53 protein-coding genes and 5 pseudogenes (1 of these 58 cut by a window edge) are annotated in these 55,831 nt (G+C 69.6%); 10 read left to right on the forward strand and 48 right to left on the reverse strand.

Features of this window, described 5'->3' with window-relative positions:
- Positions 1–115 precede the first annotated feature (115 nt).
- Both ACIRVK_RS37350 and ACIRVK_RS37355 read right to left on the reverse strand, forming a co-directional pair.
- On the reverse strand, positions 116–634 hold the full coding sequence (locus ACIRVK_RS37350; RefSeq protein ID WP_404255203.1) for a hypothetical protein: 519 nt from the start codon (positions 632–634) through the stop codon (positions 116–118).
- A 169-nt stretch (positions 635–803) separates the two neighbouring features.
- The gene (locus tag ACIRVK_RS37355) at positions 804–1,061 is read right to left on the reverse strand and encodes a hypothetical protein (RefSeq protein ID WP_404255205.1); all 258 of its coding nucleotides are present in this window, start codon (positions 1,059–1,061) and stop codon (positions 804–806) included.
- A gap of 61 nt (positions 1,062–1,122) precedes the next feature.
- Here ACIRVK_RS37355 and ACIRVK_RS37360 point away from each other — a divergent pair, with 61 nt between their 5' ends.
- Entirely contained in the window at positions 1,123–1,968 is an 846-nt protein-coding gene (locus tag ACIRVK_RS37360) for a menaquinone biosynthetic enzyme MqnA/MqnD family protein (protein ID WP_404255207.1), read from the forward strand.
- Between the two features lie 111 nt (positions 1,969–2,079).
- Positions 2,080–2,409 (forward strand): annotated as a pseudogene (locus ACIRVK_RS37365) (transposase); the annotation flags it as partial.
- Positions 2,410–2,436: 27 nt separating this feature from the next.
- Here the strand turns inward: ACIRVK_RS37365 and ACIRVK_RS37370 are convergent.
- Genes ACIRVK_RS37370 through ACIRVK_RS37395 form a run of 6 tightly spaced genes read right to left on the reverse strand, consistent with a single transcriptional unit; the run spans position 2,437 to position 8,106 of the window.
- Complete coding sequence (locus ACIRVK_RS37370) at positions 2,437–3,351, reverse strand: alpha/beta hydrolase (protein WP_404255209.1); 915 nt, start codon at positions 3,349–3,351, stop codon at positions 2,437–2,439.
- 21 nt (positions 3,352–3,372) lie between these two features.
- A complete protein-coding gene (dmpG, locus tag ACIRVK_RS37375) occupies positions 3,373–4,401 on the reverse strand; it encodes a 4-hydroxy-2-oxovalerate aldolase (protein WP_097272978.1) in 1,029 nt (342 codons plus the stop codon).
- Complete coding sequence (locus ACIRVK_RS37380; protein WP_404255211.1) at positions 4,398–5,372, reverse strand: acetaldehyde dehydrogenase (acetylating); 975 nt, start codon at positions 5,370–5,372, stop codon at positions 4,398–4,400. Before ACIRVK_RS37380 ends, dmpG begins: the two co-directional genes overlap by 4 nt.
- Positions 5,369–6,166, reverse strand: coding sequence for a 2-keto-4-pentenoate hydratase (locus ACIRVK_RS37385; RefSeq protein WP_404255213.1), 798 nt, complete (start codon positions 6,164–6,166; stop codon positions 5,369–5,371). Before ACIRVK_RS37385 ends, ACIRVK_RS37380 begins: the two co-directional genes overlap by 4 nt.
- 5 nt (positions 6,167–6,171) lie before the next feature.
- Complete coding sequence (locus tag ACIRVK_RS37390) at positions 6,172–7,110, reverse strand: 3-carboxyethylcatechol 2,3-dioxygenase (protein WP_404255215.1); 939 nt, start codon at positions 7,108–7,110, stop codon at positions 6,172–6,174.
- Between the two features lie 12 nt (positions 7,111–7,122).
- Positions 7,123–8,106 carry a zinc-binding dehydrogenase gene (locus tag ACIRVK_RS37395; protein ID WP_404255217.1) on the reverse strand — a complete coding sequence of 328 codons (984 nt, stop codon included), beginning with the start codon at positions 8,104–8,106 and terminating at the stop codon, positions 7,123–7,125.
- Positions 8,107–8,359: 253 nt separating this feature from the next.
- Between ACIRVK_RS37395 and ACIRVK_RS37400 the strand changes: the two genes are divergently transcribed.
- Entirely contained in the window at positions 8,360–10,726 is a 2,367-nt protein-coding gene (locus ACIRVK_RS37400) for a SpoIIE family protein phosphatase (RefSeq protein WP_404255219.1), read from the forward strand.
- An 8-nt stretch (positions 10,727–10,734) separates the two neighbouring features.
- Here the strand turns inward: ACIRVK_RS37400 and ACIRVK_RS37405 are convergent, their stop codons facing one another.
- From ACIRVK_RS37405 to ACIRVK_RS37445, 9 genes are all read right to left on the reverse strand, one after another.
- Positions 10,735–11,235: a GNAT family N-acetyltransferase gene (locus tag ACIRVK_RS37405; protein ID WP_404255221.1), complete on the reverse strand. Its 501-nt coding sequence runs from the start codon at positions 11,233–11,235 to the stop codon at positions 10,735–10,737.
- Positions 11,236–11,242: 7 nt separating this feature from the next.
- A complete protein-coding gene (locus tag ACIRVK_RS37410; RefSeq protein ID WP_404255223.1) occupies positions 11,243–12,817 on the reverse strand; it encodes a long-chain fatty acid--CoA ligase in 1,575 nt (524 codons plus the stop codon).
- 50 nt (positions 12,818–12,867) lie between these two features.
- A complete protein-coding gene (gene hcaB / locus ACIRVK_RS37415) occupies positions 12,868–13,707 on the reverse strand; it encodes a 3-(cis-5,6-dihydroxycyclohexa-1,3-dien-1-yl)propanoate dehydrogenase (RefSeq protein ID WP_404255225.1) in 840 nt (279 codons plus the stop codon).
- A gap of 3 nt (positions 13,708–13,710) precedes the next feature.
- Positions 13,711–14,577, reverse strand: coding sequence for an alpha/beta fold hydrolase (locus tag ACIRVK_RS37420; protein WP_404255227.1), 867 nt, complete (start codon positions 14,575–14,577; stop codon positions 13,711–13,713).
- Positions 14,578–14,601: 24 nt separating this feature from the next.
- Positions 14,602–15,165, reverse strand: coding sequence for a 3-phenylpropionate/cinnamic acid dioxygenase subunit beta (locus ACIRVK_RS37425; protein ID WP_404255229.1), 564 nt, complete (start codon positions 15,163–15,165; stop codon positions 14,602–14,604).
- A 97-nt stretch (positions 15,166–15,262) separates the two neighbouring features.
- On the reverse strand, positions 15,263–16,483 hold the full coding sequence (locus tag ACIRVK_RS37430; protein ID WP_404255231.1) for an NAD(P)/FAD-dependent oxidoreductase: 1,221 nt from the start codon (positions 16,481–16,483) through the stop codon (positions 15,263–15,265).
- On the reverse strand, positions 16,480–16,827 hold the full coding sequence (locus ACIRVK_RS37435; RefSeq protein WP_404255233.1) for a bifunctional 3-phenylpropionate/cinnamic acid dioxygenase ferredoxin subunit: 348 nt from the start codon (positions 16,825–16,827) through the stop codon (positions 16,480–16,482). The genes ACIRVK_RS37430 and ACIRVK_RS37435 overlap by 4 nt, the downstream gene beginning before the upstream one ends.
- The gene (locus ACIRVK_RS37440) at positions 16,824–18,197 is read right to left on the reverse strand and encodes an aromatic ring-hydroxylating dioxygenase subunit alpha (protein WP_404255235.1); all 1,374 of its coding nucleotides are present in this window, start codon (positions 18,195–18,197) and stop codon (positions 16,824–16,826) included. Before ACIRVK_RS37440 ends, ACIRVK_RS37435 begins: the two co-directional genes overlap by 4 nt.
- A 148-nt stretch (positions 18,198–18,345) precedes the next feature.
- Positions 18,346–19,173 (reverse strand): hypothetical protein, encoded by an 828-nt coding sequence (locus ACIRVK_RS37445; protein WP_404255237.1) that lies wholly within the window; start codon positions 19,171–19,173, stop codon positions 18,346–18,348.
- 186 nt (positions 19,174–19,359) lie between these two features.
- Between ACIRVK_RS37445 and ACIRVK_RS37450 the strand changes: the two genes are divergently transcribed.
- Positions 19,360–20,205, forward strand: coding sequence for an IclR family transcriptional regulator (locus tag ACIRVK_RS37450; RefSeq protein WP_404255239.1), 846 nt, complete (start codon positions 19,360–19,362; stop codon positions 20,203–20,205).
- Positions 20,206–20,601: 396 nt separating this feature from the next.
- On the opposite strand, the gene ACIRVK_RS37455 is transcribed toward ACIRVK_RS37450, so the two are convergent.
- Entirely contained in the window at positions 20,602–21,222 is a 621-nt protein-coding gene (locus ACIRVK_RS37455; protein ID WP_095855700.1) for a TetR/AcrR family transcriptional regulator, read from the reverse strand.
- 169 nt (positions 21,223–21,391) lie between these two features.
- Here ACIRVK_RS37455 and ACIRVK_RS37460 point away from each other — a divergent pair, with 169 nt between their 5' ends.
- Complete coding sequence (locus ACIRVK_RS37460) at positions 21,392–22,021, forward strand: TetR/AcrR family transcriptional regulator (protein WP_404255242.1); 630 nt, start codon at positions 21,392–21,394, stop codon at positions 22,019–22,021.
- A gap of 355 nt (positions 22,022–22,376) precedes the next feature.
- Positions 22,377–22,713 (forward strand): annotated as a pseudogene (locus ACIRVK_RS37465) (IclR family transcriptional regulator C-terminal domain-containing protein).
- Positions 22,714–23,050: 337 nt separating this feature from the next.
- Here the strand turns inward: ACIRVK_RS37465 and ACIRVK_RS37470 are convergent.
- The 19 genes and pseudogenes from ACIRVK_RS37470 to ACIRVK_RS37560 all read right to left on the reverse strand — a co-directional run bounded on the left by ACIRVK_RS37470 (position 23,051) and on the right by ACIRVK_RS37560 (position 40,467).
- Positions 23,051–23,662: a helix-turn-helix domain-containing protein gene (locus tag ACIRVK_RS37470; protein ID WP_030928054.1), complete on the reverse strand. Its 612-nt coding sequence runs from the start codon at positions 23,660–23,662 to the stop codon at positions 23,051–23,053.
- A gap of 9 nt (positions 23,663–23,671) precedes the next feature.
- The gene (locus ACIRVK_RS37475) at positions 23,672–24,484 is read right to left on the reverse strand and encodes an alpha/beta fold hydrolase (protein ID WP_404255244.1); all 813 of its coding nucleotides are present in this window, start codon (positions 24,482–24,484) and stop codon (positions 23,672–23,674) included.
- A gap of 119 nt (positions 24,485–24,603) precedes the next feature.
- Positions 24,604–24,831 (reverse strand): annotated as a pseudogene (locus ACIRVK_RS37480) (3-oxoadipyl-CoA thiolase); the annotation flags it as partial.
- A 25-nt stretch (positions 24,832–24,856) separates the two neighbouring features.
- Positions 24,857–26,050, reverse strand: a pseudogene (locus ACIRVK_RS37485) (IS110 family transposase); the annotation flags it as partial.
- 126 nt (positions 26,051–26,176) lie between these two features.
- Positions 26,177–27,607, reverse strand: a complete 1,431-nt coding sequence (gene ltrA, locus ACIRVK_RS37490) for a group II intron reverse transcriptase/maturase (RefSeq protein ID WP_404255246.1) — start codon at positions 27,605–27,607, stop codon at positions 26,177–26,179.
- A gap of 872 nt (positions 27,608–28,479) precedes the next feature.
- Positions 28,480–29,124 carry a CoA transferase subunit B gene (locus ACIRVK_RS37495; RefSeq protein ID WP_404255248.1) on the reverse strand — a complete coding sequence of 215 codons (645 nt, stop codon included), beginning with the start codon at positions 29,122–29,124 and terminating at the stop codon, positions 28,480–28,482.
- Entirely contained in the window at positions 29,125–29,880 is a 756-nt protein-coding gene (locus ACIRVK_RS37500; RefSeq protein ID WP_404255250.1) for a CoA transferase subunit A, read from the reverse strand.
- Positions 29,880–30,176, reverse strand: a complete 297-nt coding sequence (gene catC, locus ACIRVK_RS37505; RefSeq protein ID WP_404255252.1) for a muconolactone Delta-isomerase — start codon at positions 30,174–30,176, stop codon at positions 29,880–29,882. The genes ACIRVK_RS37500 and catC overlap by 1 nt, the downstream gene beginning before the upstream one ends.
- 18 nt (positions 30,177–30,194) lie before the next feature.
- Positions 30,195–31,064: a catechol 1,2-dioxygenase gene (catA, locus tag ACIRVK_RS37510; RefSeq protein ID WP_404255254.1), complete on the reverse strand. Its 870-nt coding sequence runs from the start codon at positions 31,062–31,064 to the stop codon at positions 30,195–30,197.
- A gap of 30 nt (positions 31,065–31,094) precedes the next feature.
- On the reverse strand, positions 31,095–32,198 hold the full coding sequence (locus ACIRVK_RS37515; protein ID WP_404255256.1) for a mandelate racemase/muconate lactonizing enzyme family protein: 1,104 nt from the start codon (positions 32,196–32,198) through the stop codon (positions 31,095–31,097).
- A 9-nt stretch (positions 32,199–32,207) separates the two neighbouring features.
- Positions 32,208–33,260, reverse strand: a complete 1,053-nt coding sequence (locus ACIRVK_RS37520) for an NADH:ubiquinone reductase (Na(+)-transporting) subunit F (RefSeq protein WP_404255258.1) — start codon at positions 33,258–33,260, stop codon at positions 32,208–32,210.
- Positions 33,261–33,337: 77 nt separating this feature from the next.
- Positions 33,338–33,658, reverse strand: coding sequence for a phenol hydroxylase subunit P4 (locus ACIRVK_RS37525; RefSeq protein ID WP_404255260.1), 321 nt, complete (start codon positions 33,656–33,658; stop codon positions 33,338–33,340).
- 1 nt (position 33,659) lies between these two features.
- A complete protein-coding gene (locus tag ACIRVK_RS37530; protein WP_404255262.1) occupies positions 33,660–35,204 on the reverse strand; it encodes a phenol 2-monooxygenase in 1,545 nt (514 codons plus the stop codon).
- A gap of 1 nt (position 35,205) precedes the next feature.
- On the reverse strand, positions 35,206–35,493 hold the full coding sequence (locus ACIRVK_RS37535) for an MmoB/DmpM family protein (RefSeq protein WP_404255264.1): 288 nt from the start codon (positions 35,491–35,493) through the stop codon (positions 35,206–35,208).
- A complete protein-coding gene (locus ACIRVK_RS37540; protein ID WP_404255266.1) occupies positions 35,490–36,506 on the reverse strand; it encodes a hypothetical protein in 1,017 nt (338 codons plus the stop codon). Before ACIRVK_RS37540 ends, ACIRVK_RS37535 begins: the two co-directional genes overlap by 4 nt.
- Positions 36,507–36,557: 51 nt before the next feature.
- Complete coding sequence (locus ACIRVK_RS37545; RefSeq protein ID WP_093629640.1) at positions 36,558–36,956, reverse strand: hypothetical protein; 399 nt, start codon at positions 36,954–36,956, stop codon at positions 36,558–36,560.
- 213 nt (positions 36,957–37,169) lie between these two features.
- Positions 37,170–38,321 (reverse strand): acyl-CoA dehydrogenase family protein, encoded by a 1,152-nt coding sequence (locus tag ACIRVK_RS37550; RefSeq protein ID WP_404255268.1) that lies wholly within the window; start codon positions 38,319–38,321, stop codon positions 37,170–37,172.
- A gap of 162 nt (positions 38,322–38,483) precedes the next feature.
- Positions 38,484–39,389, reverse strand: coding sequence for a LysR family transcriptional regulator (locus tag ACIRVK_RS37555; RefSeq protein ID WP_404255270.1), 906 nt, complete (start codon positions 39,387–39,389; stop codon positions 38,484–38,486).
- 49 nt (positions 39,390–39,438) lie between these two features.
- Positions 39,439–40,467, reverse strand: a complete 1,029-nt coding sequence (locus ACIRVK_RS37560) for a PucR family transcriptional regulator (protein ID WP_404255272.1) — start codon at positions 40,465–40,467, stop codon at positions 39,439–39,441.
- 291 nt (positions 40,468–40,758) lie between these two features.
- Here ACIRVK_RS37560 and ACIRVK_RS37565 point away from each other — a divergent pair, with 291 nt between their 5' ends.
- On the forward strand, positions 40,759–42,252 hold the full coding sequence (locus ACIRVK_RS37565; protein WP_404255274.1) for a long-chain fatty acid--CoA ligase: 1,494 nt from the start codon (positions 40,759–40,761) through the stop codon (positions 42,250–42,252).
- A gap of 92 nt (positions 42,253–42,344) precedes the next feature.
- Here ACIRVK_RS37565 and ACIRVK_RS37570 read toward each other — a convergent pair whose 3' ends face one another.
- Complete coding sequence (locus tag ACIRVK_RS37570) at positions 42,345–44,690, reverse strand: ATP-binding protein (protein ID WP_404255276.1); 2,346 nt, start codon at positions 44,688–44,690, stop codon at positions 42,345–42,347.
- A 153-nt stretch (positions 44,691–44,843) separates the two neighbouring features.
- On the opposite strand from ACIRVK_RS37570, the gene ACIRVK_RS37575 reads away from it, so the two are divergent.
- The gene (locus ACIRVK_RS37575) at positions 44,844–45,551 is read left to right on the forward strand and encodes an IclR family transcriptional regulator C-terminal domain-containing protein (protein ID WP_404255300.1); all 708 of its coding nucleotides are present in this window, start codon (positions 44,844–44,846) and stop codon (positions 45,549–45,551) included.
- On the opposite strand, the gene ACIRVK_RS37580 is transcribed toward ACIRVK_RS37575, so the two are convergent.
- Both ACIRVK_RS37580 and ACIRVK_RS37585 read right to left on the reverse strand, forming a co-directional pair.
- Positions 45,470–46,279, reverse strand: a complete 810-nt coding sequence (locus ACIRVK_RS37580) for an SDR family NAD(P)-dependent oxidoreductase (RefSeq protein WP_404255278.1) — start codon at positions 46,277–46,279, stop codon at positions 45,470–45,472. The two genes, ACIRVK_RS37575 and ACIRVK_RS37580, sit on opposite strands and share 82 nt — an antisense overlap.
- A gap of 126 nt (positions 46,280–46,405) precedes the next feature.
- Positions 46,406–49,000: an alpha/beta hydrolase fold domain-containing protein gene (locus tag ACIRVK_RS37585; protein WP_404255280.1), complete on the reverse strand. Its 2,595-nt coding sequence runs from the start codon at positions 48,998–49,000 to the stop codon at positions 46,406–46,408.
- A 253-nt stretch (positions 49,001–49,253) separates the two neighbouring features.
- Between ACIRVK_RS37585 and ACIRVK_RS37590 the strand changes: the two genes are divergently transcribed.
- Positions 49,254–51,275 carry an FAD-dependent oxidoreductase gene (locus tag ACIRVK_RS37590; RefSeq protein ID WP_404255282.1) on the forward strand — a complete coding sequence of 674 codons (2,022 nt, stop codon included), beginning with the start codon at positions 49,254–49,256 and terminating at the stop codon, positions 51,273–51,275.
- A gap of 70 nt (positions 51,276–51,345) precedes the next feature.
- Here the strand turns inward: ACIRVK_RS37590 and ACIRVK_RS37595 are convergent.
- The 5 genes and pseudogenes from ACIRVK_RS37595 to ACIRVK_RS37615 all read right to left on the reverse strand — a co-directional run.
- Positions 51,346–51,470, reverse strand: a pseudogene (locus ACIRVK_RS37595) (ATP-binding protein); the annotation flags it as partial.
- A gap of 9 nt (positions 51,471–51,479) precedes the next feature.
- Positions 51,480–51,806, reverse strand: a complete 327-nt coding sequence (locus tag ACIRVK_RS37600) for a hypothetical protein (protein WP_404255284.1) — start codon at positions 51,804–51,806, stop codon at positions 51,480–51,482.
- A complete protein-coding gene (locus ACIRVK_RS37605; protein ID WP_404255286.1) occupies positions 51,806–52,300 on the reverse strand; it encodes a hypothetical protein in 495 nt (164 codons plus the stop codon). Before ACIRVK_RS37605 ends, ACIRVK_RS37600 begins: the two co-directional genes overlap by 1 nt.
- Positions 52,301–53,096: 796 nt before the next feature.
- The gene (locus tag ACIRVK_RS37610; RefSeq protein WP_404255288.1) at positions 53,097–53,342 is read right to left on the reverse strand and encodes a hypothetical protein; all 246 of its coding nucleotides are present in this window, start codon (positions 53,340–53,342) and stop codon (positions 53,097–53,099) included.
- Positions 53,339–53,662: a hypothetical protein gene (locus tag ACIRVK_RS37615; RefSeq protein WP_404255290.1), complete on the reverse strand. Its 324-nt coding sequence runs from the start codon at positions 53,660–53,662 to the stop codon at positions 53,339–53,341. The genes ACIRVK_RS37610 and ACIRVK_RS37615 overlap by 4 nt, the downstream gene beginning before the upstream one ends.
- A gap of 268 nt (positions 53,663–53,930) precedes the next feature.
- Here ACIRVK_RS37615 and ACIRVK_RS37620 point away from each other — a divergent pair, with 268 nt between their 5' ends.
- Positions 53,931–54,083, forward strand: a complete 153-nt coding sequence (locus ACIRVK_RS37620; RefSeq protein WP_404255302.1) for a hypothetical protein — start codon at positions 53,931–53,933, stop codon at positions 54,081–54,083.
- Between the two features lie 69 nt (positions 54,084–54,152).
- Here the strand turns inward: ACIRVK_RS37620 and ACIRVK_RS37625 are convergent, their stop codons facing one another.
- The 3 genes in view from ACIRVK_RS37625 to ACIRVK_RS37635 are tightly spaced (at most 24 nt apart) and all read right to left on the reverse strand, a layout consistent with a single transcriptional unit that may run on beyond the window.
- Positions 54,153–54,725, reverse strand: a complete 573-nt coding sequence (locus ACIRVK_RS37625; RefSeq protein ID WP_404255292.1) for a YbhB/YbcL family Raf kinase inhibitor-like protein — start codon at positions 54,723–54,725, stop codon at positions 54,153–54,155.
- Complete coding sequence (locus ACIRVK_RS37630; RefSeq protein ID WP_404255294.1) at positions 54,722–55,288, reverse strand: isochorismatase family cysteine hydrolase; 567 nt, start codon at positions 55,286–55,288, stop codon at positions 54,722–54,724. The genes ACIRVK_RS37625 and ACIRVK_RS37630 overlap by 4 nt, the downstream gene beginning before the upstream one ends.
- A gap of 24 nt (positions 55,289–55,312) precedes the next feature.
- On the reverse strand, positions 55,313–55,831 hold the 3' end of the coding sequence (locus tag ACIRVK_RS37635) for an MFS transporter (protein WP_404255296.1). It continues 1,287 nt past the right edge of the window; the window shows 519 of its 1,806 coding nt (coding positions 1,288–1,806); its start codon lies beyond the right edge, outside the window — the gene reads right to left on this strand; the stop codon is at positions 55,313–55,315.

The raw sequence follows: 55,831 nt of genomic DNA on the forward strand, positions 1-55,831 counted from the left end.
AGATCCTCAAGGCCCGCCTGCGCAGCCGGTACGGCTCAATGCCGGCCCGCGGCGCCGAGGAGGCATGAGGCCAGGGGACCCGAAAACGCCGGGTGACGGCTGATCCACTTCGGCCTCACGGTCGCGAAAGGGGGGCGGAGGCCGTTCGCCGACGCGCTTCCTGCCGCCGCGGGAATCTGGACAGTGCAAGCCCCAGCACGGGCGCTCTCGTCCTTCCCAGCACGAATCCAGCACGGTTTGAGATGAGCAGGGGTCTGCTACCCCCGGCGTCCGCGCCCTGCGGAACCCCAGCCGTCGCACGGCGAGGGACGGCCGCCTTGTCGATCTTCACGGTGAGGGCCTGGCAGTCGGCTGACCAGGTGTCGATGTGGATGTCCCGCGCCGGATCGAAGACCAGGGCCCGCCCCGGGGTGGATAACTCCACCTCGCCACGCCCCTCCTGGATGCTGAAGCAGCCACTGAAGGGGACTGCGACGTGGTAGACGCCCGGTTCGCCGAAGCTCATCCGCATCTCGGTGCCGAAACGCACGTCTCCCACGGTGAGCGCACCGAGCTCCACGACATCGAGCCGGGTGGCGAACCCCGAGGCCGGTCCGGCGACTTCGAGCCGCAGGTCGTAGTAGCGGATGCGCATCGTCACCCTCAGGGCCAGGACCGACACATGCCCGTCAAGTCACCTGTACGAAAGTTGCCGAATGATGCAGGAACGACATGGACAGCATGAATGACACCGGGGTCGTCGCAGGCCAGGCGTCGGGCCGGACCAGCCCCGCCCCGACTCCGCGGGCTCGCCGGCACCGGCTTCATTGCCACGCTCGCAGCGGTGGTAGCCACCCAAGGTTGCTGCCAAGTCTCGTGATCTTGGATTGTTGCTGATCAGGTGAGGTCCAGCGGGCGCGGAAGGGTTCGTAGGACATCTCGCGGAGGCCGGCCGCGATGTTCGCGTGGCCCTCCGCGCGGAGCCGGTTGATCGCGAAGTTGCGCAGGGTGGCCATGTTCTCCGGTCCGTGGCCGGTGCGGACTTTCCAGGCGCGCCGGAGGTTCTCGGCGGGCTCCAACATGCCCCCGGGGAGGCAGGAAGACGGCCGCGGGGCGTTCAGAGCGGGACTTAAGATGATCTGCATGACGTCCTCCAGCCAGATCCGTCAACCGACGAGGCGACCGCGGGTCGGGCGCAGTGCATTCCTGACATGCACGCCCCTGTACTGGGGCTTGGCGCGGAGCACCGCTCTGTTGGACATCGACCTTGTCCAGGACACACCCGACCGGCTGACGGGACGGTTGCTCTCCGGCGACCTGGACGTCAGCTCGATCTCATTGGTCGAGTATCTGCGGCACAGCGATGACCTCGTGATGCTGCCCGACATCGCCGTCGGAAGTGACGGGCCGATCCAGTCCTGCGCGATCGTCACGAAAGTGCCGCTGAGCGCGCTGGATTGCCGCACGGTCGCACTCGCCACGACCAGTCCCACCTCCGCACAGATGTCCCGGCTGCTGTTGGAGCAGCACTACGGGGTCACTCCGAGGTATGTGACGCGGCCGCCTGATCTTGAGGTCATGCTGGATTCTGCCGATGCCGCCGTTGTGACCGGGGACGCCGCCCTGGCGGCGACGATGAACCAGCCCGTCTCTCCCGGTGTTCGGGCCTACGACCTGGGTGAGCTGTGGAGACGCTGGTCAGGGCTGCCTTTCGTACTGGCCGTGTGGGCGGTACGGAAGGAGACAGCGGCGCGGCAGCCGGACATCGTCGGCATGGTGCACCGCAGTCTGCTGGCCGCGCGCGGCCTCGCGCGGAGTGAGTCCCGCGAGCTTGCCGACCGGGCGGCCGTCTGGGAGCCCTTCACCGCCCCGATGCTGCAGGACTTCTTCACCCGGACCCTCGCCTTCTCCCTCGGGAAGCGGGAACGGCTGGGGCTCAGCGAATTCGCGCGCCGTTCGGGATATGTCACGGCTGCTCTCCCCTTCTAGCTCAGCCTGAGCATCGGAAAGCATTCCAAGGGCAGGAGCATCACCTCGGCCCTGCCGCGGCACGGGACGCCGAGGCAGGGCGTCAACTGCTGGAGCGGGTGGTCCCCGGCCCGGTGGACCTGGCTGGTGATCGCCGCCAATGCCCAGCTCCGGCTCGCCCGACCGCCGGCCACCGACCTCCGCAGGCCCTGGGAGAAGCCCACCGAGCCGAACAGACTGACACCCGCCAGCGTCCGCAGAGGGTTCAGGAACCTGCACGCGAGGACCGGGTCTCCGGCCGGTGCACCGAAACCTTCCCGGCCGGGGCCAGGCAGGCCGCCGGGCTCGAAGAACCGTCGCCGGGCCACCCGGCATGACGTGGGCGGAGTCCTCGCCACCGGCGAGGCGTTCAGTCGTCCCGCTCACCACAAAGTCGGCACGAAACCGCGCCGAACTGGATAAATGACAAGCTGAGGGTGCGCCGCACCGTCACCGAGCGGCTGGAGCCCCGAGAGTCCGCTTGAGGAAGGCGATCTGGTCGGGAACCACCTGGTCGAAGCCCTCCCCGACGTAGGGGTCCCAATGGCCGCCGCGGTAGGCGAGCAGCTCGCCGTGCGGAGCCGCGGCCGCGAGAGCGGCGGCGGGGCCCGGCGGCGTGAGGTCGTCGTGGTCCATCACCTGGACCAGCAGGGGGCAGGTGAGCCGGGGGGCGGTCTCGACGGCGCGGAAGAAGGGCAGCGAGAGGATCACGCGCGCGCTGACCTCGTTGTCGTAGGGCACGTCCGCCGGAAGGAGGCGCAGCATTCCCTCGTAGGCGTCCGCAGTAGCCAGCACGGCGCCCTGCTCACCGCGGCTGCCCACGGCCTTCACGGTGTACGGCTCACGGCCGAGGCGAGCCCCGAGGGCGTCCCGGACGCCCGCCACGCCCAGGCCCAGCACATGGGTCGCCGACCGCTTCAGCATGCGCACCAGCGCGGCCCGGCCGTCGGCGAGGGGCGCCTGCGACACCACCGCGGCGATGCTCGGGTCCGCCGCGGCGACCAGCACCACGGTGCCGCCGGACATGGAGCTGCCCCACACGGCGACACGCCTGGAGTCGACCTCGGGACGGGACCTCGCCGCGGAGACGGCGGCGTGATAGTCGGCGACCAGCCGCTTGATCTCGAGCAGGTTGCGCGGACGCCCGCTGGATTCGCCGAAGGACCGGTAGTCGAAGACCAGAGCGCCGAGCCCCTCGGCGGCGAACCGCTCGGCGTAGGCCGCGAGCCGCATCTCCTTGATGCCGCCGAAACCGTGCGCCAGGACGACGCAGGGGGCGGGTCCGCCGACGCCTTCGGGGGCGTACCACCAGGCGTCCAGTTCGTCTCCGTCGATCGGGATGCGTATCGGCAGACGTTCACCCATGCGCTCTCTCCTTACTGTGTGTCAGTTCACGGGCCTGGTGGCCGGGTTGGACATCAGGTCGAGCGCGATGTCCACGATCATGTCCTCCTGGCCTCCGACCAGGCCGCGCCGGCCGACTTCCAGCAGGAGCGTGCGGGCGTCGACGCCGTAGCGCTCGGCGGCGATCTCCGCGTGGCGCAGGAAGGAGGAGTAGACGCCGCCGTAGCCGAGGGTGAGCGTCTCGCGGTCGACCTGTACGGGGCGGTCGCGCAGGGGGCGGACCAGGTCGTCGGCGGCGTCCTGGAGGTCGAACAGGTCGCAGCCGTGCTTCCAGCCCTGGATGTTCGCCACGGCGATGAACGCCTCGATGGGGCAGTTTCCGGCACCCGCTCCTTGTCCGGCCAGGGAGGCGTCGACGCGGGTGACGCCCTCCTCGACGGCGACGACACTGTTGGCGACCGACAGGGAGAGGTTCTCGTGCGCGTGGATGCCGATCTGAGTGCTCTCGTCGAGTACGTCGCGGTAGGCACGGACCCGTTCGCGTACGCCGTCCAGGGTGAGGCGGCCGCCGGAGTCTGTGACGTAGACGCACTGGGCGCCGTAGGACTCCATGAGCTTTGCCTGCGCGGCGAGTTGGGGCGCCTCGGCCATGTGGCTCATCATCAGGAAGCCCGAGACGTCCATGCCCAGCTCGCGCGCCTTGGCGATGTGCTGGGCCGAGATGTCGGCCTCGGTGCAGTGGGTGGCGATGCGCACCGAGCGGACGCCGAGGGCGTAGGCGCGCTCCAGTTCGGCGATGGTGCCGATGCCGGGCAGGAGGAGGGTGGTGAGGACGGCGTTGTCGATCGCGTCGGCCGCGGCCTCGATCCACTCCCAGTCGGTGTGGCTGCCGGGGCCGTAGTTGAGGGAGCCGCCGGCGAGGCCGTCGCCGTGGGCGACCTCGATGGCGTCGACGCCGGCTGCGTCGAGGGCGGCCGCGATGCGGCCCACGTCGGCAGGATCGATGCGGTGCCGGATGGCGTGCATGCCGTCCCGCAGGGTCACGTCCTGGATGTAGAGCTGGTGAGTCATCGGCTGGCCTCTGCGGTGACGGTGGTGCTGTGCCGGGCGATCGACTCGGCGGTGCGCAGGGCGGCCGAGGTCATGATGTCGAGGTTTCCGGCGTAGGCGGGCAGGTAGTGGGCGGCGCCCTCGACTTCGAGGAACACCGAGACACGGGTGGTCACCGGGCCCGCGCCCGCGGGGAGCAGGGTGTGCACGGGCTCGCCTTCCGAGATCGGGGTGAACTGCACCTCCTGCTTGAGGCGGTAGCCCGGCACGTACTGGGCGACCCGCTCGGCCATCTCCTTGACGGAGGCTCGGATGGCGTCGTGGTCCGCGTCCCCGATGAGGCAGAGGACGGTGTCTCGCATGATCAGCGGGGGCTCGGCGGGGTTGAGGACGATGATCGCCTTGCCGCGGGCCGCTCCGCCGACGTTCTCGATGGCGTGGGAGGTGGTCTCGGTGAACTCGTCGATGTTGGCGCGCGTGCCCGGCCCCGCCGACTTGGAGGCGATGGAGGCGACGATCTCCGCATAGTGGACGGCGGTCACCGCGGAGATGGCCGCGACCATGGGGATGGTGGCCTGGCCGCCGCAGGTGACCATGTTGAGGTTGTCCGCGCCGGCCTCCAGGTGTTCGTCGAGGTTGACGGGCGGGACGACGAACGGGCCGATGGCGGCGGGGGTGAGGTCGATGAGCCGCTTTCCGAAGGGCGCGAGCCGGTGGGCGTTGGCCAGGTGGGCCTTGGCCGAGGTCGCGTCGAAGACGATCTCGATGTCGTCGAAGTGCTCCATGGCGATCAGGCCCTCGACGCCCTCGTGGGTCGTCGGGACCTTCAGTCGGGCGGCGCGGGCGAGGCCGTCGGACTCCGGGTCGATGCCCACCATGGCGGCGACTTCGAGGGTGTCCGACAGGCGGAGGATCTTGATCATCAGGTCGGTGCCGATGTTGCCCGACCCGATGATGGCGACCTTGGTCTTTGGCGTCTTGGGGGAAGTCATGCGTCCCTCTTCTCGGAGAACGCGGCGGTGACCTCGCCGAGCGAGCTGATCTCGGCGCGGATCCGGGTGCCGGGCGGGGCCGGGACCATCGGGCCCAGCGCGCCGGAGAGGACGACCTGTCCGGCCCGCAACGGGTCACCCAGGTCACGGGCCGTCCGGGCGAGCCAGGCCAGTGCGTTCAGGGGGTCGCCGAGGCAGGCGGCGCCGTTGCCCTCGGAGACGAGGACGTCGTCGGCGTACAGCCGCATCACGGTCTCGCGGGGCTCGAACTCGTCCAGCGTGAGGCGGCGTTCCGCCAGCACGAACAGTCCGCTGGAGGCGTTGTCGGCGACCGTGTCGGTGAGGGAGATGTCCCAGTCGGCGATACGGCTGTCGACGATCTCCAGCGCGGCGACGGCGTAGTCGACCGCGGCGCGCACCTGCGCGGGGTCCAGGTCGCCGTCGGCCAGGTCCTCCTTGAGGACGAAGGCGATCTCCGCCTCGGCCTTGGGCTGCAGCAGCCTGCCGGAGGGGACCTCGGCTTCGGCGGAGACGTCCATGTCGGCGAAGAGCACCCCGAAGTCGGGCTGGTCGACGCCGAGTTGGCGCTGGACGGCCGGGGAGGTCAGGCCGATCTTGCGGCCGACGACGACCGCACCGCTGTCCACTCTGCTGCGGGTGAGTTCCTGCTGTACGGCGTACGCGGCGTCGACGTCCTGGGTACCGAGCAGATCGCGTACCGGGGCCACGGGCCGTCCCTCGGAGAAGGCGGCGGCGAGCCGGGCGGCCGCCAGCTCGACGGGTGTGGCTGCCATGCCGGTCACCGCCCTTCCGCCGTGGTCACAGCGAATCCGGCGATCCAGGCGGGGATGGCCTCGTAGAAGCGGGAGGTCATCTCGTACTTGCCGGTGGCCGCGAGGGAGGCGTACGCCGCGATCCAGGTGCGGACCTCGTGGGCGGAGCCGCCGCCCTGTGCGGCCATGTCATCGACGGTCCAGGAGTCGAACTCCGCGAGGTCGCCGCGCTCCAGCTGGTCGAGGAGGAGGCTGTCCCAGGCGGGGTTGATCGGGATCATCTTCGACGACCCGGCGGCGTAGTCGCGGCCGGCCTGGACGACCCGCTCCTCGCCCTTCGCACGCTGCTCCGGGGTGGGCGGGTTTCCCTCGATGAGCGCGTCGGCGACCCGGGGCGGTGCGCCCTCCAGCACCGGCACCGGCGGGTCGTGGGACAGACCACCGGAGGCGACGAACAGCACCCGCTTGTCCAGGTCGGCCGCGGCCTGACCGACCGCGGTGCCGAGAGCGCGGATACGGCTGACCGGGCCGAGCGGGGTCGCCACGCCGTTGACGAAGACGGGCACCACCGGCACGCGGTCGATACCGCCGAAGAGCACCTCCAGGGGCTGCGCGAAGCCGTGGTCCACGGTCATCCGGGCCGAGACGGTGAGATCGATGCCGCGGTCGAGCACCCCCTTGGCCAGCGTCCTGGCGGCGTCGGTGTCGACCGACAGCGGTCCGCCCTGGGAACCGAAGTCGCCCACCGCGTGGGCCTCGGTGGCAAGGCAGAACGGGGGCATCTCCTTGTAGAAGAAGCCGTTGTAGTGGTCGGGCGCGTAGAGGACGACGAGCTCCGGGTCGAAGCGGCGGACGAAGGCCCTGGCGCTCTCGACGGCCTCGTCGACGCGGGCCAGAACCTCGGGCTCGGGGTCGTTCCTGCCGATCAGGGGCGAGTGCGAGAGCCCGACGACAGCTGCGGTCATGGGAGAGGGTCCTTAACTCTGGGGGGCCGACGGGTGGATGACGAGCTTCCCGGTCAGACCGCCGTCGATCATGAGCTGGAAGCCCTTGTGGATGTCCGTGAGGGGCAGGGTGCGGTCGATCACGGGGCGGACTCCGGTGGCCTCCATCAGCCGGAGCAGCGCGACGAGCTCGCCACGGGTGCAGCCGGTGGAGCCGAGGACACGTCCCTGGAGGTAGAAGATGCGGGCCAGGTCCGCGGGCGGGTTGGCGCCGCTCGTCGCTCCCGCGATCACGACCGTGCCGCCGCGCCGCAGCGACTTCAGCGAATGGGACCAGGTCGCCTCGCCGACCGTCTCGATTACGACGTCCACCCGCTCGGGCAGCCGCTCACCGGGGGCCAGCGCGGCGCGCACCCCCCAGGTGAGGGCCTCGGCACGCTTGGCCTCGCTGCGGCTGGTGGCGTAGACGACGGCCCCGGCGGCCACCGCGAGCCAGATGGCGGCGGAGGCGACCCCTCCGCCCGCGCCCTGTACGAGCACCCGGTCGCCGGCGGTGATCCGGGCCTGGGTGAAGAGCATGCGGTAGGCGGTGCCCCAGGCGACCGGCAGGCAGGCCGCCTCGTCGAAGGACAGCCACGCGGGCTTCGGCACCAGGTTGCGGGTGGGCACGGTCAAGTACTCGGCGAAGGCCCCGTCGTGCTGCTCGGACAGCAGCGCACGGTTCGGGTCGAGCGTCTCGTCTCCCCCGCCCGCGTCCGGGTCGCCGAGCACCGGATGCACGATGACCTCATTGCCGTCCTCGTCGTAGCCGGCCGCGTCGCAGCCGAGCACGATGGGAAGGCGCTCCGGGGGATGGCCCACGCCACGCAGCGTCCACAGGTCGTGCATGTTCAGGGAAGAGGCCACGACCCGTACCCGGGACCAGCCGGGCTTCGGGTGAGGTACCGGTACGTCGCGCAGCACCAGCCCGGACAGCGGGTCGGCGGCGCTCTGGGAGATGGCGGTTGCTGCAAGCACGCAGCCACGTTCACCCGCACCCGGAGGCGGGACCTAGCCCGTGTGCCACGGTGCAGCACACGTCCGGGCTCCTGCCGGATGGCGGCCCGGGCCCGGCCCCCTGCGCTCCCGTCGGACGCCCGGCACGCCGACCAGCGCGCGGGTGGCCGCTCGGCTTGAAACCTGCCACCCTCAGGGGGATCGTGAACATGGTCAGCAAGTCCGGCAACAAGGCCACTCAGGACACGACAACAAGGCTACCAAGGACACGACGATGACGTCCGACGAGCCGCCCAGCCGACTCCCTCCGGCATCGACAGGGGCCTTCCTCGGCACGGCTGCGGCCATCGCGGTCACGGACCCGGACGGCCGGGTGACCCATTGGAGCAGCGGCGCCCAGACGCTGTGGGACTATGCCCCCGAGGAGGTCATCGGAAAGCCTCTGGCCGATCTGTTCACCGCTGGCTGGGCAGTGCTGAGGCACCGGGACGGCAGGCTGTCGGATGCTCAGGTGCGCCTCTATCCGCTGCCGTCCGACAAGCGGCCGACCGGGTGCCTGGTGATGGTCGTGCCCGGGACGGACTCCCCGGACGAGTGCTCGCTCAAGCGATGGATGTTCCAGGAGCAGCCCCTCGCCCTTTCGATCTTTGACCGCGAGGGACGCGTACTGTTCGGCAACGAGCTCACGGAGCGGGTGACGGGCCTCTCCGAGCACGACGTCCGCGGCCGGTTCCTGGCCGAGATCCTTCAGGGCCCCGCATACGAGGAAGTCGAGCAGCGGATCCGCCGGGTTGTTCAGAGCGGGAAGCCCGAATTCAGCGAGCTCTTCGTGAGGCTTCCGGGCGAGCCGAGGGCGCACCCCTGGGCTCTCGACATCTTCCCGCTCACGGACGAAGCCAGCCAAGTGCAGGGGGCGGGTCTGTCGGCCTACGACTACTCCCAGCAGTACGAGTCCCGGGAGCGGCTGGCCCTCGTGAGCGAGGCCCGCACCCGCATCGGCACCAGCCTGGACGTGGTGGGCACCGCACGCGAGCTCACCGAGGTCGCCGTACCCCGCTTCGCCGACCTCGTCAGCGTGGACCTGCTCGACCCCGTCTTCCGGGGCGATGTGCCCGCACCTGTCCTGTCCGGTCCCGTCCCGCTGCGCCGGGCGGCATACAGGGCGGCGTCCGCGACGTCCGCAGAGCATCCGGCCACGGACGAGATCAGCAACCATGTTGCTTCTTCGCCGATCGCCCGGTGTCTGGCCAGCGGCCGGGCGGCACGGCACCACGTCGACGACTCCCAGGTCGTCCGCTGGTTCGCCGACGACCCTGTCCAGGCGGCGCAGGCCCGCGCATGCGGATTGCGTTCGCTGATCGCCGTACCCATCCGCGCCCGTGGCACCACCCTCGGGGCAGTCATGTTCGTCAGATGCTCGTCTCACGAGCCGTTCGGCCCTGACGATCTGGCCGTCACCGAGGACCTGGTCGCGCGGGCCGCGGTCTGCCTGGACAACGCCCGCCGGTTCACCCGCGAACGCGGCATCTCGCTGGCGTTGCAACGCAACCTGCTGCCGCACGGCCCGACCACGCATCCTGCCGTGGAGACGGCTTCCCGTTATCTCCCCGCGGGCGGCGGTGCGCAGCCGGGCGGCGACTGGTACGACGTGATCCCGCTGCCCGGCGCCCGCGTCGGCCTGGTCGTCGGCGATGTCGTCGGCCACGGCATCAACGCCTCAGCCACCATGGGCCGCCTGCGTACGGCGGTGCGCACCCTCGCCGACATCGACCTCCCGCCCGACGAGCTCCTCACCCACCTCGACGACATCGTCACCCACACCGAGGACGACACCGTCGCCACCGGCGAGATCCCCGGCGCCATCGGAGCCAGTTGCCTGTACGCGGTCTACGACCCTCTCTCCGGCATCTGCTCACTTGCCCGGGCCGGCCATCCCCCGCCGATCCTGGTACACCCGGACGGCACCAGCACGGTCCTCGACCTGCCCGCCGGCCCGCCTCTGGGTCTGGGCAGCCTGCCCTTCGAGGCGGCCGAGGTCACCGTGCCCGAAGGAAGTCTGCTCGCCCTGTTCACCGACGGCCTCCTCTCGGCTGGCGATCGCGACCTCGACGAGGGACTCGACGCCCTGCGCCACACTCTGGCCCGGCCCGCGTCCTCGCTCGCGGCGCTGTGCGACACCGTCCTGGGCACCCTGAGCCCCGAAGCGCGCACCGACGACATCGCCCTGCTCCTGGTCCGCACCCGTCTCTTCGGCGAGGACCGCGTCGCCTCCTGGGACGTTCCCGTCGATCCCGCAGCCGTCGCCGAGACCCGCCGCCGCGCCTGCGACCGGTTGGCCGCATGGGGCCTGGAGGAAACCGAGTTCGTCACGGAACTGGTCATCAGCGAGCTGGTGACGAACGCCATCCGGTACGCCAGCGGCCCGATCCGCCTCAGGCTGATCAAGGACGAGGCACTGATCTGCGAAGTCTCCGACGGCAGCAGCACCAGTCCGCACCTGCGCCGCGCCCGGGTGTTCGACGAGGGCGGCCGCGGTCTGTTCATGGTCGCGGAGCTCACCCGAAGGTGGGGTACGCGCTACACCCGCACCGGCAAGACCATATGGGCCGAGCTTGCTCCTCTCGACCTCTCCGCGCGGTGAGGCGGTGGTCAGTGGGGCATGTCGTCGAGGGCGGTGGACATGTCGGCGAGGTCCGGGGGTTCGGCGGCGAACAGGACCACGCTGGCGTCGGGCAGGTCGGCCTCGGTGACCCGGAGGAGTCCGCCCGCCTCAAGGGCGGCCTGGGTGACGGTGTCGCTCTCGTCCGGTGCGGCGACGATGCGGCGGCAGCGGCGGTCGGCGAGGAAGAGTGCGGGCACGAGGGCGCCCAGCAGTTTCGCGGCAAGCGCCCGGCCGGACGGCCCGTGGTCAGGGAGGACCAGGCCCAGGGCAAGGTCGTGGGTGCCGTACGGATAGCAGCTGTGCAGCGGGTGGTGCGCGACGCGGTGGACGCGCAGGAGCAGCGTCGGACCGCCCTGGGCCTCGGTGACGGCGTACGTGCGCGCCATCTGCGGGGTCACCGTGGCGGGCTCGTCGAGCGGGCGCAGCGTCCAGTCGGGACCCAAGACGGGTTCGGGCGGTGCCGGTACGACGGCGGTGTGGATGCTCATGGCCGGCTCACGGTGTCTCGGCGGGTCGCTGGGTCTCGACCCAGCTCCGCAGTTGGGACTTGACCAGCTTGCCGCTGCCGTTGCGGGGCAGCTGTTCGGCGATCAGCACCTGGGTGGGCAGCTTGTAGCGGGCCAGGTGCCGGCCGGTGAAGGCGCGTACCTCCTCCAGTGTGGGCGTGGTCCCGGGCTCGCAGGTCAGCACGGCGAGCACGGTCTCGCCCCACTTCGGATGCGGGACGCCGATGACGGCCGCCTCCAGGACGCCCGGGTACGCGGCGAGAACGCGCTCGACCTCGGCCGGGTACACGTTCTCCCCGCCGCTGATGATCATGTCCTTGAGGCGGTCGACGATGTAGTAGAAGCCGTCCTTGTCCCGGTGCGCGATGTCGCCGCTGTGGAACCAGCCCGCGTCGTCAAAGGCGGCACGGGTGGCCTCGTCGTTGTTCCAGTAGCCGGGCGTGACGTTCGGGCCGCGCACGCAGATCTCCCCGCGCGTGTCCGCGTCCCGCACGCCGGCCCCGGTGACCGGGTCGACGATGCGGATCTGCGTGTACGGCATGGGTGCGCCGGCCGATCCGGCCTTCTCCGCCGTGAGCCCGGCCGGGAGGTAGCAGGCGAAGGGCGCGGTCTCGGTCAGCCCCCACGCCTGCTGGAGCAGGATGCCACGTTCTTCGTAGTTCCTGATCAGCTGGGACGGGACGGGGGCGCCCGCGACGATCGCGGATCGTAGGGCGGAGAGGTCGGCCGCGGCGAAGCCGGGCACGCGGGTCAGGGCGCTGTACATCGCGGGGACCGCGAACAGGGACGTCACACGGTGCTGGACAAGGTCCTCCAGGCACTGGGCGGGGTCGAAGCCGCGGCGCACGACGACGGTGCCGCCGCGCACGAGGGTGCGCAGGGTGAGGGCGTTGAGGCCGCCGATGTGGAAGAGCGGGGCGACAGCGAGGTTCACGTCGTCCGGGCGGGTGTCCACGACACTTTCGACGTTGACCGCGTTCCACCAGAGGTTGCCGTGGGTGAGCATGACGCCCTTGGGCCGGCCGGTCGTGCCGGACGTGTACATGAGCGCCGCCAGGTCGTCGTCGTACAGCGCCACCGGCTCCGTGCGTCGGTCGGCTCCGAGCAGCTCCGAGAGCGGTATCCAGACGGCGGCGGGCGCGGTCGCCGCGGGGCACCGCGGATCTGTGTCGACCAGCACGTGGATGCGGGCGGGTATGTCGCTCATCACGGACTCGACGAGTGCGCGATGGCCCTCCTCGACGACCAGGGTGTGCGCACCGCTGTCGCTGAGGATGTGGCGCACCTCCTCGGCCGCGAGCCGGAAGTTGACCGGCACGAAGACCGCCCCGAGGTGGGCCGCGGCCAGCAGCGTCTCGAAGAAGGTCACGCTGTTGAGGCCGAGGTAGGCGACCCGGTCGCCGCGCCGCAGCCCACGTTCGGCCAGCCCGGCGGCCAACTCGGCCGTCCTGCGGCTGAGTTGGGCGGCCGAGGTCTCATGGCCCTCGTAGACGAGTGCGCAGGCGGTGGGGTACTGGGCTCTGCGGTGCAGTGCCGCGGCGGGGCTGATGTCGACGGCGGCCATGCGGCGGCTCCTTCGATGGCTGTCGTGCGGAAGTGAGAAGGGGAGACGGTTCAGAGGCCGGCGCCACCGGCCGGGGAACGGAATCCGCGGACGGCGATGCCGCCGTCGGCGGGGATCACGGCGCCGGTGACGGTGCCGCTGTTGGCGCGGGAGGCGAGCAGGACGTAGGGGCCGGTGAAGTCCTCCGGCTCCACGCTGGAGTTGTACAGCGGGATGAGCGGTTGCTGCTCCTGTCCGGACGCCTCGTTCCTGGCGAACGACGCGGCCAGCGTGCGGTCCTGAAGGCCCAGGCTCCGCGGGCCGCGCAGCTTGGTGCGCATGCCGCCGACGGCGACGCCGTTGACCCGGACCTTCGGCGCCAGCTCGTAGGCGAACTGCCGGAGCACGCCGAGGCAGGCGTGCTTGCTGGCGGTGTACAGGGGGCCGCCGCCGTCGGTGTGGAAGGAGGCGTTGGACAGCGTCATCACGATGCTGCCGCGCGTGGCGACGAGTTCCCGCCAGGCCGCCTCGACGGCGAGGACGTAGCCCTTGACGTTGATGCCGAAGATTTCGTCGAACGCCTCGGACAGCTCCTTGCCGTCGAGCTTGGTGACGCTGCGGTGGTAGTCCCAGATCCCGGCGTTGGGGACGAGGATGTCCAGCTTGCCGAACCTCTCGACGGTCGCGTCCACCGCCCGGTGCAGATCGTCCGGGGAGCGTACGTCGCCGGTGAGGGGCAGCACCCGGTCGGAGCGGTCGCCCGCCGCGGCGACGACCTCCTCCAACTGCTCGGCCCCACGGCCGAGGACGGCGACGCTCGCGCCTTCGGCGAGGTAGCGCAGGGCGACGGCGCGGCCGATGCCGGAGCCCCCGCCAGTGATCAGGGCGACTTCGCCCTCCAGCCAACCCATGATTCAGTGCTCCCCGAGGAAGTCGGTGACCAGGCGCTCGAACTCGGCCTGGCGCTCCAGCTGGACCCAGTGGCCGCAGCCGCCGAAGACGTGCAGCTGGACGTCGCGGATCTGCTTGAGCATGAGCTGGGCGCCGTCGAGGGTGATGGTGCGGTCGTCGCGGCCCCACAGCAGGAGGGTGGGCGCCTTGATCTTGTGAACGCGCTGCCACAGCGGGTCCATGCCGTGCCGCTTGGCGAAAGCGGCGTTGTAGGCGTCGTAGAAGGCGATGTGGGACTCGTCGAGGGACGCCTCGTAGCGGGCCTGCGCGGTGTCGGCCCAGCGCTTGGGTTCGGCGGTCATCACGCCGATGAAGTCCCGCATCTTCTTCAGGGTGGGGCCCTCGCCGTTGTAGTAGCGGAACATGGCCTTCTGGCCTTCGGTCGGGGTCGGTCCGAAGGGCAGCCAGCCTCCTCCCGGCGCCATCAGAACCAACTTCTCGACCCGGCCCGGGACTTCGAGTGCGGTGGCGATGGCGGAGGCCCCACCGAGGCTGTTGCCGAGCAGGTGGAAGCGGTCGATGCCGAGGGCGTCTAGGGTCTGCAGCAGGGCGTCGAGGGTGATCTCGGTGATGCTGCGGGCGTCGAGGTCGGCCTCGGTGGGGCGGTAACTGCCGCCGAAGCCGGGCTGGTCGGGCAGGATGACGCGGAAGTGCTCCGTGAGCGCGGGGAGGTTGTGGCGGTAGTTGGCGACCGCGCTCGCGCCGGGGCCGCCTCCGTGCAGCATCACCAGCACCGGGCCCTCGCCGGCCTCGCTGACCGTGATGGTGCCGAGCGTGGTCTGCACGGTGTGCTCGACGAGCTTCACCTCTGTGGTCTGTTCAGTGGTCACGAGCGGGCTCCGGTTCACAAGGGCTTACAGGAAGGTGCTGAGGTTCTTGGCGAGCAGGACGTTCTGGTCGATCAGGATGGTGCGGCGCGCGATCAGCAGCCGTCCGTCGTCCGGGTCGCGGCGCAGCTGGTCGGTGCGGCCGCCGGCGTAGAGGTCGACCTCACGTTCCAGGCGGTTGCGGTAGCAGAGGAATGACGACTCGGCGACGTACTCGCCGGGCTCGTCGGCCGGCCAGACCAGGATGTTGGTGATCAGATGCCGGGTCCGCGACGGCGGGTCCTCGGCCCAGGCCATGCCCGAGTCGAACCGGCGGATGCGCCAGGCCAGGCTGGCCTTGGTCTCGTCGAAGATGGCGACCTCGCCGGGCGAGCCGTCGGCCAGGGCCTGCTGGCGCCGCAGGCGGTTGGTGCGTACCGGCGCCCAGTAGTGCAGGTCGTCGGTGAACAGCTCCAGCCAGTCGGCGTAGCGGTGCTGGTCGAGCAGCTGTGCCTCGAGGGCGTACAAGCGCTGTACCTCGAAGTGGAGCCGCATGTCCTCGTCGACGGCGGGTGCGGTCGTCCGGGGGGTCTCCGGGGGGTGGATGCTCATCGGGGGGGTCCTCCTGCGGGCCGCGCCGGGTGGTGCCATTCCAGCGCGGAGGGGGCGGTTCGGGGAGCGCGTGTGCCACAAGGCGGCACGTGGCGGTTCAGCGCTTGAGCAGCGTGCGCAGATCCGCGCTCTCGTCGGACAGGACGGCCGCGTCGACAGCGACACCGCGATCGACGATCCGCTGGGCGGCCATGATGTCGCGTGGTCGGTCGATGGCGGCCGCGGCCACCAGCCGGTCGCCCAGCAGCCCGAAGACGGTGAAGGCGCCGTCGTCCGGAGCCCCGCGCAGCACGGTGCGCTCGGCGTCCGCCATGGTGCCGACCGCCTCCAGCCGGGAGCCGTGCCGGTCGGACCAGAACCAGGAAGCGCCGAAGGACGGCAGGGGGCGGCTGAGGATGCCGTGGGCGGCGGCCTCGCCGTCGCGCTGGGCGGCCTCCCAGTGCTCATGACGGACCTTGTGCCCCTCGGGGCGGGCGACGTCGCCGACGGCGAGGACATTGGGGTGGGAGGTGCGCTGACCGGGGTGGACGACCACACCGTTGTCGACGTTCAGCCCCGCGGCCTCGGCCAGTTCCGTGGCCGGACGCATGCCGATGCCGACCACCACGGTGTCGGCGGACACGGGTGCCACGTAGCCGGTGAGGTGCAGCAGGACTCCGAGGTTGCCCGGACGGCGCTCGACGCATTCGACGCCGGCGGTCAGGACGGCGATGCCTTCGGCGGCGTGCCTCCGGTGCAGTGCGTTCGCGATCTCGTCCCCGACCGCTGCGGTCAGTGGCACCGGTAGCGGGTCGATGAGGGTGACGCGGCAGCCCAGGGCGTGGGCGACGGCCGCGGTCTCCGCGCCGATCAGCCCGGCACCGATCACCGCCACCCGGGCGCCGGGTAGCAGCCGCTCCCGCAGCCGTTCGGCGTCCTCCCAGGTGCGCAGCAGGTGTACGGCCGGGTCGTCACCGCCCGGCACCGGCAGGGGGCGCGCGGTGCCGCCGGTGGCCAGCACGATCCGGTCGGCTGCGGCAAGCTCGCCGTCGGCCAGCTCCAGTCCGCCCTCGTGCGGGCGGATCGCCCGGACCGGGGCGCCATCGCGGAGTTCGATGCCCTGCTCGTCGTACCACTGCTCGGGCCGCAGCAGGATGTTCTCGCGGCGGGACTTGCCGAGCAGGACGTCCTTGCTGAGTGGCGGGCGGTCGTAGGGCAGGCCGCGCTCGGCGGAGAACAGCACGAGCTCGCCATCGTAGCCCTGGGCGCGCAGCGCGTCGCAGGTCGAGACGGCGCCCAGGCCCGCGCCGACGACGGCGATGCGCCGTGGCCCGCTCATGCGTCGGCCTCCTCGCCGGGGTGCAGCCAGACCTCATCCTCGCGCACCTCGACCCGGTGGGTGCGCTGGGCGAGGGTGGCGGGCATGCACTGCGGTTCGCCGGACTTGAGGCAGAAGCGGGCGCTGTGCAGCGGGCACTCGACCTCGCCGTTCTCGATCCAGCCGTCGGCGAGCGATGCCTGGCCGTGGGTGCAGGTGTCGTCGAGGGCGTAGTAGGCGCCGCCCTCGTGGAAGACGGCGATGGCGTCGGTGTGGCCGGTGGTCTCGGCGGGCACCTTCAGCGCCTCGCCCTCCTCGATGTCGCCGACGGCGGCGACCCGGATGCCGGTGCCGGTGGTGCTCATGGGGTGCCCTCGGGGTTCTTTTCGGCGTTCTTCTCGTGCCATGCGGGCGTGTTCATCAGGTCGCGCCAGCGGGTGTAGAAACCGCGGGCGGCGCCATCGCTGTAGAGGCGGCCGGTGGTGCCGGGGTGGACGCCGTCCTCGGACTGAAGCCCCAGTCCCATCTGGTAGTTGAGCGTCATGGAGCCGGCCACGAAGCCGTGCGCGGTGGCCTGTACCTCGCTCCAGTTCTCGCCGTCGTCCTGCTCGAAGATGCCGCTCGGCCCGAACGTGCGCAGGTTGTAGATGCGTTGGGCGTCCTTGACCTCGTCCGGCATCGACTTGTCGACGATGGTCCAGGCCCAGACCTCCATCTTGTCCGGGCCCTTGGGGTGCCACACGCGGATGGAGCCGTTGACCGGCAGGTAGGAGAAGTTCGGGAAGACGGTGCCGTGCCCGGTGGTCATCGGTCCCTCGATCCGGGCGTCACCGAGCCGTTCGCGCAGCGCCTCGTAGTCGGTCCACTCGTGTACGACACGGTCGTCGAAACGGCTCTTGGGGTGGGTCGGAAAGCCGTGCCCGTGCCCCAGCGAGTCGGTGTACTGCCGGCCCGGCGTCTGCACGATGTCCGTCTTGGGGCCCTTGCCGGTGGGTGACATGACCATCAGCGCGGAGGCGTGCGAGATGTTGACGTGGTACCAGTCGGAGGCGAACTGCTCGGCGGCGAGCTTCCAGTTGCCCTCCAGCACCCACTTGTGCACCCCGCCGACGGCCTCGGTGCCCTCCGGGTCGTGGTCGAGCATCGCGTCCAGGTACCAGGTCAGTCCGCCGAGCGCCTCCACCAGGGGCGGGGCCTCGGGGTTCCAGGTCGCGAAGACGAGTCCCTTGTACGTGTCGAGTTGCGCGACCTCGATCAGTCCCCACTGGTCCTGCTCGAAGTGAGCGGGGTAGTCCCCTCCGTTGGGAACGTTGATCAGCTTCCCGGAGGTGTCGTAGGACCAGCCGTGGTAGCTGCACGTGAACGCCTTCGTCGCCCCCGCGTCGGCGCGGCACACCCGCATGCCGCGGTGGCGGCAGGCGTTGAGGAAGGCACGCAGTTTCCGGTCCTTGCCCATGGTGACGATGACCGGGTCCTCGCCCATGTAGCTGGTGAAGAAGTCACCGGGCTTCGTGAACTGGCTCTCGTGCGCGAGGAACAGCCAGCTGGGCGCGAAAACGCGGCCCAGCTCCTGCCGGTAGACGGACTGGTCGCTGAAGATCGTGCGGTCGACCAGACCGCGGTCGAGGTCGAAGTAGGGGCTGACGTCGACGGCCAGCTCGGGTACGCGAGCCAGGCGGTCCTCCCCCACCCTTCGGGCGGGAAGTGCCCCCAGCCGGGCGGGCGTGGTGGTCATCGCTGGGCCTCCTCGGGCCGGATCGGGCGCGCGCTGCGCCGCCCTCGTGGGCTGGTGGTTCGGCGTGCGTTCAGGTGCACACCCGAAGGGTCGGAGCGCTCCGGTTCACGCGGTGGCATGGCGGCTCCCCCTCTTCCTTGCTGGTGGTTCATCGGACGGTGACGGTCAGTTCGGGCCGACGACCGGTGCCGGACCGCACGGCGAGCCGAGAGCCCGGTGTCAGGGGGACGCCTGCGTGCACAGACCCGGTGAAGCAGCAGCTCGCCCGAGTGGAGAGCGCTGCCGTGCGCGGGGAGCGTCCGGGCCGGCCGGGCCACGGCGCGAAGCGGATCGCCGAGGACTTCGGCCGCCAGGCCAGGCGCGACGCGCTCCCCATCGGCGTACTGCCCGACGTACTCGTCCCGGAGCCCCATGAGCAGCTCGTCCATGGTGTCGACGGGACGGCCGACGGCGACGCGCGCCGAGGAGGCGTTGCCGTTGACGGTGTCGGCCGGCGCGGACGGGGAGACGGCCGCCCGGACCTCCGCGCCCGCACGCGGGGTCCGGACAGCCGCCGGCCGAGGATCAGACCGACCTCTGCCTCGGCCCGCGGGGTGATGAGCTCCCGCGTGTCGATGGTGCCGCCGTCCGGGGTCACGATCGACTGGAACAGGGTCCCGAAGCTCGCTTCGGGCAGGCCGAGTTGCTCGCACATCGGCAAGGACGTGCGGCCCACCTTGCGTCCGACGAGGTGCTCACCCGCCGCGAGACGGATCCGTACGTTGGCCTCTTCCACGGCGTAGGCGCCGGCCAGGTCCAGGTCCTCGTACTCCTCGGTGAGTGGTGCGACGGGAATCCTCCCCCAGCCTTCGGCCGGGAGGTGCCCCCAGGCCTCGGCACGCCGCAGCACCGCCGCCGGCTCCTCGACGAGCTGTGCGTCGGGGGAAGCCTGGGCGGCTAGGACGGCGGTCGCGGCCACTGTGGCGTGTCGCTGCATGGCCACAGCAGACGCTGCTCCCGGCCGCCGTGCCCAGCCACCGTGCCGAGATACGGCACGGGGTGACGATCGGATCCGTCACTCAGAGGCAAGCGGGGGCCCCTGTGTTTTACAACGCCGAAACGATCAATTAAGCTGGACGCACGTCCATTTTAATGGCCCCCCTGGATCCCCACGGAGCCCGCCATGCAACTCCCCTCCTCGCCTTCCGCGCAGCCCTCAGTCACAGCGACCGGCGAGCCCGACCAGCAGACCGCGGTCGACAAGGCGCTCTTCCTCCTTAAGTCCCTCGCCGAACTGGACGGGAAGATCGGCGTGAGCGAGCTGGCCCGGCGGACAAGGCTGACCAAATCGACCACCTTCCGGCTGCTCGGCATCCTCCACCGCAACGACCTCGTGGAACGCGTCGGCAGCAACTACCGGCTGGGATCCCAGCTCTTCGACATCGGCGTACGGGTCTACGGCCCCAATCCCCTGCTCCTGCAGGAATGCCTGATGCCGCATCTGGCGGACCTGTACGAGACGACCCACGAGACCGTGCACCTGGCCGTACTGCACGACACCGGCATCGTGTACGTCAACAAGATCCAGGGCCACCGAGCGACCCGCTCCCCCTCCCGGATCGGCGCCCGCCTGCCCGCCTACTGCACCGGCGTCGGCAAGGTCCTCCTCGCCTTCGACCACGACGCCATCGAGGCCGCGATCGCCGACGGCCTCACGGCACGCACTGAGTACACATGCACGGATCCCGACCGTTTCCGGTCCGAGCTGCGCCGCATCCGCCGGGACGGCGTCGCCTACGACCGCCAGGAAGCTGTTCCCGGCCTCACCTGCGTCGCCGTACCGATCATGGGTTCGGCCGGGCGACCCGTGGCCGCCTTCTCCGTCGCGAGCGCCGACCGCCGCTTCGAGCCCGCCCGGTTCGCGCCGGCTCTGCGACGGGTGGCCTACGAGGCGGCACGCGCGGTCAACGCGGCCACAGCAAGCCGGCAGACGGCGACCTCGCGGCTCGACAATCTATCTGCGGCTTGACCCTGGCACGAGAGCCCACAGGCCACCCACCTGGACGGCGACCCCGGTGTGCGGCACCGAGGTCGCCTCACGAACGGGCCGGGCCCAGCGGAGTGGCCTGATCCCGTCCAAGTTCACCGCTGTCCTTGCCAGGAGTGGTCAGCGGTGAAGTCGCCCCCGACGTCCACCGGCGGCTGACGCCAGCATTCCGGGTCGGCGCCTACCGCGGCGAGAACACGTGCCGGAAGACGGCACAGCGCATCCTGATCAGCGCCGGACGCCGCCCCGCCCCGTTACCAGTAACGGGGCGTCAGGGCTGGAAGCGCGTGCGGGACGGCTAGGGCTCAGTAGGTCGAACTCACGCACGGAGCACGACGCCCAAGGGCGATCAGGCAGTCATCCCGCGGAGGGGAGCGGTCAGCCTGATCCGGCGTCTCCGACTGCGCGCAGCCCATGAAGGAACAGGTCGAGGAACCGGTCACGGACTGCGTGCGTGTTCATGCCGCGGAGGCGGGCGATGTGCGTGCTGAACCCGCCGATCGACGCCGCGAAGGTCTCCGCGGCCACGGAGCGGTCGATGTCGCTGCGGAGTTCGCCGCGCACCTGGGCGTCGCGGAGGACGTCCTCGATGACGGCCAGCGGCTGGTCGATGCAGTCGCGCTGGAACGTCGCGTAGAGCTCGGGGTGGTCGGGGAATTCGAAGCTGCAGCGAGCTCCGATCAGCCAGCGGGGGCTGTCGAGATGCTCGGCCATGGCGTCGTAGAGAAGCCGTATGTCCTCCTCGAGGCTGCCCGTACACGGCGGGTCGAGCCGCACGGACAAGGTGGCCAGGCCGGCCAGGATGAGATCGTCGCGCTCGGGCCAGCGCGAGTAGAGGGTTCGTTTGGCGACCTTGGCACGCGCGGCGATGGAGTTGATACGGAAGCCTGCGATGCCGACCTCGGCGAGTTCGTCCACGACCGCCTGGATTATGCGCTCATCCGCACCCGGGTCGCGAGGCCGTCCGGGCTTCGCCGCCGCCGGTGACGTGCTTGCCATGCATGCCCCTTCCAGGTCTACTCGCGGTCCAGTTTCTCAGGTGGCCCAGATCGAAAGTCAGTGCCGGGCTTCGCCCGTGCCCCTTTTCACTACCGAAACGGTTTCGTATTCATACTTCCTCGGGATAGATTTTCCTCGCACGGAACGGTTCCGTTCGAGGGAGTCGCTGATGTTGACGGAGGCCGAGCGCAAGACGTCAGCAGCCTCGGAGGGGCCGGACCGCGCGAGGCCGCGTAGCCGGATAACGCCCGAGCGCGAGGCAGAGATATGCGAGGTCGTGCTCGATGTGCTGCGGGAATCCGGTTACGAGGCCCTGACCATGGACGCCGTGGCCGCCCGGGCCCAGTGCAGCAAGGCCACCCTTTACCGCCGGTGGACGGGCAAGCCGGAGCTGGTCGCTATGGCGCTACGCCATCAAAAGCTTGCCACCCTTTCCCGTGTCGACACCGGATCCCTGCGAGGTGACTTCCGGGCGATGGTGGCGCAACTGGACGACCGGCAGCTGATGGAGAACGCCTCACTCATGCGCGGCCTCGTCCAGGCCGTGCACACCCATCCCGATCTGTTCCAAGCGCTGCGTGACCTGCTCGTACACCCGGAGCTGACGGGACTCGACAAAGCGCTCGCCCGGGCGGTCGAGCGGGGTGAGATCAGCGCGGCCTCGCCGACCCTGACCTACGTGCCACACATGCTCCTCGGTGCCCTGATCGCCCGTCAGTTGATCGAGGACAAGTCGGCCGATCGAGCCTTCGTGAGCCATTACCTCGACGCCGTTGTCCTCCCCGCCCTCGGCGCCTGAACCGCCGCACAACGGCGTACAGCACAACAAGCGTCGTGCAGCGCCACAGCGCCCCTCTCGCCCCACCTGACGTGCGCCACTCTCGTACGGTGGGCGCTTCCGGCCGTCGTCGCCGGACACTCAGCCGAGACCTCTTCGCCCCGAGGCCGTTCCGTGCGACGCCGGTGCTGCTCCGCGAGCAGCTGCTGCCGCATCTCGCGGACCTGTACAAGCTGACGCACGAGACCGTGCACCTGGCGGTCCTGCGTGGCACCGACATCGTGTACGTCAACAAGATCCAGGGCCACCGGGCGACCCGCTCCCCCCTCGGATCGGCGCCCGCCTGCCCGCCTACTGCACCGGCGTCGGCAAGGCCCTGCTCGCCTTCGACCACGACGCGGCCGAGGCTGCCGTACACCCTCGCCGACCCGCGACGGTTCCGTGAGGAGCTGCGGCGCATCCGCCAGGACGGCATCGCTTACGACCGGCAGGAAGCCGCCCCCGGTCTGACCTGCGTCGCAGTGCCGATCATGGGTGCCTCCGGACGTCCGGTGGCGGCGCTCTCGGTCGCCGGCGCCCACCACCGCTTCGAGCCGTCCCGATACGCCCCGGCCCTGCGCCGCGTGGCCTTCGAGGCGGCACGCGCCCTCACCGCAGCGAAGGGACGCCAAGCGGCAGCGCCGTACGACGTGAGCAGGCCGCCGGCTGCCTGAGCGGACCGCCGGTGCCCCCGGCATGCGCGGCACCGAGGTCACCGGGCAGGCCGATCGGACACGCCGACCCGGCCGATCCGCCTGCCGTGCCGTCGCGGACTGTCCGGCCCCACCCGTTTGTGGAGGGATCCCAGTCTCCGACACGACCATCCCTGGTCTGGGCGCGGAGAACGGTGGCCAGCCAGGCGTGCGCGCAAGAGCACCACGGTATTAGCCCGGACGCTCACGCCTGGCGGCCCCGGACCGCCCTGACGAGCGGCCAACGCCAGATTCCGCCCTGTCCCGGGGGTGGGCCAATCGGTTGTGCCGAGATGCGGCACACCAGGTGCGGCGAAGCTCAGCGTCTTTCGTTCCCGTGGGTCCGTGCCAGGTTCGTACCGCCGGTGCCGGGCTGGACGCGCGGCACGCTCACCACAATGTGCACCAGGCTCTCGTCCGCCAGTGACTCGTACACGTGCGGCCGGTCGCCCGGATAGCGCGCGAAATCCCCCTCGCCAAGCTCCAACGGGCTGTCGACAGGCCCCACGCGTACCTTGCCGCTGATGACGTAGAGGTGCTCCAGTGTCCCCACCGGGTGCGGTTCGGACGGCATGTCCGCACCGTCGCTGTGCCGGCCGATGCGCACCACGTAGTTCTCGATGACACCTGAGCCGTAGATGTGGTCCAGCGACCGTGACTCGTACCTTCCGTGCTGCTCCCAGACGACCTCGTCGCCACGCTGCACGTTGATGACCTGTTCCCGCTCGGCGACCAGCCGGGTTACCGGCACGCCGAGGGCCGTGGCGATGGAGAACAGGGTGTCGACCGTGGGGTTGCCCGTGCCCTGTTCCAGATTCGACAGCGTCTGTTTGGCCAGCCCCGCCCGGCGGGCCAGCTCGGCCAGGGACAGGCCGCGCTGCTCCCTGAGAAGGCGCACATTGCGCGCGACTACGGCGTTTCCTTGTGACACACGGCCACTCTACGAGCTGCGGTCGGCGTCCTCCGCGCCGCCCGCCATTCGCAGATGGGCCAGCAGCGCCGCTCCGACGGCCTGTGGCTCTTCCACGGCGAGATGACCTGTATCGACCGTCACCAGCTTCGCCCCGGAAATCCCCTCGGCTAGTTCCCTGGCATGTGGCGGGGGTGTGACGGTGTCCTGGGAACCATTGAGCACGAGCGTGGGGGCGGTGATCCTTCTCAGGTCGCGCCGAACGTCGTAGGCGGCAAGGGCGTCGCAGCAGGCGGCGTAGCCGATCGGGTCGGCGGTGGCGAGGTCCTGCAGGAACGTCTTCCCGAGGGAGGTCGCGGCTGTGCCGGGATCGGCGAACCAGCGGCCGGGCATGGCCTCGAGCAGGGCGCCGGTTCCCGCGCGTCGTACGAGATCGGCGCGCTCCTGCCAGAACTGCGGCGGGCCGAAGTACGCCGAGGAACAGACCAGCGCCAGCGAGGCGACGCGGTCCGGGTGGTGCAGTGCGAGGTGTGTCCCCACACCGCCGCCGAGCGAGATGCCCGCGTAATGGAAGCGGTCCCGGCCGTGGTGGGTGATGAGTTCGAGAACCATGTCGGCGAGGTCGCCGACTGTCGTACGGCCGGGTTCGTGAGCCCGGATGAGATCGCTCGGCGAGCCGCCGTGCCCTGGAAGGTCGTAGCACAGCACGCGGTGGCTCTCGGCAAGCACCGCCACATGGGGGTCCCATACGGTCGTCGATGTGCCGAGCGAGGGCCCCAGAACGAGCAGCGGCGCGTCGATGGGACCGAGCACCCGGTGATGCAGCAGAGGGCGGCGTTTCACTGCGGCTCCTGTGGAGGTTCTCAGCGTTCGAGGAGGAGGGCTACGCCCTGGCCCACACCGATGCAGAGGGTTGCGATGCCGGTGCCACTGCCGCGGCGGGCGAGTTGGTGGGCGACGGTGCCGGCGAGCAGGGCGGCCATGCGGGCGACATTGCGGTTCTCCTCGCCGGCGCCGTTGGCGTTGCCGAAATACACGTCGCCTATGGCGGACGGGTCCAACTCGGGGGTGCGGCCCAGGAGTTGTCGGATGACGTGGGCGGCCAGATCGTCGGGGCGGACGGCGGCGAGGGCGCCGTTGTAGCGGCCGATCGGGGTGCGCACCGCGTCCACGATGTAGACGGTCTTCATGTCAGACACCCCATGTCGTTTGGTGTCAAGCGGCATGGGGGTCCGCGTGGTGCGACCAGGCGGTCGCTTCGTCGTAGTGTGTGCGGGTCTTGAGGCATCCGTGGAGGATGCCGACGAGGCGGTTTCCGACCTGTCGGAGGGCGGGGTTGTAGCCGGCCTCGCGGGCGCGTTGCTTGTCGTAGTAGCGGCGGGCTCCGGGGGAGGCGCGCAGGGCTGCGAACGCTTGGCGCTGGAGGGCGTCGGCGAGGCGGTTGTTGCGGACGTAGCGGGCCTGGACGGTGTGACTCTTGCCGGAGGCCCGGGTGATGGGGCTGGTTCCTGCGTAGTTCTTGCGGGCCTTCGCGGAGGTGTAGCGGGTGGGGTCGTCTCCGAACTCGGCGAGCACCCGGGCGCCTGTGATCTCCGCGATGCCGGGCATCGAGAGGTAGATCTCAGCGTCCGGGTGCGCAAGAAAATGGGCCTTCACCTGCACTTCCATCGCATCTATCTGTTCATTCAGCGCGATGATCAGCCGTGCGTGGGCGAGGGTAGTGGCCGCATAGGCGGCCGTGACCGGCTCGGGCAGGCCGAGCTGCGGCTCGCGCAAGGCGGTCTGGATCGTGGCCGCTTTCGCGTCACGGTGGTGGCGGCGGTGACGGGCCAGGACAGCGGTGATCTGGGTCCGCGTCAGCTTCGCCCCCGCCGCGGGGGTGGGCGCCTTGATCAGCAGTTCCAGGGCATCCGTGCTGGTCAGCTCAAGGTCCGCGTAGGCGGACAGAGCTGCGGGGAAGTACTCCCGCAGCGTGCTGCGCAGCCGCTGGAAGGTGCGAGTGCGTTCCCAGATCAAGCTCTGGTGGGCGCGGGCGACGACCTTGACCGCCTGGGCCTGCTCACTGTCGCCGGCGACCGGCCGCAGCTGGTCCCGGTCGATGCGGACCATATCCGCGAGTGCGTGTGCGTCGCCTTTGTCGCTTTTGGCACCGGAGGTTGCGTACCGCTCCTTGAAGCGGGCGGCCTGTCTCGGGTTGATCGCGTAGACCTGGTAGCCGGAGGCGATCAGGGCCTGCACCCACGAGCCCCGGTCGGTCTCGGTGCCCACCACCACCGCGGCCGGATCCAGGTCCGCGCCGCCGTGCTTGGCGAGGAGCTCGTGCAGCTTCGCGATTCCCTGCACACCTTCGGACAGCCTTGCCGCAACGAGTTTGCGGCCCGCCTCGTCCTGGACCTCGACGTCATGGTGGGGTCGGCGCGGAGCGCGGTACTGGGATTCCTCCCAGCCCGTTTCTCCACGCCGCCCTCCCGAACCGGACGTGCGAGTTGGCCCCGCATCCGGCTCTCCACAAGCCCCGTTGAGCAGGTGCTTTCCTCAGATCGTGCTGGGCCATGGCGGCGGGATAGTCGTCCCCCGAGGCCGGTATCGCGTCGTGACTACCGAGCCCGGGTTGAACAGGACGACGTCTCCGTCGTGCGGCCACCATCCGCCGTCGCAGTAGCGGCGACGGAGCTCCTTCCACCCGGTGCCGAGGTGCTTGCGCCGGAGCCATCCGAAGACCTGGCGCCAGACGATCATGCGCAGGTATTGGAAGGCCCGGGCCGACACCCCGGGGCGGAAGTAGGCGGTCCAGCCCCGCAGCACCTGGTTGAGCTTGTGCAGCAGGACTGCCAGCGGCAGGCTGACATTCATCCGGCAGAGCGCCTTCGTCTTGGCCTTGATGGACCGAAGTGCCTTCTTGGCCGGGTAGTTGTAGACGTACTGCCGGTCGGTTCCCCGCTTCTGGTGCCGCTGGATGCGCCAACCGAGGAAGTCGAGGCCCTCGTCGATGTGCGTGATCAGTGTCTTCTCCTCCGACAGCCGCAGGCCGACGGTGGAGAGGACCTCCGCCACTTCTGGAAGCAGTGCCTCGGTGTGGGCTCGGGTGCCCGACACCAGAATGACGAAGTCGTCCGCGTACCGGATCAACCGGTAGTTGGGCAGGCCCTTCTGGCGTCGAGTCCACCGTTGCTTCGTCGTGGACTGCGCCCCTCCAGGAGCCTTGACGAAGTGCTCGTCCAGGACCGAGAGGGCCACATTGCTCAGCAAGGGCGAAAGGATCCCGCCTTGCGGGGTGCCGGTGACGGTCTCCTTGGAGGTGCCCACCTCGGTGAGGATGCCCGCCTTCAAGAACGCTTTTACCAGCGCGAGCACGCGTTTGTCCCCGATCCGAGCCCGCACCCGGTCCATCAGGGCCGAGTGCGAGATCTCGTCGAAGCAGGCCGTGATGTCGCCCTCCAGCACCCATTCGTAGGTCTTGGATGCCAGGAAGCGTGTCTCGGCCATCGCGTCGTGGGCCCGCCGGTTGGGGCGGAAGCCGTACGAACACGGCGCAAAGTCCGCCTCGAAAATCGGCTCCAGCACCAGCTTCAAGGCCGCCTGGACCACCCGATCGGCCACAGAAGGAATCCCAAGACGCCGCCGCTTGCGCGACCCCGGCTTGGGGATCACCCGTTCCTTGACCGGCACCGGACGGAAACTGCGGGACTTCAACTGCTCCCGCAGCTCGGCGAGGAACTGAACCTCGCCGATCCGTTCCCGGACGAAGGCGGCGGTCATCCCATCGACTCCGGCCGAGCGTGCGCCCTTGTTCCCCGCAACCCGCTCCCAGGCCATGGCCAGGAACGCGGGATCACAGACGAGGTTGTACAGATCGTCGAACCGACGATGAGGATCGTCGTTCGCCCAACGGTGCAGCTTGGTCTGGATCTCCAGTACCCGTCGCTCAGCCCGGAACGGGCCGAGCAGCAGATCACTCGTATTCACCAGCGGTCTCCTGGTCTTCCAGCACTTCCACCACTGACTTGCTGGCCCCCTTCGCCATGCGGCCGGCTTTCCCGGCCTCGGACTACTACGGAGCCTCCGTCCCGCCCGGCGCCGTCAGCAGACGACGTGCCTGTCCTTCCGCCGCGCTGGCTGCGCGGGGCGAGGACGACACCGGACGGTTCCCACGTTCACTTGAAAGTCGATCGACGGGTGAGGCGCCCAGCTCTACCCCTGCGGCATCGCCACGACTACGCCGCAGACATTCATCGTGGCCTCCTGGCCGTTGATCACATGGCGACCAGGAGTTACCCGCTCTCACACAAGAAGCAGGTACGCACCGCGACCAGCCCATATCCGCCAGATTTGAGCTGGTGGGCCGTTAAGGGGCGTCAGACACCGGTTCCTCTCGTACACCTTCCCGTCTCGCTGACCGGACCCGCACCATCTGGCAGTGCTGGCACGTCCCGGCGTTGTCAGGGCTGCTCCCACCCTCCCCGGCGTCTCCCGGATCAGGCTGCCCTCAGCTTCACCCGGCCGCTGCGACGGCCAGGAGTCGAAGGTCTCTCACCTCCGCTCGACTTCAAGCGCCTCGTGGCGCACATGGTCTTCGGCCCAATCATCGCCGATCAGCAGCAACTTCCCCTCCTCGTACGGCACTTCGCTTCCTGCAGCCCGCGGAAGGCGGCGCGCGGCCTAATGGATCCAGTGCTCACGCCCCACTGCCCGGCGGGCACGCCACCCCATCAGCGGTCTGGCCTCCCGGCCGACCAGCAGGGGCACGGTCTGACACCAGAACTCGACTGCTTCCGGCGAGGGAAGTGCTCACCTGCTGGCGGCTACGGCACCGAGTCTCTCCGACCCGGCAGCTCCCATTAGGCGAGGCCCTCCGGGACGATCAGCTTGGCATCGGTCCGGGCGGTGACCTCCTCGACGGAGATGCGCGGCGCGGTTTCGACGAGGACCAGTCCGTCGTCGGTGACGTCGAGGACGCCGAGGTCGGTGATGATCCGGTTCACGCACGCCCTGCCGGTGAGCGGCAGGGCGCACTCGGTGAGGATCTTCGGGCTGCCGTCCTTGGCGGTGTGGGTCATCACCACGATCACTTGGCGGGCGCCGTGGACCAGGTCCATCGCACCGCCGATCCCGGTCACCAGCTTTCCCGGAACGGCCCAGTTGGCGAGGTCACCGTGCTCGGAGACCTGCATCGCGCCCAGCACGGCGACGTCGATCTGCCCGCCGCGGATCATGGCGAAGGAGAGCGCCGAGTCGAAGAAGGAGGCGCCGGGCAGGACGGTGACCGTCTCCTTGCCGGCGTTGATCAGGTCCGGGTCGACCTGGTCCTCGGTGGGGTAGGGGCCGGTGCCCAGGATGCCGTTCTCCGACTCCAGCACCACCTCCACGTCATCGGGCAGGTAGTTGGGGATCAGTGTGGTCAGTCCGATGCCGAGGTTGACGTACTGGCCGTCCTTCAGCTCGCGGGCGGCACGCGCGGCCATCTGTTCGCGAGTCCAGGCCATCTAGGGGCTCACCGTCCGCTGCTCGATCTTCTTGTCCGCCGCCTGCTGAGGGGTGAGCGCGACCATGCGCTGCACGAAGATGCCCGGCAGATGCACTGCATCGGGGTCGATCTCGCCGGGTTCGACCAGTTCCTCCACCTCGGCGATGGTGATGCGCCCGGCCATCGCCGCCAGCGGGTTGAAGTTGCGGGAGGACTTGTTGAACACCAGGTTTCCGTGCCCGTCTCCGCGGGCCGCGCGCACCAGGGCGTAGTCGGTGCGGATGCCGCGCTCCAGGACGTACTCCACGCCGTCGAACTCCCGCACCTCCTTCGGCGGCGAGGCCAGCGCGACGCCGCCGGAACCGTCGTAGCGCCAAGGCAGCCCACCCTCGGCGACCTGCGTGCCCACCCCGGCCGGGGTGTAGAAGGCGGGGATCCCGGCGCCCCCGGCACGCAGCCGCTCGGCCAGCGTGCCCTGGGAGATCAGTTCCACCTCCAGTTCCCCAGCAAGGTACTGGCGGGCGAACTCCTTGTTGGCGCCGATGTAGGAGCCGGTCACCCGGGCGATCCGGCCCGCGGCCAGCAGGACCGCGAGACCGGATTCCAGGGCGCCGCAGTTGTTCGACACCACACTCAGCCCGCTGACCCCGCTCTCGTACAACGCCTGGATGAGCACGTTCGGCACACCGCTGAGCCCGAACCCGCCCACCGCCAGCGAGGCACCCTCCGGTATGTCGGCCACCGCCTCGTGGGCAGTGGCCACCGTCTTGTCCATCAGGCCGCTTCCTCGCCGGCCGCGAGGTCGGACGGGTGCTGGGCCAGGGGCGTGACCTCGACGCTCATGTAGGGGAAGAGCGGCAGGTTCCACAGGATCCGGTGCAGCGCCTCGTTGTCGGCGACGTCGAAGACGCTGATGTTGGCGTACTGGCCGACGCACCGCCAGATGTGCACCCACTCACCGGACTTCTGCAGTTCCTGGCAGTAGGCCTTCTCCCGGGCCACCAGGTCTGCGCGTACCTCGGGGTCGAGGTCCCACGGAATCTCCACGTCCATGCGCACCGCGAACAGCATCGCGTTTCCTCCGGTCCTTCACTGTTCCGGCGCCAACTCGAGGTCATAGTGGACCTCGTGCCCGTTGCCGTCCCCCGCCGGGGCCGGGTCGAGGACCAGCTCGGGCTTGACGGCGGAGGCGATGTCATCGGTGACGTGCTCGCCGCCGCGGAAGTACAGCTGGGTGGTGAGCGTCCGGTGGCCGGGTGCCCTGACCTTCAGGTGGAGGTGGGCGGGGCGCCACGCGTGCCAGCCGGCGGCGGCGATCAGTCTGCCGCAGGAGCCGTCCGTCGGGATCTGGTAGGGGGCCGGCTGGACGGTGCGGATACTGAACGAGCCCTTCTCGTCGGCGGTGACCCGTCCGCGCAGGTTCCATTCCGGTAGGCCCGGCGCGAACTGCGCGTACAGGCCATCGGCGTCGGCCTGCCAGGTGTCGACCAGGGCGCCGGGCAGCGGGGTGCCGTCGGCGCTGCGCACCTGGCCCTGGAAGACGAGGGGGGTACCGCTCTCGCCCTCACGCATGGGCAGGGTGGCGTCCGCGGACAGGGCCGGGGCGCCCGGCACGTAGTACGGCCCTTCGATGGTGCCCTTGCTGCCGGGGCGAGCCTCGTTGTTGACCTCCTCGACCACGTGCTCCACCCACACGTCGAGGAAGAGCGGCCACTCGCCATCGAGGCCGACCTGGATCAGCCAGGCCTTGAGGGCGTCATACTCGGCGTAGGTGACCTTGTGACGGCGGATCACGTCGTGTACCGCGGCCAGGACCTCCGAGGCGAGCGTGCTGACCCGCTCCTTGCTGCTGGCGGCCTCGCTGCGCTCTTTGGCCTGGAAAAGCTCGGTCGCCGAGGCTCCGGAGGCAGCGGCGGTGGCCTTCTGTTCCGTGCTCTGGTGTGTGGTGACGTCGGTCATGTCCGGCTCTCCTTCGAGCTGGTGGAAGGGTCAGGTGTCCTGGCGGTAGCGCTTCAGCTTGTGGTCGTCGATCTCGATGCCGAGGCCGGCGGCCGCGCGTACGCGGACCGTGCCGTTCTCGATCCGCAGCGGCTCGGCGAGCAGGTCGTCGGTCATGTCGAGGAAGTTGGACAGTTCCGCGGGGCGCCGCGCGGTGGTCGGGAAGGCGGCTCCGAACGCGGCGCTGCACAGGGAGCCGATCTGGCCGTCGATCTGGTTGCCCATCACCACGTCGACGCCCAGGCCCTCGCACTGGTGGACGATGCGCTGGGACTGGGTGAAGCCCGTGCGTGCCGTCTTCACGCTCACCCCGTGCGCCGCCCCGGCGAGGAGTTCGCGGGTGACCTCGGCAGGCCGGGTGGCGCTCTCGTCGGCGTACAGCGGGATGCTGCTGTGCTCGGCGAGCCAGCGCCGGCCGAGGACGTCGTCGGCCGGGCACAGCTCCTCGGCGAAGGTGAGGCCCACGTCCTCCAGCTCGCGCAGGGCGCGGGCCGATTCGGCCGCGGTCCAGCCCCGGTTGCCGTCGATGTAGAGCTCCACGTCCTTGCCGAGGGCTTCCCGCAGGGCGCGGGTGGCCTCGACGTCGTCCCGGTAGGGGCGGCGCCCTACTTTCACCTTGAAGGCGGTGATGCCGTACTCGGCGCGCAGCTTCTCAGCCTCGGCCACCATTTCGGCCGCCGGGGCGAAGCCGACCATGTGGGCGACCCGCATCCGGTCGGTGAACCCGCCGAGGAGCTCGGTCACCGACGCGCCCAGCGACTGGCCTATGACGTCCCACAGCGCCATGTCGAGGGCGGCCTTGGCGGTGGGGTTGCCGACCGTCCTGGCCAGCCGAGACCAGATCGCCTCGCGGCGCAGCGCGGACTCGCCCAGGATGTGCGGGGCGAAGACGGTGTCGATCACGGCGATGATCGACGCCTGGGTCTCGCCGTAGGTGAAGGGGCGGGGTGGCGCCTCCGCCGTGCCGGTGATCCCGTCCTCGGTGTGGACGCGGACGAGTACGTGCTCGGCCGTGCCCACCTCTCCGCTCGCGAAGCGCAGCGCCTTGCGGTAGGGGATGGCGAACGGGATCGTCTCGATCCTGGTGATCTTCACGTCTGGTCCTTATCGGCGGATGAGCGGACTGCGCACGACGTGAGTGCCAGCAGCGCGGTCTGCCGCGTCGAAGAAGTCCTCCCGGTAGATGTCACGTGGGAAGAGGCGCGCTTTCATCAGGGCCTTCAGCGTGTCGGCAACCATGGCGGGGCTGCCGCATACGTAGGCCACGTGGCCGGAGGCGCGGGGATAGTCCTCGGCCAGCAGGGCGGGGACTCGCCCGCTGCGGCCCTGCCAGCTGTCGCGGGAGAGGGCGGGGCGGTAGGTGAACCAGTCGTGCTCCGCCTGAAGCGTCTCGAACCACTCCGCGTCGTAGAGGTCCTCCTGGGTGGCGACGCCGCGGTAGAGCACCACCTCGCGCTCGATGCCGGTCTCGACCAGGTGCCGGAGCATCGACACCATCGGGGCGAGACCAGTGCCGCCGGCCAGCAGCAAGACGGGTTCCTCGCGCAGGGGCCGGAAGGAGAACTGGCCGTAGGGGCCGGACAGTGTCACCCGCTCCCCCGCCGTCAGGCTCTTGAAGATCCAGCCGTCGGTGCACAACCCGTCCTCCGAACGCTTGATGTGCAGTTCGATACGGCCGCCGTCGGCGGGACTGCTGGCGATGGAGTACGGGCGCTGCTCGCCGCCGGGCACGTCCAGCAGGACGTACTGTCCCGGGTTGAACGCCAGCGGCTCATCCAGCGTGATGACGACCCGCCGGACGTCCGGGGCGATGTCCTCGACGACGGTCACCTGGCCCGCCCGGTCCCGCACCGGGTGGATGTCCACGCCCTCCACGACGTCCACCTCGCCCTCCACGACGAGATCGCCGCGGGGGCAGGCCACGCACAGCAGTGCGCAGCCTTCTTCACGTTCGCTCTCCAACAGCGCGTACGGGGAGGCGTCACCGAGGTCGGCGTCGCCCTCGAGGATCTGTGCCTTGCAGGTGCCGCAGGTGCCGTGGGTGCACGCGTGTGGCAGCCAGATGCCCTCGCGCAGGGCGGCGTCCAGTACCGTCTGGTCCTCGCGGCACTCGATCTCCGCGCCGAGCGGCTCGATGCGGACGGTGTGAGTGGTCACTGCGTTCTCCCTTGCCGGACCCGCGAGTGCGGGACTTCTCGGGCAGCGCCCGCACTCGCGGGTGGTCGGGTGGCCGCTCAGGCCTCGAAGCTGAGCAGCGTCTTGTGTCCGATGCCGAGGTCGGCCAGCGACTTGCCCTGTCCGCCGGAGAGCTGTTCGTCGAACAGCCGCCAGTCGGTGACCGATGCCGGATCGAAGTCGGGGTCGGACGCGGCCCAGGTGTGCACCATCGAGGTGGCGAACTCCGCGAACGGCATGTTCTTCGGCACCCGGAAGCAGGCAGCCGAGCAGAACAGCGGGTTGCCCCGCCAGTGCACGTAGACCAGCTGGTCGTCGCCGAACACCTCGGCGCGGTCGGCCGACGGGAACTCGTAGTCGTACAGCGCCTTGACCGTCATCTCACACCGCCTTGCCGTCGCCGTCGCTGTGCCATGCGGCCCAGGCGAGCTGGTCGGGGGAACCCGTGTACTCGCCGTTGTCGCCCTCCTGGATGCCGTACCAGGCGAGAACGTCGGGCATGGTGGGGCCACCACAGTTGCCCTGGTAGATCTGGTGGACGGGGAGCCAGGCCTGGACGTACTTCTCCGGCTCCCGTTCGAAGATCCACTGGCAGCCGTCGCTGCACGTGTGGAAGGTCTCGTCGCGGAAGGTGCTGCGCCGGAAGGAGATCCGGTCCGGATGTCCCGGCTCGGTGAAGGCCATCGGTACCTGGCAGACCTGGCACAGCTGAGGCAGTCCCTGGAAGAACACCCGGCCGCCGTCGGCCTCGATCTTGCGGTGCTTCTCCCAGACCGGCCGGTAGACCTGGTCGAAGGAGTTCGGGTACTGCTCGGCGAGCCACTTCATGTGGGCCTCGTCGGGCGTCTCGGTGGTGAAGGCGGCGGCGAACGAGAAGTTGTGCAGGATCTTGTACACCTGGTGCGAGAGGTGGTCCTTTTCGGCGATCGCGTCGCTCACGTGCCGGGGCGGCTGAATGCCGTAGTACTCCAGGTCGGGGAAGAGCCCGCCGAGCATCTGCTCCTCGAAGTACAGCTCGAATGCCTCGCGCCAGCTCATCACCGGCTTGGGAAGCATGTAGTCCATCATCCCCGCGACCAGCGCGGACATCCGGTACGCCCGCCAGAACCATTTGTCGATCCAGTCCTGGATGATTGGCACGTTGCCCTCGTCCTGCTCCAGCAGGAACTTGATGGCCTCCAGGCCCAGGGTCATGTGCCGGCTCTCGTCGGACTGGGCGGAGAAGCCGAACGACATGGTGGGCATGTCGCCGTTGAAGCTGGCGCCGCTCATGAAGGGCACGAACAGGAGGTTCGTCAGCAGGTACTCGAAGCTGAACGAGATGGAGATGAGGAACTCGAACGGCCCGGCGGTCATAGCGTCGTCGAAGAGGGACTTGGGCACCGACAGGTACCAGACCCGGTCGTGCATCGTCGACCAGCTGTGGAAGCCGCCGTAGTACTTGTTGTAGTTGCTGATGGTGTGGATCTGCGTCTGGCAGTGGCGCAGTTCGTCCACGCTCTGGCACAGCGCCGCGAACCGGGGGGCCGGGCCCTCCAAGTGGCGGGCCAGGTAGGCGAAGTGTCGGTGTGCCGCGTACTCCAGGGGCGTGACGCCCTGGATGAACAGCTTGATGGCGTTCAGGTAGCTGGCGTCCGACAGCGACAGGTGACCCTGGCTCTGGGCGAAGCCGTCCAGGACGGCGTACAGCCGCTTGTCCTTCTCGGCCTGGTACTTGTAGTAGGCGTCCACGGTCAGCCGGAAGGGGTCCTGCCAGCCGTCCCAGTCGTGGATCTTGATGCCCTCGTAGCGGGTGTGCGGAAAGAGTTGCTCACGGTCGACGTATCCCGGTTCCCAGTCCAGGTCGCGGGTGAGCAGCGCGTAGCGTTCCTTGAGCGGCAGCTTGCCGGCCGTCTTCGAGGCGGCTTTCTTCGTGGGCACGCTCATGTCAGTGCTCCCAACTCACGATGATCTGGTCGTCGTCCCACTCGGAGAAGTTGCCGGTGTAGGAGACGATGGCCAGCTGGAACTCGCCGGTCTCCCACTCCCGCCCGAGGCGGTTCTCGACCGTCTCGCGGTTGATGACGATCCGGCCCGCGGCCTGCAGCTGGACGAGGCCGGGAAGGTGACGGAAAGTCAGTTCGGGGTTGTCGTCCTTGATCGCCTCAATCAGGGCCCGGTTCTCCTCGGACTCCTGGAGGTCGATGGCGACCTGGCGCAGTGTTCCGGTGCTCATGCGGCGCCTCCGGTGGTCTTGGTCCATGCGGTGGCGTGGGCTTCGGCGAGGTCGCCGAGCACAGTGGTGCTCGCCGTCTGCGGGAGCGCCTGGTCGATCACGTCGGTCAGAGCCGCGACCGCGTCGTGTGCCCGGTCGGACCAGGTGGCGGCGATTCGGGTCAGGGCGGCGCGGTTGTCCTCGCCGTGTTCCGGGTCGTTCGCCCAGCAGGTGAGCAGCGCGTCCAGCCACTTGCGCTGGTCGGCGTACCACGTGGCCAGGTGCTGTGCGACCAGGCTGTACGCTCCGGCCCCGCCGAGCAGCGCGGTCTCGTCGAGGTGCTGGTACAGCAGCGGGTAGACGAGTGAGTCGACGAGGTCGACGGCCAGCAGGCCCTCCGCCCAGTCCTCGACGACCATGATCTCCTCGGTCAGGCGGCGCAGTGGCTGGAGGTGCTTGCCGTCAAGCCATTGCCGCTTGGCCTCCTTGAGCGCCTCGGCGGTGCCGCCGCCGGCGGCGATCCCGGCCCGGGAGAGCATCTGCGCGTTGCCGATCCGGTCGAACGCGGCGAAGGTGCAGCACTGCTCCAGGGAGGTGCCGTAGGCGAAGCGGGCGCCGGAGACGCTCACCAGCTGGGCCCCGGACTCGTAGTGCCTGAGCGGGACGACCACCGAGGTCAGGACCGTGTGCCACGCCTCGGGCAGCTTCGCGAGCAGGCCGCGCGCCTCCAGGTAGCCCAGCGTCTTGCCGAACTCGTCGTGCAGCGCGGCCCGTTGGGTCACGTACGGCGTGTAGTAGTACTGGCGCGGATCGGTGTAGCTGTACGGATCCGTCAGCCGCAGGGCGGAGAACCGCTCGTCGTACAGCTCGCGGTCCTGCGCCCAGGTGGGCCGGTAGTGGAAGTTCTCCCTCGGCTCGACGTCGAGTGTCGCTTCGAGATAGCGGCTCGCCGGCTGGTCGCCGAGGCGGTTGATCACGTTCTGGTAGGTCTGGCGCCTCGGTTCGAGGACCCGGTAGCGCAGTTCGTATTGCACGAGCTTCTCCTGACGGGCTTCATCGGCATCAGGGACGGTTGCCGCGCTGTTTCAGCGGCGTACGGAGGCGGCGATCAGGCCGAGCAGGAGTGCCTGAAGCTCGTCCTCGCTGGTGAGCCGGCGTGGTCCGTCGTCCGGGAGACCGGGGGCGGTGAGCCGGGCGACGGCGGTACGGCCGGACACGGCGGTCTCTACCCGGGCTTCGGCTTCGCCGCAGCCGATGGTGAAGGACAGGCTCCCGGGACCGGTCTCGTCCGCCAGGGTGAAGGCGGGGCCGTGGTCCCGGAGGACCGCGTTCGCCTCACAGACCAGCTGCTCGGCGAGGGACCGGACGACCACCTGCGTGTCGGTGAGGACCGCCACAGGGCCGGCCTGGCTCGGTTCGGTCTCCGGCACGGGCGGCGGCGCGCCGTCGAGCAGGGACATCACGGAAATCATGAACGGCGTCATCGGGCGCTCCTTGGTCCGAGCCGACGTCTGCGGGGCCGCTCGGGCGGTGCGCCACTGCCGCGGCCTGCGGTTGCTCTGAGTGTTACAGCGCCGCAATGACGTGTGAAATATCGATTACTAATGGATTGATATCCGGGGCGTCACATTCAGAAGACGTCCTGCTCGACCCACTCGACGTCGAGTAGATCGAGCAGGGACTGAAGCGCCTGATGCCTACAGACCCATGTCCTTGGCGATGATCGTCTTCATGATCTCGCTGGTGCCGCCGACGATCCGGTTGACGCGGTTGTCGGCGTACAGGCGGGCGATCGGGTACTCGTTCATGTAGCCGTAGCCGCCATGCAGTTGGAGGCAGCGGTCGATCACGCGGTGGGCGACCTCGGTGCAGAACAGCTTGGCGGAGGCGGCCTCGGCGGGGGTCAACTCGCCGGCGTCGAGGGCCTCCGTGGCGCGGTCGATCACGGCTTCGGCCGCGTCCACCTCGGCCTTGCAGGCGGCCAGCTCGAACTTGGTGTTCTGGAACGTGGCGACCGGCTTGCCGAAGGCGACCCGCTCCTGCGCGTACTGCTGGGTGAATCGGATGGCGGCCTTGGCCTGCGCGTACGCGCCGTAGGCGATGCCCCAGCGCTCAGAGGCGAGGTTGTGGCCGAGGTAGTGGAAGCCCTTGTTCTCCTCGCCGAGGAGATTCTCGACGGGCACCTTGACGTCGACGAAGGCCAGCTCGGCGGTGTCAGAGGTCTTCATGCCGAGCTTGTCGAGCTTGCGACCGACCGAGTAGCCCTCGGACTTGGTGTCCACCACGATGAGCGAGATGCCGTGGCGGCGGTCCTCGGCCGTCGGGGCGGCGGTGCGGGCGCAGACGATCACACGGTCGGCGTGCACGCCACCGGTGATGAAGGTCTTGGCGCCGTTGAGGATGTAGTGCGTGCCGTCGAGCTTGGCGGTGGTCTTCATGCCCGCGAGGTCGGAGCCGGTGCCCGGCTCGGTCATCGCGATGGCCCACATCTCCTCACCGGAGACGAACTTGGGCAGGTAGCGCTTCTTCTGCTCCTCGGTGGCGAGCATCTTGATGTACGGCAGGCAGAGGTTGACGTGGACACCGGACCCGCCGAAGGAGACACCGGCGCGGGCCGTCTCCTCGTACTGGACGGCCTCGAACTTGTGGGTGTCCACGCCCGCGCCGCCGTACTCCTCCGGCACGGTGATCCCGAACAGGCCCAGCTCGGCGAGCTTGTAGTAGAACTCGCGCGGCGCCTGGCCGGCGGCGAGCCATTCGTCGTGGACCGGAACGACCTCGGCCTCGATGAAGGCGCGGAGGGTCTCCCGGAACGCCTCGTGATCTTCGTTGAATACCGTACGGCGCACGGACATGCTCCTTCGTCAAGGCTCGCGACCAGCGGAGGCCAGCGGACCGGCGAGCTCACAGAGGGGACCAAGCGCCTGACTAAGCGCTTGCTTTTTCGAGATTACCCGTCGGCCGTCGTGGCAGTACAGAGACCCACGACACGTCAGAGCAGGTCCGAGCCGTCAGCGGGCGGCAGGTCGGCCGCCGCCCAGCAGCCATCGCAGGCGGGGCATCACCCGGGCGAGCAGTGCGGAGTCCTCGCCCGCTCGGGTCGCGACGGCCAGCTCGACCTCCTCGGTCGTGCCCGACAGGGGCCGGTATGTGGCCCCCGTGATGTGCAGGTGCCGCACCGAGGCGGGCACGAGCGCGACGCCGAGCCCGCCGGCGACAAAGGCAACGAGAGTCGAGGTCTCGGCCACCTCCTGCACCGCCGAAGGATGGAAGCCCGCTCGCTGGCAGGCATCGAAGACGGCGTCGTACACCACCGATCGATGCTGGGAGGGGTAACAGATGAACGGTTCGGTCTGCAGCTCGGCCAGCGGCACGCTCTTCCGGTCGGCGAGTTCGTGCCCCTCCGGCAGCACGGCGATGAGCGGTTCCCGACGGAACACCAGGACGTTCAGCTCGGGATCGCGGACCGGGGGGCGCAGGAACGCGATGTCCAGCGACCGGTCGTGCAACGCTTCCACCTGGCGTGGTGTCAGCATCTCCCCCTCGAGCTCCAGCTCGATCCCCGGAAACTCCTCGCGCAGCGCGCGGGCCACCGTCGGCAGCAGCTCGTAGGTCGCCGAACCGGTGAAACCGATGGCGACTTTGCCGACCAGGCCGGAGGCGACGCGCCCTGCCTCGTCCGCGGCGGCGTCCACCGCGGCGAGGATGCCGCGTGCCCGCTCCAGGAACCGGGCACCGGCGGGTGTGAGTTCGACCCGGCGGGTCGACCGGGTCAGAAGTTGTACGCCGAGTTCCGTCTCCAGCTGTTTGATCTGCTGCGACAGCGGAGGCTGAGCGATGTGCAGACGTTCCGCGGCGCGCCCGAAGTGGCACTCCTCGGCAACGGCGACGAAGTACCGGATGTGCCGTAGCTCCATGCGGGGAGCATAAGGTGGCCGGTCGCGGCTCCCGGCCCGTACCGCCTGATCAGCGGGGAAGGACGCGCAGGGCCTCCAGCGCCGCCCCCAGATCGGCCAGGGTGCGGGGGTCGGACAGGGAGCGACTGGTCAGTTCCTCGATCCGGCGCAACCGGTAACGGACCGTGTTCGGATGCACGAACATCCGCTCGGCGGTGTCCTGTGCCCGGCCACCTGCGGCGAACCAGTGGCGGAGAGTCTCCAGGAGGCGCGTCCGGTCCTGCGGGGGCAGAACGAGCACGGGTTTCAGGATGACCTGCACCAGGCGTGTCGCCTCCTCGGGCGCCGCCGCGACGACCATGGCCAGCGGATGGTCGTCGAAGCGGGCCACGCCCGCCGACTCCCGGGCCAGTCCGGCGAGCGCCAGCCGTGCGAAGCGCAGTGCCTGAGGGGTGTCGCCAAGGGAGTCGAACAGCGGGCTGATCCCCATCCGGGCGCGGCGCCGCCGCAGGGTCCGGAGGCTCAGCGTCTCGGCGTCCGGCACGGCGAGGGACAGAACACCGATCTGCTGGTCCAGCAGCAGTCTCCAGGCCGAAGGCACGTGAGCCTCGCGCAACGCCGCCTCGATCCCGGGCAACGGTTCCTCGCCCGCCCCGAAGCCCGCGGCCACCACCACCGCATACGGCCCGTCCTTGGGCAGCCCGAGGTGGCGCGCCGCGTCGTCGAGGCCGGCAGGGTCCGTGATGTCGCCCCTGCACACTGCCTCGAGCAGTGCTGAACGTCTCGCCTCGCGCTGCCGGCTCAACTCGGTGGACGTCTCCCGGTATGCGGTGGCGAGCACCTCCGCGTACCGGCCGAACAGCATCCAGATCTCCGAGGATCCGGCTGCGAGCTGGGCCTCAGCCACCTCGGGGTGACGCCGGGCCTCGTCGAGGATGTGCGCCCAGAGCGAGTCGAACGCGATCCGGTAGGCGCGCAGGGCGTCCACCAGCGGGACGCCCTGCTCGGCGCGGATCCGCCCCGTCTCGCGCGCCGGGCGGGAGTCGGGCTCGCTGCCCTCGACGAAATACGCCAGGACGACCCGGGCATTGCGCTCCACGGAAAGCCGCAACGATTCCCTGGGAACAACCGAATCATCGGCGTAGGAATCAACCTCGGCACGAATGCGCACCACCAACGCCTCACTGATTTCGTGAAGGCGCTCCTGCAGCACCGAAGCGACACCGGAGAGGTCCATCTCCGCAGCTTATGGCGGTTCCCTTGTTTCTGGGAACAAGTAGTCCACAGCGATGCTGTATGTGCTGCCATAGACGCTCCTCATTACGGACGGCAGCATGCCGCCAAGCATCGCTGGGACGCGCGATGCACGTAGTCGCAAGAGGAGACAGGCATGCCCAATCTCGCGGAGTTCCTGGTGGCGACGGCCGCCCGACAGCCGGAGCGCCCCGCGCTGCGGCTGGGAACGGCGACCATCAGCTACGCGGAGCTGGACGAGGCGAGCGCCCGCGCCGCCGCACTGCTGCGCGCCGAGGGGGTCCGGCCCGGCGACCGGGTGGCCCTGATGCTGCCCAGCTCACCCGAGTTCGTCATCCTCTACTACGGCATCCTGCGCGCCGGCGGCATAGTCCTGCCGCTGAACCCGCTGCTCAAGGAGCGGGAGGTCGCCTACCACCTGGGCGACTGCGGTGCCGTACTGCTCTTCGAGTGGCACAAGGCGCCAGGTGAGGGCGACAAGGGCGCTGCCGCCGCCGGCGTGCGGCACCTGGTCTTCGAGCCCACCGACTTCGCCGAGCGTCTCGGGCGGCACGAGCCCGACCGACAGGTCGCCGCGGTCGACGGGGACGACATTGCGGTCCTGCTCTACACCTCCGGCACCACCGGCCGCCCCAAGGGCGCCTCGCTGACCCATGCGAACCTGCGCCACAACACCGAGATCATCGTCACCGACCTGGCCAGGATGGTCTCGGACGACGTGGTGGTGGGCTGCCTGCCGCTCTTCCACATCTTCGGTCAGACCGCCACCCTCAACGCCGCGGTGAAGAGTGGCGCTCTGCTCGTGATCGTCCCCCGGTTCGACGCGGAGACCGTGCTCGACATCCTCGCTCGCGAGGGCGCCACCGTGTTCGAGGGCGTCCCCACCATGTACGCGGCGCTGCTGCAGCACCCGGCTGCCGCGAACGTGGATGTGTCCGCCCTGCGTACCTGCATCTCGGGCGGGGCCGCGTTGCCGGTGGAGATCCTGCACGGCTTCGAGCGCCACTTCGGCTGCATGGTGTTGGAGGCCTACGGCCTGTCCGAGACGAGCCCCGCCGTCTCCTTCTGCCGCCCCGACCGCATGCGCAAGCCCGGTTCGGTGGGGACGCCCGTCCGCGACGTCGAGGTACGGCTGCTGGACGCCGACGGGCAGGAAGTGGCCACTGGCGAGGTGGGCGAGCTGGTCGTGCGCGGCCCGAACGTGATGAAGGGCTACTGGAACCGTCCCGAGGAGACGACGGCGGCCATCTCCGACGGCTGGTTTCACACCGGTGACATGGCCCGGCGGGACGAGGACGGTGACCTGTACATCGTCGACCGCAAGAAGGACCTGATCATCCGGGGCGGCTACAACGTCTATCCGCGCGAGATCGAAGAGGTCCTGCACGAGCACCCCGCCGTCGCCCTGGCCGCCGTCGTGGGCGTGCCGGACGACAAGCTCGGTGAGGAGGTGGCCGCCGCGGTCGTCCTGCGCCCCGATGCGCAGGCCACGCCGGAGGAACTGCAGAAGTTCGTCAAGGAGCGGGTGGCGGCGTACAAGTACCCGCGCCGCGTGTGGCTGACCGACTCCCTGCCGACCGGGCCCACCGGCAAGATCCTCAAGCGGGAGATCACCGCATCCAGCGTCTGAGGACAAGGGTTGAGGGCCTCCGAGCAGCCGTGGCGGCTCGGAGGCCCTCACGTCTGCCTGGCGACAGCGGTTGGAACCGGGCGCGGTCGGCGCTATCCGAGCCCGCCCGTACGCCCGGCGAACTGTGCGCGTCGGCGGGCCATCCACGCGGCGACCTGGGCCCGCGAGGTGAACCCGAGCTTGGCGAGGATCCGCTCGACGTGACCGTCGGCGGTGCGCTTCGCGATCACCAGCCGATGGGCGATCTCCCGGTTGGACAAGCCGGATTCGATCAGGGCGGCGACCTCCAGCTCCCGCTTGGTGAGTGGCTCGGTGGCATCGGCGCGCCGGGGCACGGCCTTGCTCTCCACGGCACCCAGGGCCAGATCGATCACGTCCCGCAGTCGCCACAGTGGAACGGAGAGCTCGCCACCCCCGGAACTCGGCAGATCGGGCCGGTGGGCGCAGTGGCGTTCCTCGAACTCCGAGACCTGCGGCCCGAATGCGGCGATCGACGTGCCGAGGGAACGCCACACTCGCCGTGCCGCCTCACACAGGGCGGCAGCGCGGTCCACCTCACCACGGTCGTAGGCCACCCAGGCCAGCAGGTCGGTGCACAGAGCGACGCCGATCCCTTCGGACGGGAGCTGGACCCGCAGTGCCGCCCGGGCCGATCGCTCCGCCTCCTCCAGGTGGCCCAACGTCCACTCGGCCAGGCCCGCAGCCCAGAGGGAGAAGGCGCGGCCGGACCTGTCTCCATACGTCTCGCACAACGCCACCGTGGTGCGGCTGATCTCCACAGCCTCGGCTGCCCGGCCGGCGCAGGCGAGGGCGGTGGCGAGCATATAGCGGGCGGCGAGTTCCAACTCACGATCACCGCGGTCGCGGTGTCCGTCGACGGCGGTCCGCAAGCCCTGCACCGCGGTGTCGGCATCTCCGGTGAAGAGCGCCCACAGCGCCCCCCAGTGGGTGACACGCAGCTTCACGCCGGGGTCGTCCAGTTCCTCGGCGAGGTCTGCAAGTGTGCTGAGCCACCGTGCGGCACTGTGGTGGTCCCCCTGGATCAACGCGATCCAGATCATCACCCACACGCCCTCGGCCCGCTCCGGCGACGGCGCGGTGACCGCGGCGAGCGCCGCCTCCATGCGCGTCCGGCCGTCGGCGAGGAACCCTCCGGACAGCCAGTGATAGCGCAGCCGTGCCATCAGGCGCAGAGCGGCTCGTTCCTCCCCCGGAGTGGAGAGGCTCCACTGCACCGCTGCGACGTGGTCCGCGTGCTCCAGGCGCATCTGCTCCAGCAGGGCCTCCTGCTGGGGACCGCACCACTGGTCGAGGACCCCCTGGGCACGGCGCAGCATCACGTCGCGATGCCTGCGCCGCAACTCGTCCGCTTCGCCGGCCTGTTCGGCGTGTTCGGCCGCGATCTCACGGACGGGAGCGAGCAGGCGGTACCGCATGGTGCCGACGTCTCGCTCGGCCAGGAGGATCGACTGCCCGACCAGACGCTCGATGGAATCGACGACGTCGTCGGGGTGCAGTTGGCCAAAAGCACAGACCTCTTCAGCGAGCTCAAGATCGAAGGTTGCGGGAAACACCGACAAACGGCGCCAGAGGATCTGCGCAGTCTGCGGGCAGAGCTGGTAGCTCCAGTCCACCATCGCCCGCAGTGATCCGTGCCGCGGCCGGGACTCGGCATCCGGCGCGGTCAACGACGCCAGTCGTCGGCCGAACCGTTCCACCACCTGCTCGACGGTCAGCGCTCGCAGCTTCGCTGCTGCCAGCTCGATAGCCAGCGGTATGCCTTCCAGCAGTCGGCACAGCTCGACCACGGCTTCAGCGTTGCCCTCGGTGACATCGAACTCGGGATCGACGGCACGCGCCCGCTCCACCAGCAGGCTCACCGACCCGTCCGCGATCAGCTGCACAGCCGGGGTGGCCGGTTCGGGCACGCTCAGTGGCAGCACCGGCCGCAGCACCTCCCCCTCGACACCGAGGGGTTCCCGGCTCGTGGCCACCACGCGCAGCTGCGGAGCCTCGCGCAGCATGACCGGCACCGCCGCCCGCACGGAATCCAGCACGTGCTCGCAGTTGTCCAGAACCAGCAGCAGTTTGCGGTTGCTCAAGAAGGACAGCAGCTTCTCACGCGGTCGCGTGGCGGACTGATCGTTGATGTCCAAGGCGCTGACCACCGCGGACTCCACCTCCGCGACCCCTGCACCGATACTCAGATCGGCCAGTCGGACCAGCCACGCACCGTCGGGGAAGCCGTTGCGAACTCGATAGGCCAATTCCAGGGCCAGCCGCGTCTTCCCCACACCACCTGCCCCGACGAAGGTCAGCAGCCTGGATTCCGACAGTGTCCGCTGTGCGACGTCGAGATCGCTCCTTCGCGCGATCAAGCGATTCAGAGACGGACCGACCCGGTTCCCTCCTCGTTGAGAGGCCTGGGCGCTAGTCATGCAGAGATCCTAGGCGAGTCCAACCCGAACACCACACCCTCACGGGTCTGATCAATTCTCGCGACCACCTCCAGCAAGCAAAAGCCTGCTCGCAGCATCCACCCGCGACACGCATCTTGTCCTCGGCCTCAACCCGAGAGTCGGCGGTCCGACATCGCCCGCCGGCTCGGCGTGGCCAGGAGCACGGCTCACCGACTGCTGACCATGCTGTGCAACCGCGGCCTCGCGGAAGAGAAGCCGGCCACCCGCCAGGCGAAGCGGCTCCGGCCGACGCACTGCTCCAGCGCCGGCAAAGCGATCGCGGCCTTCGACCCTGCCCTGGCGGCGGCCCGCAGGGCCGCCGAATTCCCGCCCCGCACGGACACCGCCATCTTCACCGCCTCGGACCTCGAGCGGGCGCCGGCCCAGGTGCGCCGCACCTGGTACGCGACCAACCTGGGTGAGGCGGTCGTCGGCGGCGCCGCAGTGGCTGCACGCGCGCTGAACCGGTCGGGCAGGGGCCTGCGCCGCCGTCTCTCTCGTGACGTAAACGTCGGGTTCACCAGGGACGTGGGCCGCCCCGGTCCGATGGGTAATGGCCGCCACCCACAAGGGCGCCACGAGCCTCGGCGCCTGACGCCGCCGGTGAGCACGGTTGCCCCACCGAGTGGGCGCGCCGGCGGTGAGTGGCAGTCGGGCCCCAGGCCAGGGGCCGGCCGTTGCGCGCAGGCCGACCAGCGGCCTGTACGAGTGGCACCTGAAATAGAACAAAAGACGGTGAAATGGGCAGATCCGCCCTCTCAGAATCGCCGCACGTTCATTCCCCCGTCGATCACGGTGGCGGTGCCGCTGACGAACGAGGCACCCTCCGAGGCCAGGTAGGTGGCCAGCGAAGCCACTTCCCCCGGCGTGCCGAGCCGTCCCTGCCCCCGGGTGATCGGATCCTTCAGCGGCGTTCCGGTGGCCGCCTCGAACTCTGTGAAGGCGCGCTCGATCATGGGGGTGTCGATGAAGCCGGGACAGATCGCGTTGGCGCGCACGCCAAGGTCCCGCAGCTCAAGCGCCATCACCTCGGTCATGCGCACGACACCAGCCTTGCCCGCCGCGTAGGCGCCGAGCAGGGGGAACCCGACGACGCCGGCCAGCGAGGCGATGTTAACAACCGCGCCGCCGCCGTCCGTCAGCGCTGGAACCGCATGCTTGTAGACCAGCCATGTACCCCGCAGGTTGACTGAGTACATCCGATCGAAGTCGTCCTCGGTCAGTTCGTGGAGGGGGCCGAAGCACTCGACACCGGCGTTGTTGACCAACACGTCGAGTCCGCCCAGGGCACCCGTGGCCTCGGCGACGGCCGCGGCCACGCTGTCGCCGGAGCGGACGTCGCAGGTGACGCCGACGGTGTCGTGGCCGATCTCCAGAGCTGCCTTGTCGGCCCCCTCGATGTCGGCGATCACGACGCGGGCGCCGGCGGCGACAAACGCTTCGGCGACCGCCCGGCCGATGCCCCGGTGCGCGCCGGTCAGCAGCGCACGCTTGCCCTCCAGAATTCCGGTCATGCTGATTTCCTCTCCGGTCTGCGTAATGGTGATCGTGCTGTGGTGGCCCGCCATCGCGCCCCGGACTGTGGCAGGTATCCCTGGCATGCGATGAGCGAGCGTCAGAAGCGGTGCCCCGTGGGCATCAAGCCATCGATGCCGCGCGAGGCACAGGCCCGGCCGTGAACTCGCCGGGCCTGCTCAGACGAGGGTGGCCGCGGCCTTCGCCGTCCCGGCCTCGGCCGACAGCAGCGGCGCAAGGAAGTCGCTGATGGCGTCCTGGATCTCGGCGGCGCGAGGGATCGAGCCGGAGAGCACGAAAGTGGTGTGGATCAGACCGTCGAGGCGCTTGCAGACGGTCGGCACACCGGCTTCCGTCAGCGCTCGCGCGTAGTCCTCGCCCTCGTCACGCAGCGGATCGATCTCCATGGTGACCACCAGTGCGGGCGGCAGGTGCGACAGGTCCTGCGCGTGTGCCGGGGCGGCCCAGGACGACGTCACGTGGGCAGGGTCGCCGAGATACCAGGCCGCCATGCGCCCGCCCAGCTCGGTGGAGATGATCGGGCCGCGCGCGAAAGTCTTGCGGGACTCGGTGTCGGCGGTGAAATCGGTCGGCGGAGTGACGAGGACCTGGGCGGCAAGGCGCGGTCCGCCCTCGTCCCGGGTGCGGAGCGCGGCCACCGCGGCGAGGTTCGCACCGGCGCTCTCGCCACCCACCGCGATCCGCTCCGGGTCGCCGCCGTACCCGGCGATGTTCTCCGCCGCCCAGCGCAGAGCCGCCATCGTGTCGTCGATCGCCGCCGGGAACGGGTGCTCGGGGGCGAGCCGGTAGTCCGGGGACACGACCAGAGCGCCGAGGCGCCGGGCCAGGGACGCGCAGGGCTCGTCGTACAGGTCCAGGCTGCCGGCGACCCAGCCGCCGCCGTGGAGGAAGACGACCACGGGCAGCGGGCCCTCGACCGGCGGACGGTACAGGCGCACCGTTCGCTCACCACCGTCGGTCGGGTACTGGGCGTCGGTGATGCCGACATCCGAGGGAACCGGCAGCTGCAGGTGCTTGAAGGTCTCGATGCCTGCTCGGATTTCCTCCAGGGAGGACTCCTCGAGTGGCTTGGCGCCCATGTTCATCAGACCGGCGAGGAGGAAGACCGCCGCACCGTCGATCTTGATCGAGTTCGGCAGGTCTCGCGCGTCTCCGTCCAGCGAGAAACCGGCGTACTCGGTGGCCTGGACCTCCGCGCAGATGGCGCGGTACATCGGCGCACCAGTGAACAGCGAGAGCGGCCTCCGCGGCTTGCCCGGAATGTTGTCGCCCATGTACCAGGTGACCGCCTTGGGGAACAGCGTCACCTCGGCGACCTCCGCGACCACCTCGTTGTACCGGTCCTCGGCCGCAGCCGTCACCTCGGCCGTCCGGTGACCGTGCGCGTCCGTATAGGCGATGAGGTCCGCGATGAAATCGACACTGTCCTCGATGGCGATCGGGTTGTTGAAGAGGGCCGCCGCGCTCTGCGGACCGTTGACGTGGAACAGGTTCGGGAAGCCGTGGTTGGCCATTCCGATGTACGCGCGCTGCCCGTCCGCCCAGTGGTCGGTCAGTTTCCGGCCGCCGCGGCCCACCACACCCATCCGCATCAGGGCGCCGGCGCCCACGTCGAAGCCCGTGGCGAGCACGATCACGTCGAACTCGTACTCCTCTGCCGTGGTGGCGATGCCCTTCTCAGTGATCCGCTCGATCGGGGTCGTCCGGGCGTCGACGAGACGTACGTGTGGCAGGTTGAACGTCTCGAAGTACTTCATCTCGAACGTGGCGCGCTTGGCACCGTACGGGTGCCCCTTCGGAGTCAGCAGTTCCGCAGTCTTCGGGTCCTTGACCCGCTCCCGGATCCGGTCCCGGATGTAGTCCGCCGCCGTCTCGTTGGCGGCCGGATTGAAGATCAGGTCGAAGTAGGTGGACGCGAGCATCCGGAAGCCGCCGCCGTTGTAGAACGTGTCGTACGTCTTGCGGCGTTCCTCGGGGCTGTCCGCCAGCGCGGAGCGCGTGGCGCGCGGGTACGCGGCGCCGGCCAGGCTGTTGCGCGACTCCTCCCGCAGCCTCGGGTAATCGGCGACGGTCTGCTCGAACTCCTCATCGGTGAGCGGACGGTTCCCGAGGGGACAGGCGAAGTTCGCGGTCCGCTGGAACACGGTCAGTTCGGCGACCTGCGGGGCGATCGTCTGAATGACCTGGATACCGGTCGATCCGGTGCCGATCACGGCGACACGCTTGCCGGCCAGATCGACGCCGTCGGCGGGCCACCGGCTGGTGTGGACGACTGTGCCTCGGAACGTCTCCTGGCCCGGGAAGTCGTTCGGCTTGTTCACCGAGAAGGCGCCGGCCGCGTTGATGAAGAACCGCGCGATGGTGACGCCGCCGTCGTCCGTGCCGACAACCCAGCGCTGAGCGGCGTCGTCCCAGACCGCAGACGTGACGCGCGTGCTGAACCGGTAGCTGCGGCGCAGGTCGAATCGGTCGGCCACATGCTCCAGGTAGGCCAGGATCTCCGGCTGCGCGGCGTACCGCTCTTTCCAGCGCCACTCCCGCTGCAGGTCCTCGTCGAAGGAGAAGGAGTAGAAGATGCTCTCGAAGTCGCAGCGCGCGCCGGGGTACCGGTTCCAGTGCCAGACGCCGCCGGGTCCCGAGGCCGCCTCGAAGGACTGAACCGACAGGCCCTGCTGGTTGCGGAGGCGGTGGGTGGCGTAGAGGCCGGAGAATCCGGCACCCACGATGACTGCGTCGACATGTGTTTCGTCCATGTACCGACTCTGGGTTCCGCACGTTGCGAGGGCTACGGGTAGGGATACCTGATGGCATACCTGATCCCCTACCTGTCTTCTGCCGGGAGGGTCGGCTGCGGCTACCCGGTTCCGATGCGAAACCGCTGGTGAACGGGGTGAACAGCCTGATTGGTGAGACTTCGGCGATCTTTTGCAACTGATTGCATAAACGTTCCGGGGTCATGAAACTGCTCGCATGCCGCAGCACGACTCAGGAGCAGGAGCCCCGCCGATGTCCCCCTACCCTCACCTGCTGAGCCCCCTCGATCTGGGGTTCACGACCCTGCCGAACCGTGTCCTGATGGGCTCGATGCACCTGAGCCTGGAAGAGGCCGAGGGAGGCTTCGAGCGGATGGCCGCCTTCTACGCCGAGCGGGCCCGCGGCGGCGTCGGGCTCATCGTCACGGGCGGAATCGCCCCGGATGAGCGAGGTCGGGCCTTCCCCAGCAGCGCCAAGCTCACCACCCAGGCGGAGGCCGAGCAGCACGCGCTCGTCACCGAGGCGGTGCATCGCGAGGGGGGCCGGATCGCGATGCAGATCCTGCACACCGGCCGGTACGCCTACCACCCCGATCTGGTCGCCCCCAGCGCACTCCAGGCGCCGATCAGCAGATACGTGCCGCATGTGCTGACCGATGACGAGATCGAGGAGACCATCGAGGCGTTCGTCCGTGCGGCCGCGCTCGCCAGGACAGCCGGCTACGACGGCGTCGAAATCATGGGGTCCGAGGGCTACCTGATCAACGAGTTCATCGCCCCGGCCACCAACCACCGCACCGACCGCTGGGGTGGCACCTACGAGAACCGAGTCCGGTTCCCTCTGGAGATCGTCCGTCGCGTGCGCGAACGGGTCGGCCCCGACTTCATCCTCATCTACCGCCTGTCCATGCTCGACCTCGTCCCGGACGGCAGCACCCTGGACGAGGTGGTCACGCTCGCCAAGGCGGTGGAGGCGGCCGGCGCCACGATCATCAACACAGGGATCGGCTGGCACGAGGCACGCGTCCCCACCATCGCGACCTCAGTGCCGCGCGGCGCGTTCTCATGGATCACTCAGCGGCTGAAGGGAGTCGTTTCCGTCCCCCTGGTGACCAGCAACCGCATCAACACCCCGGAGGTCGCGGAAGAACTGCTGGCGGAAGGCAGAGCGGACATGGTCTCGATGGCCCGTCCGTTCCTCGCCGACCCGGACTTCGTCGCCAAGGCACGCGCCGGACGCCCGGACACGATCAACACGTGCATCGGCTGCAACCAGGCGTGCCTGGACCACGGCTTCAGCGAGAAGACGATCTCCTGTCTGGTCAACCCGCGTGCCGGCTACGAGACGGAGCTGGTGCTGTCTCCGACGCGCCGCCGCAAGCGCCTGGCCGTGGTCGGGGCAGGTCCGGCCGGGCTGGCGGTGTCGGTGACGGCCGCCCAACGCGGCCACGACGTCACGTTGTTCGACGCCGACGACAAGATCGGCGGCCAGCTCAACATCGCCCGGCAGGTCCCGGGCAAGGAAGAGTTCAACGAGACTCTCCGCTACTTCCGCGTCCAGCTCGACCAGCACGGAGTGGACGTCCGCCTCGGCACGAAGATCACCGCTGAGGTGCTGGCAGAGGGCGCCTATGACGAGGTCGTCGTCGCGACAGGCGTCACCCCCCGCATTCCCGACATCCCTGGCCGGGATCGCCCGAATGTCGTCAGCTACCTGGACGTGCTGCGCGACCGGGTGCCGGTGGGCGAGCGGGTGGCGGTCCTCGGGGCGGGCGGTATCGGGTTCGACACCGCGCTCTACCTGACCGACCCGGGCGACGAGGCCAACCGCCGTCCGGACGTCTACTTCCGGCACTGGGGCGTCGACACCGAATACCGCACGCGTGGCGGACTGTGCCGCCCTGAGCGGCCCACGGTGCCGCGAACCGTTCACCTCCTCCAGCGCAAGACCAGCAAGGTCGGCGCGAATCTGGGCGCGACCACGGGGTGGATCCACCGGGCCGAGCTGAAGCATCGCGGGGTCACCATGGTCGCGGGAGTGACGTACCGGCGTATCGACGATGAGGGTCTGCACGTCACGGTCGACGGCGAGGAGCGAGTGATCCCGGTCGATACGGTCGTCCTGTGCACGGGCCAGGAACCCAACCGAAGCCTCTACGAGGAACTGCGCGAGGCCGGGCTGTCGGCCCACCTCATCGGTGGCGCGGACCTCGCCGCAGAACTCGACGCCAAGCGGGCGATCCGCCAGGGCACGGAACTGGGGGCGGCGCTCTGACGCCAAGCCGTCTCGGTACTCCGGCAGGTCCGCGATGTACCTTCGGCGACTTCGCACCTCGACGACCGCGTCATGGGATCAGTTCGTCAAGCTGCTGTTCCGCCCAGATCGTCTTGCCGGTCATGGAATAGCGGGTGCCCCAGCGGCGATGAGCTGGGCGACCATGAAGAGCCCACGGCCGCCTTCGTCGAAGGTACCTCGGAATCAGCCGTTGTCCGTGCCGGTCCGGCCGTGCTGGCACTGGAGCAAGACGCGGATGGCGTGTTGGCGGCGGTCACAGGACCCGGTGCTGCAAGGCGCCATGCGACCTTCGGGGTCGGAGAGCCAGTTGATCAAGGTCTGGGCGGTGACGCCGAGGCCGGCGTCTTCCAGAGCCTGGTAGCCGCGGCGGGTGCCGGTCAGCTGGGAGAGCTGGGCGTGCCAGTGCTGGGCGTTGTAGGAGGAGAGCCGGTGGCGGGGGGTGACCTGGGAGCGCAGAAGGTCGTTGAGGGCGGCGCCCAGGGAGTTGCCGTGTCCGGTGGGGCCGGCCATCAGTCGTCACCCTTGGGGATGATCTGGCCCGGCTGGATGAACTTGGCCTTCACCTCGCCGAACCCGGTCCCGATCCGGTAGCTGGCGGGCGGGGTGCCGTCGGGTGTCCAGAAGGCGGCGGCGTCGACGTTGAACAGTCCGACGAGCCGGTGGCCTTCCTGGACGGCCCTGAAAGCGACCGACCAGTGGCGTACGGAGGCTTCGGCGACCATGCTCATGCGCCAGTCCGGGCGCCAGAACGGGGACTTCTGCTCCTCGCGTTTGGGCCACAGCAGGTGCAGGGCGATGGACAGGCGGGTCTTGTAGGCCTTGTAGGGGTCACCGCCGGCCTGGACGAGTTCGGTGCGTGCCTTCTTGGTGGCCTCGTAGAACGGCTTGAACAGCGACTCGTTGGCCTTGCCGGTCCAGGAGTCGTGGATGATCGGCGCTGTGTCGAGGTGGTTTTCGCGGGCGAGTTTCTCGAGTTGCTTGATGTGGGGGGTGGTGACCCACACGCGTACCCTGCTCGTCGGGCCGGTCGATGATCCGCCCCAGCGGGTGTGGCATGTCGGTGCGGGTCCAGGCGGGGATGTCGATGAGGTAGATGCTGGCCTGGGTCTTGTCGAACGCCTTAAGCGGGCCGGTGTGCTTGAGCACGTTCGGGGCGAGGGGAACGGCGGAACAGACGGAGGGGAAGGAGCCGTTGCGGTCGATCAGGCACAGCACGCCCTCGCCGAAGGAGGCGGGGACGTCGCGCTGGTCGCGGCGGACGCGTTTTCCGTGCGTGTTGATGTGGGGGACGCGGGTGAGGGTGACGCCGGGGTGGACCCAGCGCGGCTCGCCGTCCATGTGTTCTGTGATCAGTGGCCACGGGCCGCTGTCGCGCTGCTCTTTGCGGATGACGGGGACCAGGTGCATCTTCGAGCGGCCGACCGCGTCCTTGAGGATCTTCAGGGCGGGGAAGACGTGGCCGGGGGGCTCGTCCTCCTCATCCCCCGGCGCCAGCTCGACCTGCTCCTCGTCCGGATCGTCCTGTGCCGGTCCGCTGTCCCCAGCGGGGACGTGGACGGGGGCCTGGGCGGGGGCGCCGGCGGCAACGGGCTGCCCCACGTCCCTGCCGACGGACGACGGGGTGCCGTACGGGCGCAGTGCGGCGGTGAGGCGGTGTCCCTCGTGCGTGTGCGGCCACTGCGAGACGGCCGCGACGGCCTGGAGCAGGGACGGCAGGATCTCCTTCAGGGCCTGCTGGTCACCGGCGGCGACCGCGGTCCGCCACGCCGCGAGCTCGCGGGTGAGAGCGGCGGGGATCCCCTACCGGCCGCCGGAGGTGTAGGGAAGGGCGGCCTCGGCCAGTTCCAGCGCCGCCGTTCCGCCAGCGCCTGGGGAGATGCCCGGGCCCGCCGGACTGGGAGCGCTAGCGAGGGGGGCGCCTCCGGCATCGAGGAAGCGGGCGTGGAGCAGGTCGGGCTGCAGGTACGCCGAGCCGATCGTGCCGAAGTCGCGCTCGGCGACCGTCACGTGGACCCGGGCGAAGTCTTCGCAAGGTGCGAGCGTCAATGTGACGTCGGCGTCCAACAGGCCCAGGAGCGCGGGACGTCACTGTCGCCGATGGCGAGCACCGGCACGTGCAGCGTGCGCGCAAGAGTGGCCAGTACCTGGGAGGCGTCCGGGAGACGGTCCCCGGACAGCGGAAGGCGGGCGCTGTGGGCTGCCTGCAGGCGGTCCACGACCACGAGGGCCAGGCCCTCCATGTGCGGGGCGGTGCCCGCGATGTCCTCGGCCGTCAGATTGGTGCCGTCATCGATGAGCAGCAGGTCACCAACACCTGCCCGGACCAGCTGGTAGGCGACCTGCTGCTCTTTTGTCGTTTGATTCACTCATCCTTGAGATGCTGGCGGCGTGGTTGCCTGGCCGGATCACTCCCGTACTGCTCAGAAGTGGGTCCGCCCCGCGGAGAAGGTGACCGTCAGGCCCGGGGCACTCTCGAACGAGGAGCGTGGGCGGTTCGAGGATCTCGGGGTCCTCTCGTCGCACCGGTCGAACACATGCGTCCGACCCAGGTGCTGGAGCGTCGGGATTCGCGGTACGAACGGCCGGTCCCGACGGCCGGCCGAGGAACGGGAGCATGACGTCCTGGACGAGGACGTGGCCCGGGTCTCCCCGCTGAAGCACGCCAACCTCAACTGCCTGGGCCGCTACAGCTTCGCCGCCCGCCCGCCGCGCGAGGGCCTGCGCCCACTGCGTGACCCGGCGACCGTCCATCTGGACGAGGACGATGAGGGCAGCCGTGAGGCATGAGCCGAGATCGCCTGGGGCTTGGATCTCCAGCCCCGGGCACGCTGCATGTGTGCGGGCCCGGGGCCGGGGTCAACGTTCGAAGGTGCCGGTCAGTCGGCCGCGGGCGAGGACGGGTGCGGTGATGGCGGGCAGGAGGGCGCGGGGTCGTGCCCGGTTAGGTTGCGCTGTGTCGGGGGTGCTTTCCACGCGGGCGGCGAGGGCGAACAGCTGGAAGATGTAGTGGTGCGGCCCGTGGCCTTTGATGGGGCCGGGACCGTGGTATCCGCGACCGATGCTGGAGCGCAACAACTGCACTCCGGCGGCCGGCTGCCGTGCGTCGAGGGCACCGGGCTCCAGGTCTCGGGCTGCCGGGTCGATCAGGGCGACGCAGTGCACAGCGGGCTTGGCCATGGGGACGTCGATGTCCTCCATGACCAGGAGGAGTTGGGCGGTGCCGGTCGGCGGCGGGGTCCAGGCCAGGTGGGGGGACAAGTTGTCGCCGCCGATGTTCTTCAGGCAGTGCTCCAGCGGAATGGATTCTCCGTCGCCGAAGTGCCGACTGGTGGGGGTCAGCGACTCGGCACTTTGAAGATTGGGCAGATTCCACGCCGCGTGGGTCTCGCCTGCTCTGCGGTTGTTCAGCATGCGGCCCAGCAGAGTCATCGCGTTGCCTCGATCATGTCGATGATTTCAGTGGCGGTGGCGGTCTCGCCGAGTCTTGGGAAGACGCGTTCCGTGCTGTGGCGGTGGGCATCGGAGTCAGGGTCGCTCATGGCGTCGGTGGCCAGGACGACGTGGTAGCCGTAGTCGGAGGCCGAGCGCGCGGTCGACTCCACGCCTGAACTGGTCGCGATTCCGGCGATCACGATCTGGGTGACGCCCAAGTCCCGCAGGAGGGTGTCGAGCCCGGTGCCGTGGAATGCGCTGCGCCGCCATTTGGTGATCAGGTGGTCGGTCGGCCGGACGTCGAGTTCGTCGATGAGGTCGGCCCAGCCGGATGGCAGCGCGGCGCTGCTCCCGGACCGCTGGGTTTCGGTGCGGCCCGGAGCGCGTCCGGTGACGTTGACCAGGACCACGGCCAGGCCGTGCCGACGGAACTCGGTCGTCAGGTGCGTCGCCTGCTTGACGGCGGCAGCTACCTGGCTGTCGGTGTGGGCCGCGACGATGCCCTTTTGCAGGTCGATCACGACGAGCGCGGGCGTGGGATCGATGGTTGTCAGTGCCATGGGTGTTTCTCCTGTGGATATCGGCTAGTTGCCGCGATCGGGGCGCACGTGGCCCTTCTCCTCATGCGACGTTTCTGTCCCGTCGTCGCTCGCAGCGGCAAGGGTGTCGCCGGTGGCGGCCGTTCCTGGTGCCAGGGGCTTGGCGGTGGGACTGGTGCCGCGCAGCAGGGAGGCGAGCGCGGCGAGGAAGGCGAGGGCGGCCCCGAAGGCGAACACGATGACCAGGCCGGAGTGGAAAGGCCCGGAGAGCAGGTGCGGTAAGAATTCACGTCCGGTCAGGACCTGTTGCTGGGCCGCCGTCACGTGGGTCAGGGCGCCGCTGGGCTGGAGCAGGTGCTGGATCGGGTTGACTCCCAGTTGGGCAGCGAACAGGGACGAGACCGGAGGCAGCCTGCCGACCTGGGCGGCGACGTGGGCCGGTATGCCCTGCTCTTGCAGGCCGACGGTCAGGGTGTGCGGAAGGCTACTGCTCAGCCCCGCGATCATGAGGGAGAAGAAGACGCCGATGGAGACGGCGGTACCGGAGTTCTGGAAGGTGGAGCG

The sequence above is a fragment of the Streptomyces sp. NPDC101152 genome, assembly GCF_044768275.1.
GTDB lineage: Bacteria > Actinomycetota > Actinomycetes > Streptomycetales > Streptomycetaceae > Streptomyces.

Bases quoted from the DNA above. Each gene is read 5' to 3' on its own strand.
- ACIRVK_RS37355 (WP_404255205.1), bottom strand. From the start codon at position 1,061: ATGTTGGAGCCCGCCGAGAACCTCCGGCGCGCCTGGAAAGTCCGCACC.
- ACIRVK_RS37370 (WP_404255209.1), bottom strand. From the start codon at position 3,351: ATGGGTGAACGTCTGCCGATACGCATCCCGATCGACGGAGACGAACTG.
- ACIRVK_RS37460 (WP_404255242.1), top strand. From the start codon at position 21,392: ATGTTGACGGAGGCCGAGCGCAAGACGTCAGCAGCCTCGGAGGGGCCG.
- ACIRVK_RS37435 (WP_404255233.1), bottom strand. From the start codon at position 16,827: ATGAGCACCACCGGCACCGGCATCCGGGTCGCCGCCGTCGGCGACATC.
- catC (WP_404255252.1), bottom strand. From the start codon at position 30,176: ATGCTGTTCGCGGTGCGCATGGACGTGGAGATTCCGTGGGACCTCGAC.
- ACIRVK_RS37590 (WP_404255282.1), top strand. From the start codon at position 49,254: ATGTCCCCCTACCCTCACCTGCTGAGCCCCCTCGATCTGGGGTTCACG.
- ACIRVK_RS37555 (WP_404255270.1), bottom strand. From the start codon at position 39,389: ATGGAGCTACGGCACATCCGGTACTTCGTCGCCGTTGCCGAGGAGTGC.
- ACIRVK_RS37410 (WP_404255223.1), bottom strand. From the start codon at position 12,817: ATGGCCGCCGTCGACATCAGCCCCGCCGCGGCACTGCACCGCAGAGCC.
- ACIRVK_RS37350 (WP_404255203.1), bottom strand. From the start codon at position 634: ATGCGCATCCGCTACTACGACCTGCGGCTCGAAGTCGCCGGACCGGCC.
- ACIRVK_RS37430 (WP_404255231.1), bottom strand. From the start codon at position 16,483: ATGAGCGGGCCACGGCGCATCGCCGTCGTCGGCGCGGGCCTGGGCGCC.
- ACIRVK_RS37385 (WP_404255213.1), bottom strand. From the start codon at position 6,166: ATGGCAGCCACACCCGTCGAGCTGGCGGCCGCCCGGCTCGCCGCCGCC.
- ACIRVK_RS37405 (WP_404255221.1), bottom strand. From the start codon at position 11,235: ATGAGCATCCACACCGCCGTCGTACCGGCACCGCCCGAACCCGTCTTG.
- ACIRVK_RS37425 (WP_404255229.1), bottom strand. From the start codon at position 15,165: ATGAGCATCCACCCCCCGGAGACCCCCCGGACGACCGCACCCGCCGTC.
- ACIRVK_RS37535 (WP_404255264.1), bottom strand. From the start codon at position 35,493: ATGAGCACCGGAACACTGCGCCAGGTCGCCATCGACCTCCAGGAGTCC.
- ACIRVK_RS37390 (WP_404255215.1), bottom strand. From the start codon at position 7,110: ATGACCGCAGCTGTCGTCGGGCTCTCGCACTCGCCCCTGATCGGCAGG.
- ACIRVK_RS37585 (WP_404255280.1), bottom strand. From the start codon at position 49,000: ATGGACGAAACACATGTCGACGCAGTCATCGTGGGTGCCGGATTCTCC.
- ACIRVK_RS37500 (WP_404255250.1), bottom strand. From the start codon at position 29,880: ATGGACAAGACGGTGGCCACTGCCCACGAGGCGGTGGCCGACATACCG.
- ACIRVK_RS37600 (WP_404255284.1), bottom strand. From the start codon at position 51,806: ATGGCCGGCCCCACCGGACACGGCAACTCCCTGGGCGCCGCCCTCAAC.
- ACIRVK_RS37580 (WP_404255278.1), bottom strand. From the start codon at position 46,279: ATGGCGGGCCACCACAGCACGATCACCATTACGCAGACCGGAGAGGAA.
- dmpG (WP_097272978.1), bottom strand. From the start codon at position 4,401: ATGACTCACCAGCTCTACATCCAGGACGTGACCCTGCGGGACGGCATG.
- ACIRVK_RS37545 (WP_093629640.1), bottom strand. From the start codon at position 36,956: ATGACGCCGTTCATGATTTCCGTGATGTCCCTGCTCGACGGCGCGCCG.
- ACIRVK_RS37570 (WP_404255276.1), bottom strand. From the start codon at position 44,690: ATGACTAGCGCCCAGGCCTCTCAACGAGGAGGGAACCGGGTCGGTCCG.
- ACIRVK_RS37495 (WP_404255248.1), bottom strand. From the start codon at position 29,124: ATGGCCTGGACTCGCGAACAGATGGCCGCGCGTGCCGCCCGCGAGCTG.
- catA (WP_404255254.1), bottom strand. From the start codon at position 31,064: ATGACCGACGTCACCACACACCAGAGCACGGAACAGAAGGCCACCGCC.
- ACIRVK_RS37630 (WP_404255294.1), bottom strand. From the start codon at position 55,288: ATGGCACTGACAACCATCGATCCCACGCCCGCGCTCGTCGTGATCGAC.
- ACIRVK_RS37455 (WP_095855700.1), bottom strand. From the start codon at position 21,222: ATGGCAAGCACGTCACCGGCGGCGGCGAAGCCCGGACGGCCTCGCGAC.
- ACIRVK_RS37440 (WP_404255235.1), bottom strand. From the start codon at position 18,197: ATGACCACCACGCCCGCCCGGCTGGGGGCACTTCCCGCCCGAAGGGTG.
- ACIRVK_RS37450 (WP_404255239.1), top strand. From the start codon at position 19,360: ATGCAACTCCCCTCCTCGCCTTCCGCGCAGCCCTCAGTCACAGCGACC.
- hcaB (WP_404255225.1), bottom strand. From the start codon at position 13,707: ATGGGTTGGCTGGAGGGCGAAGTCGCCCTGATCACTGGCGGGGGCTCC.
- ACIRVK_RS37565 (WP_404255274.1), top strand. From the start codon at position 40,759: ATGCCCAATCTCGCGGAGTTCCTGGTGGCGACGGCCGCCCGACAGCCG.
- ACIRVK_RS37530 (WP_404255262.1), bottom strand. From the start codon at position 35,204: ATGAGCGTGCCCACGAAGAAAGCCGCCTCGAAGACGGCCGGCAAGCTG.
- ACIRVK_RS37625 (WP_404255292.1), bottom strand. From the start codon at position 54,725: ATGACTCTGCTGGGCCGCATGCTGAACAACCGCAGAGCAGGCGAGACC.
- ACIRVK_RS37525 (WP_404255260.1), bottom strand. From the start codon at position 33,658: ATGACGGTCAAGGCGCTGTACGACTACGAGTTCCCGTCGGCCGACCGC.
- ACIRVK_RS37360 (WP_404255207.1), top strand. From the start codon at position 1,123: ATGACGTCCTCCAGCCAGATCCGTCAACCGACGAGGCGACCGCGGGTC.
- ACIRVK_RS37380 (WP_404255211.1), bottom strand. From the start codon at position 5,372: ATGACTTCCCCCAAGACGCCAAAGACCAAGGTCGCCATCATCGGGTCG.
- ACIRVK_RS37445 (WP_404255237.1), bottom strand. From the start codon at position 19,173: ATGCAGCGACACGCCACAGTGGCCGCGACCGCCGTCCTAGCCGCCCAG.
- ACIRVK_RS37400 (WP_404255219.1), top strand. From the start codon at position 8,360: ATGACGTCCGACGAGCCGCCCAGCCGACTCCCTCCGGCATCGACAGGG.